Raw genomic sequence first — 54091 nt, forward strand, 5'->3', positions numbered from 1 at the left:
AGAAGGGGATACGGTCCGCGGCGTCCCGCGCGGCGGCGCACCCCGACAGCGCGGCGGCGAGCCCGGCGAGGAGCGAGCGTCGTCTCATTGTCATTTCCCACGACGTGGGGGGAGTTACCTGTACTGGTAACTCAAAGACCTATTTTGTCAAAAATAAATACTTTGTCGGACGAAGCCGGTTCCCCGGCCGCGTCCCCGACTGTCGCGCCGTCGGCCGTTCAGGTCCACTGGTCGAGTCCGGTCTGGACGACCGACTCCTCGATTCGCTCGAACCCGCGTTCGACCTTCTCGGCGGGTATCCCCCACTCCTCGGTGACGAACGCGCGGGCCGTCTCGACGTTCGGCGAGAGGTCCGTGTCGAACTCGTAGTCGTCGGTGACCGGCGGGTCGAGAAACAGTTCGCGAACCCGGTCGGCGTTGTCGATGTAAGCGTCTCGCGCGTCGAGGACGGCCCACAGGTCTCCGCGCGCTTTGACCTCCTTCAGGGCCGTCTTCGGACCGACGCCGGAGACGCCGTCGTTGAAGTCGGTGCCGCAGAGGACGGCGATGTCGATGAGTTGCTCGTGGGTTACCTCCAGCGACGAGAGCGTCGCTTCGAGGTCCATCAGTTCGGGGTCGCCCTTCGAGGTGAGTTGCCTGAGCGTGTACGGCGCGCCGAACAGCAGCGTGTCGTAGTCCTCGCTGCCGACGTAGTCGGCGTCGCCCCGCTTCGCCATGTGCGACGCCTGCGCCTCCCCCTCGGCGGGCGCCTCGACGACGGGCACGTCCAGCAGTTCGAGCAGTTCCCGGCTCGTCGTCTGAATCGTCTCGGTCAGCCGCTGCGTCCGCGCCTCCAACCGCGAGGCGGCCAGGGCGTCGCCGCGCTCCTCGGCCTCGCGTTTCAGCTCCTCGGCCTTCTCGCGTTGCGCGCGGCGCTCGGACACCTCGGCGTCCTTCAACTCCGTGACGCCGCCGTCGAAGACGAAGACGGGGGTCAGGTCGTGCTCGAAGAACTTGGGGAGCCCCTGCACGATGCCGACGAGGTTCGCCACCTCCTCGCCGTCGGCGGTGGTGTAGACGTCCTCGCGGGTGAACTTGACCGTCGTCGTCAGATATCTGTACAGCCAGTTGTGCGCGTCGACGGCGACGACGCTCCCCGCCACGTCGTCGAACGACACGTCGGACAGGGACGCCAGCGTCCGCAGGTCTGCGTTGCCCATTGCCCCTCGCTTGGGTCGCGGGGCGCTTTAACGTCCCGCGTCGGCCGCGTCGCTCCGGCCGTCCGGGTCGCTCCGACCGTCCGCGCCTCCCCGCGTCTGCGTGGCTCCGTCGATATCGTCGAGGAGGGCCGGCGGGTCCGATGCCGTCCGCGCCGCGAGAAACGCCGTCTCGGGGTCGCCGAGGTCCCTGTCGCGGTAGTCGTCCAACCCCGCCTGGTACGTCTCCCGCGAACGCGTCGCGGGCGCGTCCGCCGGCCGTTCGAGGACGAGTTCGGCGAGACCGGTCGTCTCGCCGGTCCACGCGAACCCGGCCTTGTAGAGCGCATCGTAGGCGAACGGGTTGTTGACGGCGATGGCGAGCGTCTCGTAGCCCGCGCCGCGGGCCGCGTCGGCGACGAACGCGCAGAGACGCGGTCCCAGCCCCCGCCGCTTGCGGTCCGAGCGGACGGTGATATAGCGAATCCACAGCGTCGACTCGTCGGTTCGGTCCTCGTTGAACGCCGCCGCGGCGACCACGGCCGAGTCGTATTCCTCGGAAGGGGCTGCTATCGGGTCCCACCGGTCGACGACGACGGCCTTGCCCGTGTTCGACATGACGAACTTCCCGGCGTAGGCGAACCGACGGTAGTCCAGACGGAGCGTCGGTTCGTCGGCCGCCCATCCGAGGACGACGAACTCCATGGCCGAACGTCGGGGGCCGCGGGGTTGAGTGCGTCGGTTACCCTTATTCGACCCCGAGGCCGTAGCTAGCGGCATGGCGAGTCTCCACGGCCGAGGCGACGTGCGCTTTTTCGACCGCGTCGCCTCGCTCTACGACCGACTGATGCCCTCGGCCGACGCCGAGGCCCTCCGTGCCGGCCTCGCGTTCGCGCGACGGGACGTCGACCGAGTGCTGGACGTGGCCGGCGGCACCGGCCGCGCGTCGCGTGCGTTGGCGCGCGGCGGCCTCGACCCCGTCGTGGTCGACTTCTCGCGGGGGATGCTCGCGCGGGCGCGGGCCGACGGACATCCCGTCGTCCGCGCGGACGCCGGGTCGCTGCCGTTCCGCGACGACGCCGTCGACGCCGTCGTCGTCGTGGACGCCCTCCACCACCTCCCGGACCCGGAGCGTGCGGTGCGGGAGGCGGCCCGCGTCGTCGCCCCCGGCGGGGTCGTCGTCGTACAGGAGTTCGGCCCGCGGACGCTCCGGGGCCGCGGCCTCGTCCTCGTCGAACGCGCCGTCGGATTCGACTCGCGGTTCTGGACGCCGACGGAACTGTGCACCCTGTTCGCGGCGGCCGGTCTAGACGCGAGAATCGTCTCGGAGGGCTTCGAGTACGTCGTCGTCGGGCGCGTAGAGGGGACGGACGCGTAGCGCGCTACTCGCCGTCGCGCGTCGTATCGACGCCGAACAGGGCGTTACAGCCGCAAAATCCGGTCGCGGCGTTCTGGAGCAGTCCGGCGCCGGCGAGGGCCGCGACGGCGGCCGTGGTGCGCTTCTCGTCGAGGGAGGCGGCGACGGCGACGACCGACAGCCAGATTCCCAGCACGCCCCTGAGCACGCGGTCCCACCCGCCGACGTTTCGTGGTACGTTCATGCGCGACCGTACGGGAGCGAGGATAATGATACTATTCCATTGACAGGACCACGGCCGTACCTAACCTCTCGCTCGCTCGAACCGACACCGAAACGGGAGAGTCATGTAGGACGGTGCGAATCCAACGGACATGGGAACTTCGAACAGTTCGTTCCTCGATGAACGGGTGGACCCGGACGCGTTACCCCTCGCAGTGGGGGATTTCCTCGCGTTGGCGCTCGTGCTGACCTACGGCGTGGTGAACCACAACGGCGTGGACTACCTCTCGACGGACCCCGCGGGGTGGATTCTGACGATGGTTCCGTTCCTCCTCGGGTGGGCCGTCTGCGGGACGCTCATCGGCGCGTACTCCGCCGGGGCGGCGGAGACGGCGAAGTCGGCCATCCCGCTGGCGATTCGCGGGTGGATTCCGGCCGCGCTCATCGGTCTCATCCTGCGGTGGACGGCGATGTTCGAGGGCGGCGTCGAAGTGGTGTTCGCCGTCGTCATCTTCGTCGCCGGCCTCGTGGCCCTCGTCGGGTGGCGCTGGCTGTACTTCAAGATTGTCGGGTAGTCGCCGTCTCTTCTCTTCTCTTTCGGAGCCGAGTTCGATTCCGCCGAACGCTAGTCCGAAGCGACTTCGGACGCCGCGGCCTTCCCGCTCCGCCGCGCCAAGTAGAGACCGAAGCCGGCGCCGGCGGCGGCGATGCCGGCCAGCGTGGCGAACAGCGCCGCCGGCGTCGCGTAGGTAAGAATGGTGCCGGCGAGGGCGCCGCCGAGGGCGCCGACGCCGAACACGCCGAGGTAGGTGTAGCCGTAGGAGAGTCCGCGCGTCCCGGCGGGCGTGTACTCGGCGACGGTGGCCTGGTAGAACGGCTGGATGACGAACAGGAAAAAGCCGAGGACGGCGCCGAAGGCGAGGAGGGGGACGAGCCCCGCGCTCACGACGGGCAGGAAGAGGACGGCGAGCACGGCGAGCACGGCGAAAGAACCCGCGAGCCCCCACTCGACGGGCAGGCGGTCGGTGAGCTTTCCGCCGGCGTACTGGCCGAGGACGCCGACCATCAGCAGCCCCGAGTAGAAGTACCGTTCGGGCTGGAGCGTCTGTCCCGAGTCGGCGGTGACGCCCAGCGCGCCCGCGAGCCCCGCCGGCAGCAGCGATGCCAGCGGAACCGGCTCGAACGTCCCCAGCCCCGACAGTAGGTCCGGGAGGAAGGTGAGGACGCCGCGGTAGTACAGCCCCGAGCACATGACGACGAGGAAGACGACGACGAAGCCGCCCGCGACCATCCGCCGGGATTCGGCGACGAACTCGCCGAGCGAGTCGACGCCGGCGTCGGCCTTCGAGGACCCACCCGTGTCGGCGTCGACGGCGGCGTTCTCGTCGAACTCGGCGCGCATGGCGTAGGCGCCGGCCGCGAGCGCCGGGAGCGAGAGGAGCATCGCCACCGTCGTCCACTCCATGAACATGAGGAGAACGGCGGTGAGAAGCGGGCCGAGGCCGATGCCGACGTTGCCGGCGATGCCGTGGTAGGCGAAGCCGGTGCCGCGTTCGTCGACGCCCTTCGAGACGAGGGCGAGGCCCGCCGGGTGGTAGACGCTCGCGGCGGCGCCCCAGCAGAGCAGGGCGAGGGTGACGACGACGAGGTTCGGCGAGAGGCCCAACAGGACGAACGACCCGGCCATGCCGAACAGGCACAGCGAGATGAGCCGCCGCGAACCGATGCGGTCGACGAGGACGCCGCCGGGAAGCGCCCCGACGCCGAACAGCCCGTAGCCCGCCGTCACGACGACGCCGAGCGTCGCCGCCGTCACCTCGACCTGCGTGAGACCGAGATTCACCACGTCGAACTCCGTCAGCCAGATGGAGACGAAGATGGGGATGGATAGCTCGTAGGTGTGCACCATCCCGTGCGCGAGCATCACGAGGGCGACGATCGAACGGTCGTTGCGATTCACGTCGGTGAGTCCGGCCAGCGCACAGTTGAACGCTCGGATGTGGGCAGAACGTGAAACGGTAGTATCGCTTAGGACTGGCAATTCAGATGGTATGTTTTTGTATCGAGAACAATCCTACCGAATGATACGCCGGTAGACGACGTACGTGCCAATCGGCTCTATAACTTATAGAAATCCCATCCGGTGCTAACTGGATGGATACTAGTGAGCGATGGGAAAGAACTATATGACGTGTGCCCGTACAATACTATGTATTATGACAGGGTACTACGACTACGTTCTCGGCCTCATTCCGCTCGCACTTCTCGGTCTCACCGGCGCGCTGTCGCTCGTCGGATTCGACCTGACGCAGGCGGTTCCCGTCGCCGCCGCCGTCGCTGCCGGCATCGTCGGGCACGCGCTGTTCGTCAACGGACCCGTCTCCTCCCCCGCGGGACGGACCATCAAGCCGGACGCGCCGACCAACGCGCACTCGAACCCCGCGACGCCCGTCGACGCCGACTAATCGTCCCGCCCTGTCACACTGACGACGTCAGCGTTCACACCCAGTTTTTCTGATAACCTCTCGGCGAGCGACGGCGTCGTTCGTATTCGTCCGTCACACCGCTCGTCGTCGGGCGTTCCGGTCGACGTGCCGGCCCCCTCACTGCGCCGCCGTCCCGCACGTTCATCAGGGTGGCGTCCGATGTACCGCCCATGACGGAGACGCTGTTTCTGACGAGCGACGACGTGGCGGGTCTCGCGACGCCCGCCGAGTTCGTCGACGCCGTCCGCGACGCCTACCGACAGCGTGGCGAGGGGGCGCCGGCCGAACCGCGGACGAAGCTCACGAACGAGGAACCGCCGGGCTTTCTCACCACCTACGCCGCCGTCCTCCCCGAGACGGGCGCGATGGGCGGGTACGCCTACAGCGCCGGATTCGGCGCGGGCGACGCGTGGTTCATGACGCCGCTGTTCGACGCCGAGTCGGGCGAACCGCTGGCTCTCATCGACGGCGCGAGCATGAACCCGTTCAAGACGGGCGCCGCCGGCGCGGTCGGAACCGACGCCCTGGCCCGCGAGGACGCGACGACGCTCGCGGTTATCGGGAGCGGCGCGCAGGCGCGGGGACAGCTTCGAGCCGCCGCGACGGTGCGGGACCTGGAGACGGTCTGGGTGTACTCGCCGACGAAGGAGAGCCGCGAGTCGTTCGCCGGCGAGATGGACCGCACACTGGACGCCAGCGTCGCCGCCGTCGCCTCCCCTGCCGCGGCCGTCGAGGGCGCGGACGTCGTCGTGACGGCGACGAACGCCTCCGACCCGGTGTTCGACGGCGAACGCCTCGAGGACGGCGCGCACGTCACCGCGATGGGACAGTACACCCCCGGTAAGCGCGAACTCGACACGACGACCATCGAGCGCGCGAAGTACGTGCCCGACCTGCGGGCGCGGGCGACGAAGGACGCGGGGTCGTTCATGCACGCCCTGGAGGAGGGCGTCGTCGACGAGAACCACATCTACGCCGAACTCGGCGAGGTTGTCGCGGGCGACGTGGAGGGGCGCGAGAACGACCAGGAAGTCACCGTCTTCGACAGCGGCGGCACCGGAATCGAAACGGTCGCCGGCGCGTACCTCCTCTACGAGAAGGCGAAAGCGGAGGGTCTCGGCACGACCATCGACTTTTCGCCGGCGAGCGAGTCGCTGACCGGCGAGTGAGGTCGGAGTGAACGCCCGCGGGAACTCACAGCGAGAGCCGAGACAGCCGAGCGAACGCCCGGAACGCCCGCGGCAGCGCCGAGACGGCGACGACGCACGCGACGGCGGGTACGACCACGCCGAGCGCGAACGACTCCCAGCGGAGTTGGGCGGCGACGCCGAGGTACGTCCCGCCGCCGACGACGAGGCTGTAGTACGCCGACCGGCCGGCGAGCGTTCCGAGGTGTCCGGGCGCGGGCCAGCGGGCGTCACTAACGTAGCCGCCGCGGAACGCCGCGACGGCGAGCGGGGTCGCACAGAGCGCCGTCAGCGCCGACAGCGCCACCGCCTCAGCCGGCCGGGCGAACAACAGGAACCACAGCGTCGGCACCGCTAAGGCCGACACCTCCATCCCGGCGGTCAGACTCCGACTCAGGTAGCGGTCGAACCGCCGAATCGCCCTCGCCACGCGTCGAACCACACGGACGAGTAGGAGAGAGTCGGCAAAACGCTTCGGTCGGGAGCGCGGTTGCGGACACGAAGGCGGGCGCCGCCCCGCCGACGGTCACTGCAGTCGGTACCGCAGGAGGGCCGCGATGCCGCCGAGATTCTTCAGCTGACGGCCGGGGTCGAACTCCGAGGAGAAGACGGCCACCTCCCCGCCCTGTCGCTCGACGGTCTGGATGACCTCGTTGACGTCCACGTCCCACTCGCCGGCGCCCTGTCTTTCCTCGCGGAGTCGCTCATCGAGGACGAGAAGCGTCTCGACGGCGCCGAAGTCGGCCGCCTCGGCCACCTCCTCGATGCCGTAGGACACCTTCTCGCCCGTCGCGATGCCCTCCATCAGGTCGTCGATGAGGTCCGCCTCCTTCGAGATGCGCGTCTGCGTCTGCACCTCGTCCACCGCGCCGCGTTTGAGCACCTCGTGGACCCCCCTGTCGCCGACGCCGGAGGTGTCGACGACGGTTATCTTCTCGACGATGTCGCGGTGGTTCTCGGCGATGTAGTCGCGGGCGTCCTGTTTCGTGAAGCCCGGGCCGGCGAGGATGATGGCGTCGACGTCCATCCGCGCGAGCGCCTTCCCGAGTTCCGCGAACAGTTCCGACCGCGGGCGGGCGTACTCGCCTTTGCCCGTCGGCGCGGTGAAGGAGAAGCGCTCCTCGGTGCCGTACTGCGCGACGGTGTGGACGTACGCCGCCCCCTCCTCGACGGTGGCGATGACCACGTCGGGGTTCTCTGCGGCCTCCTCGGCCTCCTCGATTCGCTTCTTCTGGTCCGGTTGGAAGTGCTTCTCGATGGTCACCTCGTCGTGCTCTTCGACGTTCAGCGTGTGGTGGTGGCCGAGTTGGTCCTCGCGGGAGGAGCCGACGATTTCGCCGCCGACGCGGAGGCGGTTGGCGAAGCGGGCGAACTCCACGTCGTCGACGCGGATGGTGACGTTGAGGTGTTCGCGCTGTCCGCCGGTGTCCCGCATCTGGTCGTCGTCGCGCTGGATGCGGCGGGTGGTGTCGCCGGAGACCAGATCGCCCGATTCGAGGACGTGCGAGAGATGCCAGAGGTCGTCCACGTTCTCGGGGACGAGCGTGATGCGTTCGCGGCCCTCCTCGCCGCGCCCGCGACTCGAAATACGCATACCCGAACTGCGTCGCCGGTCCGGAAAGGTGCTGCTATCCGGTGGCCCCCTTAGAAGTTCGACTCGGCGACGTCGCGGCGCTTCTTCGCGAGGCCCGCCGCGAACCCGCGCCCGAACAGGTAGTAGGTGACCACCTGCGCGTAGAACAGGACGAAGATACCGACGACGACCACCGAGAGCGCGGCCCCGACGAGTCCGAGGACGACGCCGGCGACGATGGCGAGGAGCCAGCCCTTGAAGTATTCGCTCGTCGCCGCGCCCGAGAGAACGGTCGAGAGGTCGAACGCCGCGCCGAGCGAGTCCTCGATGGCGAAGTTCGCGTACGCGGCGGGCGCGAAGTAGCCGACGATAAGTCCGAAAGCGACGACGAGGAGGGTAGCGAGCAATCCGACGATTCCGGCGGCAGCGTTCGGCGCACCGGTGGTCGGATCCGTGGTGACCGAGGAGACGCCAAAGACGGCGAACAGGACGACCAGCGTCGGAATCAGCACGACGAGAGCGAACACGATGTTGATGAGAAACAGTTTGATACCGTCGACGGCGAGGCCGCCCCAGTCGGTGAACGACGGCGCCGCACGCTCCTCTTTGGCCGCGCCGCGGAGGACGCGGACGTAGTAGCCTTGGAGGATGAACGCGGGCAGGATGAGGGCGCTGAGCACGCTGAGGACGCCCCCGATGACCAGGGTCGGAATCCAGTCGTCGCTGTTCTTGAGATACGAGAGCGCGTCGCCTAACATCGGACGAACCGAGAGCGGTTACTCAGTTAACTCTTTACCAAAAATCGGGTGACTGCGGGGCTGGAACGGTTCAGATAGCGGCTCGCTCGTCGGGTTGGTCGCCCATTTCGCGCACCTCGACGTTGCGCAGGTCGCCCCACGCGTGACCGATCATGTAGTACGCGGCGACCGCGGCGTAGAAGCCGAGGAACGCGCTGGCGACGAGGCCGAGGACGGGGATGGCGTTCAGCACGCCACCCACGATGCCGGCAACGACGATGACGGCGAAGCCGCTTATCCACGCCGTGAAGTACTTACCCGAGGTGAGCACGGGGCGCAGGTCGCCGACCGAGAACGCCTTGCCCACCCGGTCGGTCTCGACGAAGTTCGCCACCGCCGCGGGGATTACGTACGCGGCGAGGAGGCCGAGCACCAACGAGGCCAGGAGTCCCACGAGGAAGCCGAGGCCGCCGAGGATGCTCGCCCCGTTGGAGCCCTGACCCACGAAGAGGGTGAAGAGGCTCCCGGCGACGAGGACGCCCGCGACGATCATGGGCACGAGACCGTATACGAGGGCGATGACCGTGGCCTTCAGACCGTCGACGGCCATGTCACCCCACTCGTCGAACGCCGGGGGTCGCTCGTCGCCGTGCATCGTCGCGCGGACGACGCGGACGAGGTAGCCGGCGACCAGGATGGTGGGGACGATGAGGACGCCGAGGAGGCTCAGGACGCCGCCGATGAGGACGGTTCGGACCCAGCCCTCCTCGTCGTTTCGTAAGTAGTTGAGGGATTCGCTAATCATGGTTATCACGAGCGTTCTCCTGCCCCGCGTTATCGCTTGTGCGGCCGACCGCCGCGCCGGATTCGGACACCGGGTTGTCGTTCCGTCGAGAGGACGGAGTAGTACGCTCAGAGAGAATAACGTCGCTTCGGGAGATAAATATATATTATAGTTTGGTCCCGTTACCTGAACATTATAACTTTTTTGGCCGAACGGGCCGAGTCAGAGTCAAGCCGACCGCACGGGCGGGTGGGGCCGTCAGTCCAGTATCTCGCTACCGCCCGGCGGCAGGAACTCCTGAATCAGGTCCGGACTCGCCACCTTGCGGAGGAACGACTGGTCGGCGAACGCCTCCTTGAAACGGCGGTACACCATCTTCGCCGCGTCGTTCTGGGCGTAGCGGCCGGGTTGAAGCGTGACGGGCGCTTCGACACGGTCTTCGATCGCCGACGGCGGTCCGCCGAGGACGCGCGTCTCCCCCTCGCACTGCACGCCGACGGCCACCTTCGCCTCCACGTCCCGGAAGTACGTTCGGTCGCCGCGAATCACGAACGACCCCTTCTCCAGATACTCGCCGGACTCGGGCGTCTTGGAGACTTGGTCGGGCGTCACCATGTACGCCTCGCCGGCGTACCGTCCCTCCTTCCAGATGGAGGAGTAGGAGACGGCGAACTGCGCCGCCTCGCGTTTCGTCGCGTCGGGGAACTCCACCGCCTCCGAGGGTTCGGAGGGGCCCGTCGCCTTCACGACGGTGACGGGGCCGCCGTGCGCCTGCGTGTGGAAGAACAGGTCGTGTTTGTTCAGGTACTTCTTCACTATCTCCTCGTTCTGGTCGGCGTTACGCCCCCCGATGACGAGGTAGCCGTCGGAGGTGTGGAACCAGCGGAACCGCTCGAACCAGTGTTCTTCCGTGCGAAGCGGGATGGACGAACGCGATAGCCAGTCGATATCCTCCGGTTCTTCGTCTTCTTCTTCGTCGTCCTCGTCCTCTTCCTCCCACTCCTCGCGGCGACGCTTCGCCTCCGCCAGTTCCTCGCGGGTGTCCTCGACGGCCGCGAGGGCGCCCTCCTTTTTCCCTTCGACGCGCTTGGCCTCCGTGTACAGGCGGTCGGCGTTCTTCTCGACGCCCGTGTCGACGACGACTTCGATACGCGTGTCTTCGAGTTCGACGGTGACGGTGCCCTCCGCCCCGTCGACGTCGACGACGGATTCGGCCGCCGGGATGCCGCGTTCGGCGCCCTCTTCGAGTCGCTGGCGGATGTCGTCCCAGGGGACGTTCTCCTCGCGGGCGTCCCGGACCGTCGTGAGCACCTCGTCCACCAAGTCGTAGTGGGCGTACAGCAGTTCGGCGCGTTCGCGTTCCTCCTGGGCCTGTTCCTCGAAGCCCTCGATTGCGCCCTCCTGCTGTTGGATGATGCGCTTTTTCTTCTCTATCTCCGCTTCGAAGTCCGGCCGGTTCGACCCCGGTTCCTCGTCGGGTTCGTCCTCGGCCGTGCGGTCGAGTCGGAAGAAGTACTCGTCCAACGCGTCGTTGAACGTGTCGTGCGACTCGCTGTTCAGCCCCTCCGCCTCGTGTTCTTCGAGGGGGAACGGCGTCGCGTCGACGACGGATTCGTCCTCCTCGTAGACGCGCGGGTCGAAGTCGCCCGACTTCAGACGGTCGCGGAACGACTGGATAGCGTCGTAGACGGCGCGGAACTCCTCGTCGCCGGCCTCGGTGATGTCCATCGTCTTATCGACGCCCGCGCGGGTGCAGAACTCCTCGGCGTACAGGCCGCCGAGGTTCACCTGCGTCGCCAGCGTCCGCACCACGTCGGTGTCGGAGTCCTCCATGCGCCGTTTGAACCCCTCGTAACTCACCGTGAAGGGGTGCAGACGCGAGGAGGGGAACTCGTACTGCGCGCCGGGGGCGACGGTCCGAGACTTCAGCCGCACCGTCTCCAAACTGCGGACGACCTCGCCCGTCTCGTCGAGGACGGCGATGTTGCCCTCTCCAAACAGTTCGACGACTATCTGCGTATCCTCGTCGTCGCGTTCGAACTCGAACGTGAGGATGCGGTCGAACTCGTACTGCTCGACGCCCGCGAAGTCCGCGCCGCTGAGGCGGTTGCGGAGCATCATCGCGAAGTTCGGCGGCCGGCCGGGCGCGTCGGGAACGTGCTCGGGTTTGGCGGCGTGCGCCCGCTTTACGTCGCCGACTTCGAGGATGAGTTCGACGCGGCCGCGGTCGAAATCGCGCATCCGCAGGCGAAGCAGGTCGTCGCCGTAGAGATAGGCCTTGTCGACCTTTGCCCCCTCGTACCGGTTCAGTTCGGTGACGAGGGCGCTGAGGTCCACGCTCGTCAACTCCCGCTTCGGGTCCATACCCCCGCCTTCACGGCCGCGGATGAAAAGCCGCACGTTCGACCGACGAGGGTGCGACGTCGGACGCCGGCGAGACTCGTCTCTCGACGTTTCTCTATCTCTATAATATCGGACCCGTGATTTGTTTGATTGTCGTGGTGTGAGGATATTCACAACAGAGGCCCAAATCGATATCATACGAGAGGGGATGGTGACGACCATGTCGAAGCCGCGCCGGAGCGTCGACGACGAGGAGGCGGAGGCCATCAGACACTGCTCGGAGTGCGGCGGCGACCGGGAGCACGAGGTGAGCGTCACCGTCACCCAGACCGACGCGCACGACTACGTCCGCGAGGAGAACGAGGAGTACGCCCGACAACCGCACCGAGAGTACCAGTGCGTCTACTGCGGAAACGTGGAGTTAGAATCGCTCCGGTGAGCGACGGCGGGTCGCGGGCGTCGGTCCGCGGGCGCCGGACCGCACCGAAACGCTCAGCCCCCGGGCGGGCGTGCGGAGAGATATGACCGACCGGAACGCCGGTGACGACTCGGACTCGAATTCGCCCTCGGACCCCGACCCGAAGACGGACGACGGGGCGCGGACCGGCGTGTTCGTCGTCCGAACCGAGGCGGAACGCGAGGACGCCTTCGCCGTCCGCTACGACGTGTTCGTGGACGAACAGGGCGTCGACGAGGAACTGGAGTGGGACGAACACGACGAACCCGACGCCGAGGCGACGCACCTCGTCGCCTACGACGACGACATCGTCGTCGGCGCGGCGCGGTTCCGCCCGTACGACGAGGAGACGGCGAAGGTCGAACGCGTCGTCGTCGCCGAGAACCGACGCGGCGAGGGATGGGGCGAACGCCTGATGGACGTCGCCGAGGACGAGGCGCGCGAGTCCGGGTTCTCGCGCGTGAAACTCCACGCCCAGACCCGCGTGCGGGAGTTCTACGAATCGCTCGGCTACCGCGCCGTCGGCGAGGAGTTCGAGGACGCCGGCATCCCGCACGTCGAGATGCGGAAACCGCTCTCCTGAGCGTCGCTCCGCGGCAGGACGAATCGGTCGCGGAGGGATCACCGGCCCGAACCGGGCGCCGGGGACCCTGACGAGCGTCGGTCGCCGGTCAGCCGTCGCCGGTGCTCACCGACGACGTCTCCCGCACGACGTTGCCCGTCTGTCGGACTCCGAACCCGCCCGCTTCCTCGCGGCCGTGGAGTTCTCGCTGCGGGTGCGGTATGTTGATTCCCTCGCGGTCGAACGCGTTCCTCATCGCGCGGACGACGGCCGACGTCATCTTTCACCCCGCGTCGGGAGAACTGCGAGACTCGTAGATTACCTTGATAGACTTTAAATATGATAGTGAAGGCGGCCGAGTTCGGTACTACTCGTCGGCGGGAGCGACGTCCGTGAACCCGAAGCGCGCCCCGCCGTTCAGGCGGGCGCGATACCGCCTTCGTTCCTCGTGAGGAGGTAACAGACGAACGACGAGAGCCAGTGGGACCCCGCGTAGTCGTCGGTGAACGCCTGCTTCAATCCGCGTTCGGCGTGCCGGCGGGCGCTCTCCGCGAACGGGTCGGCGTACGCGTGGTCGCCGAGAGCGTCGGCGACGCCAGCCAGCGCCCACGCCTTCGAGACGTTCAGACCGACGAGGTGGAGCGCGACCCCCTCCTCGGGGTCGGAATCGACGCGCGCGGGTTCGAGAACCGACTCGTACGGCGCCGTCGTCACGTCCGGGAAGAACCGGTCGGCCCACGCCCGGAACTCCGCTCGGTCGTATATGCGCCGCATCAGGTCCGCCTCCGTGAGCGACGGCGACAGGAAGTCCCATTCGAGCGGTTCGTACTCGACGGGGGAGTCTTCATCATCTCCGAAGAACGCCTCCGCCGTCTCGGCGACGGCGTCCGCCAACGACTCCGCGCCGACCGTTCTCGCGTGGTCGTGGACGCAGTGGAGGGCGAACGCGGAGTTGCCGTGCGTGCCGACACGGAACGGCCGTTCCTGCGTTAGAAACGCCGACTCGACGAGCGACCGCACCGTCCGCGTCAGCGGTTCGAGCGTCGAACGCCACCGCTCGGCCGTCTCGCTCCCCCACAGCGACAGTTCCGAGTCGAGATGCAGCAGCCACGCCCAGCCGTAGGGCTTCTCGAAGGCGGGGTTCGCCTCCAGATACTGGACCTCCCCCCGAACGTTCTCGGGCGTCAGGCGCGCGTCGACGCTCTCGACGATTTCCGTGCGGTTCGGGTGCTCCTCGGCCAGTCTGAGCTGTCGGACGAGCGCCCAATGGCTGTGCACGGCCGAGTGCCAGTCGTAACAGCCGTAGAACACGGGGTGTCGCTCGCGCGGACGCGGGGCCCCGTCCGGGGAGTCGACCTGTCGGACGTAGTGGGGAAACTCCGCGTCGAGGGACTCCAAGGGATATCGTGCGAGTCGTTCCCACATCTCCGGCCCGAACCGGTCGCTCCGCCCGGAGAGAACCGCTTCGGCGTCGATGTCGTCTCCGTTCATGCGGAGACGTTTCGGGAACCGGACTTAGTCTGTCCGGTACCGTGGGGGTCGGTAACGAGGAGAGACGGAAAAGCCGCCTCAGAACCGCTTCGAACCATACAACCCCACTTTTTCCGGGGGCTCACTTCGTTCGCCCCCCGCAAAACCTGGAGGAAAAAGCCGCCTCAGAACCGCTTCGANCCCACTTTTTCCGGGGGCTCACTTCGTTCGCCCCCCGCAAAACCTGGAGGAAAAAGCCGCCTCAGAACCGCTTCGAGACGTACGGCCCGTCCTGGTGGTACCCCAGTTTCTGCTTGTAGTACTCGCGGACGCCGATACCGGAGATGACGCTCACCTTGTCGTAGCCGGCGTCGCGGGCCATCTCCTCGGCGCGTTCGAGGAGGCGGCGGCCGTAGCCCTTGTGCTGCCAGTCGCCCTGCGTTCCGATGCCGGCCTCGGAGCCGTACACGTGCAGTTCGCGGACGAGCGCGGCGTTTTCGAGTTCCCTCCGCACCGGGTCGCCGTCGGACGCATCCGACGAGCCTCCGCTCACACCGCTCGCGGAGGCGTGCGGGAACCGAAGCCGACAGAAGCCGACGAGGAGGTTCTCGACGGGGTCCTCGAAGGAGAGGAAGTGTTCGGTCCCCCCGGCGGCCTCGTACGTCTCCACCTGCAGTTCGACGCGTTCGGGGTCGGGGTCCGCCTCGTTCATCCCCGCCTCGCGGGCGCGGACGTCGTTCACCTCGATGCCCTTCTCCTCGGCCCGTTGCTCGGCCAACTGTCGGAGGTTGGACTTCCAGACGCCGGCGTCGATGAAGTCCGCGGGGATGTCCCGCTGGACCCGTTGGAGGCGCGTGTACTTCGGAATCATCCCCATCACCTCCGCGACGACGTCGGCGGCCTCCTCGTTGTTCAGCGGGTCGTACTCGTCGTTGCGCCACATGTCGTACGTTATCGTGTCGCGGACGACGAGCGTCGGGTATATCTTCAGGTAGTCGGGCCGCCAGTCGGCGTTCTCGAACAGTTGGCGGAAGTCCTCGACGCACATCTCCTTGGTCATCCCCGGTTGCCCGGGCATCATGTGGAAGCCGACCTTGAACGCCGAGTCGCGGAGCCGGCGGTTCGCGTCCAGCGAGGCCTGCACGCCGTGCCCGCGGTGCATGTCGCGGTTGATTCGCTCGTAGGTGGTCTGGACGCCCACCTCCACCTTCGTCGCCCCTAGATCGAGCATCCGGTCGATCTGCTCGGGGTCGCACCAGTCGGGCTTCGTCTCGAACGTCGTCCCGATGTTGCGCACGTCGGCCGTCTCGTTCTCGGCGATGACGTCCTCCAGATAGCGGAACTCCACGTCCTCGGGGTCGGGCTTGAACGACCGGTCCTCCGCCGGGTTGGGTTCGGAGTCGAGGTCGTAGTCGTTCATCGCTTCGAGGGCGCGCTTGACGAACCACTCCTGGTAGTCGTGGCTCCGGGCGGTCATCGTCCCGCCCATCAGGATGAGTTCGACCTTGTCGACGGGGTGGCCGATGTGGCGCAACTGTTCGAGTCGGAGCGTTACCTGTCCGTACGGGTCGTAGTCGTTCTGGACGCCGCGCGCCGCGGCGGGTTCGTGACCCGTGTACGACTGCGAGGAGGAGAACTCGGAGGCCGGTCCTCCCGGGCAGTACAGACACTTGCCGTGCGGGCACATGTGCGGGGAGGTCATGATGGCGACGGGCGAGACGCCCGAGGCGGTCCGAACGGGCTTTCTCCGAACGACCTCCTTTATCTCCTCGCGCCGGCCGTCCGGGGCGTACTGAAGGATTTCGGCGTTCTTCGGCACTTTCGGCGAGGAGTGCTCCGAGCAGGCGTCGAGTTTCGCGGACTCGAGGTCGTCGCGTCCCACCTCGCCGTCGAGGATGCGCTCGACCAGCGTCTCGCAGGTGCGGCGGAACGCCTCCGTCTCGGTGGGGTCCTGCTCTTCGGCGTCCACGGCGTCGGCGTCGGTGTCCGTGCTCACGGCGCCACCACCGCCGCGACGGACGTTCGAGCGAGAGACATCGTTGCCTCTGAGTCGCGTCGTTTCGGGGTTAAGGGTGTCGCTCGGGGGCCCCGCCACCCCGTGGGCCTCCTCCGCCCTCCGGTCACGGCGTCAGCCGGTAGAACCGGAAGAAGAAGTCTTCCACGGGGAGCACCTCGAACTCGGAGAACCCCGCCTCCTCGGCGTACCCGCGGAGCGTATCCGAACGCACGACAGTTCCCGTCGCCGCCGAGGGCGACTCGACGCGACCGACCGGCAGGCAGTGCAGGACGCTCCAACCGTACATCAGCGGCTCCACGTCGTTGCCCGTCTCGGTGAAGGCGTCGCCGACCCGTTCGTCGACGACGAGCACCGTCCCGTCCTCGCCCGCGAGGCGGCGCATGGCGCGGAGGACGCCGACCGGGTCCGACATGTCGTGGACGCATTCGAACGCCGTCACGAGGTCGTACTCGCCCTCGACGGACTGGTCACCGGCGTCGCGGTGGTGAACCTCGACTCTGTCTTTCAGCCCCGCGGCGGCGACGTTCTCGCGGGCCCCCTCCACGGACGCCGCGTCGAGGTCGTAGCCGTCGACGCGGACGTGCTCGTAGGCGCGGGCGAGGCCGATGGCCGACCAGCCGTAGCCGCACAGATGTATCGGTCGGCGTCGGAGCCTGTCGGCCCGGCGTCGCCGGCGGGCGGAGAAGAGAGCGACCGCTGACGGAGGGTGGGGAACGGGACGGAGGGAGCCGCGTTAGAACTGGTCGACGACGGCGTCGATGACCGCCTCGACGACGGCGTCGCGGGCGCCCGAGAGGAACTCGATTCGGTTGTCGCGGACGGCGACGGCGGTGACGCCGCCCTCGGGGACGGCCTCGCGCGCGGCGTCGGCGATGGCGCGGATGTCCACGTCGCCCGTCCCGCGGACGAACAGTTCGTCCGTCGAGGTGGCGACGGTGACGTACGCGTCGCCCTCGCGGTTGCGGCGGTGGAGTTCGTCGACGAGCAGCGACGTCGGCGGGAAGTCGAAGCGGTGCGTGTACGCCTCGGCGTCGAGGACGGCGACGGTGACGTCGCCCTCCTCGCGTTCTTCGAGGTTCGCCTGCGCCGTCTCGACCTCCGTGTCGAGTTTGATGCGGAACTGCTCGGCGATGTGACCGGCGAGGTTCCCCTCGACGGCGTCAGCGGCGCGCTGGGCGCCCGAGGAGACGCCGTCGTCGAACAGCAGGTCGGTGATGAGTTCGCGCTTGTCCTCGTAGGACTGGTAGTACGCCTCCAGGGCGATGGCCTCGCGGAGTTCGCGCGTCCGGTCGGCGTCGTAGCCGGTCTCCTCGGCCAGTGAGACGTACGCCTCGGGGGTGTTCTCCCAGTAGCTCACGGCGGGCAGGTGGCCGATGTCCTCGCGGACGTCCGCGTCGAGGGTGGCGGCGAGGTTCGCGCCGAGGGCGCCCGTCGACAGGTCGCCGGCGTCGGCGCCGACCAGTCCGGGACTGACGACCACGTCGGCCTCGTCCTCGACGTCCTCGTCGGCGTCCGCGGCGTCGACGACGACGCGGTTTGCGCCGTAGACGCCGAGGAGGCCGAGTCCGTCCAGCGATTCGGCGGTCGCGCCGACGCCGAGCAGGAGGACGAGCGGCAGTTTCTCGTCGTGGCGCTGTTCGTCCTGCAGCATCCGCGTCACGTCGTTCGTCGCCGCGTCCATGCCGTAGACGGGGTCGTCGAGCGGTCGGCGGGTGAAGTAGTGGTACTCGGCGTCCGCCCGGTCGTGCTCCTCGCGGATGCGGGGGAGCACGGCGCGTTCGACGGCCGCGCCGGCGACGTAGCCGTCGGCGGTGGCCGGGTGGCGGACGACGATGGGCTGGGATTCGAGGATGGCGCGGTTGATGACCTCCGCGGCGTCGGTCAACTGCTCGGTGACGGCCGCGACCGGCGCGTGGTCGGCCAGCGGTTCGACCGACTCGGGGCGAGCCTTCGCCGCCAGCGCGTCTTCGAGTCGCTGGCGGACGGCCTCCTCCTCCTCGTCTTCGAGCACCGCGAGGTCCTCGGTCTCGACCTGCAGTTCGTCGCGGCGCATCTCCACCTCGCCGTCGAGGCGGACCGCGTCGCCCTCGTCGACCTCGGGGTAGGCGCGGACGCCCGCCTCGACGAAGGCGGCGCAGTCGACGACGCCCGTCTCGTCTCGGAGTTCGAAGATGGTCGGCCCGCCGGTCTGTCGCGTGCTGACGACTTCGCCCTCGAGGCGCACGTCGTCGCCGACACGGTCCGAGAGGCTATCGACGGTGACGAGCGTGAAGCGGTCCTCGTCGGCGTCCGTCTCGGCCACGTCGTCGGCGTTCCCGTCGTCGCTCGGAACCGCTCGCTCCTCGTCCGTCTCGCTCCGTGCGTCGTCGGTGTCATCGTCGTCGGCGTCGTTGCCAGCGGCGGTGTCGGCGTCGGTCGACTCGGCGTCTGCGGCGTCGTTATCGTCGCTCTGCGCTGCGTCGCTCTCGTCGTCCGTTGACTCGTCGCTTCGGGACTGGCTCTTCCCGTTGCCGCGGCCGGAGGCCGACCCCGTCGACCCTTTCGGCTTCATCTTCACCGGGCCGGAGTCGTCGTCGTCGGACGACTCGACCGGTTCGCCGTCGTGGTCGCCGTTCGGGTCGTGAATCTTCGACCCGCGGAACTCGCGCTCGGACTGTCGGATGGACCACCCGAGGTCGATGTTGCCGTTGTCGCGGATGTTCTTCACCTGCACGAACACGGTGTCGCCCGACTCCCAGTCGAGACTCTCCAGTCGACGGTCGAGTTCGCTGCGGTGCAGCAGTCCCGTCACTCCCTTCGCGAGGTCGACGAACACGCCGAACTCGGCGAAGCCGTCGACCGTACCCTTGTAGTAGCGCCCCGGCGTCAGCTGCTGCGGGGAATTTCCCCGAAACTCGAACCACACGTCTTCGTCGTGCGTAATCCAATCCATTGCGTGCAACAAACGACCCGGGACTAAAACCCTTGTCGAATCGCTCTCGGCGACGCGTTCGTCTCGGCGCCGTTGCTCCGCTCTGCCGTCGAATTCGCCCGAAGACGGCCGGAAAGGTCGGCGCTCCGATACGTCTCAGCCCGTCGTTTTTCCGACGCGGCGCGACGCCGTCGGGTCCGCACGGCCGGTGCCGACCGGGCGACGTTCAGATGAGACCCGCGAGGCGGAGGACGTGCTCGAACGCCGTCCACCCGCCGAACGCGTAGCCGAACAGGAACGCGGCGGGGAGCGCACCGACGGCCAGCGCGCGGCGGGGGCTCACGTCGTGCACCTCGCTCAGACCGACGACGAGGAGGGCCGCGCCGTAGGCGGTGCAGACGAAGCGGAGTCCGAGCGACGGAAGGCCGGCGAGGACGCACGGCGCCGCCGCGTAGGCGACGACTTGCACCGTCTCGCTGATACCCCTGCGGTCCCGAACGCCGACGAGGAGCAGGACGGTCTGTATCGCCGCAGTGAGATGCAGCACCGCGGGGGCGAGGAGGAGAGCGACGAGGGCGAGGCCGAGGAGCGCCGAGACGGCCGGACCGCCGGCGAACGAGGGAATGCGGTCCGGGGTGAACGCGAACAGACCGGTGGAGTACGCGACGGCGACGACGACGGCGAAGACGAGTCCCGGCGCCTGGTCGCCCGGTGCGACGCCGTTCCTGAAGAACCGGCGGGGGCGGACGAGCACCTCGACCCACGCGCGGGCGACGCCGCGCGGACCGCGTTCGCGCCCGCCCTCCGGATGTTCGACCCACGTAGTCACGTCGCTAGCCTATTCGCGCTGAAGCGTATGACAGTTGCGACATCGCGCCTCGTAGGACTCCTCCGCTCCGACGACGATGGTCGGGTCGTCGTAGCGGGCGGGTTCGCCGTCGACGAGTCGCTGGTTCCGGGTCGCGGGTTCGCCGCAGACGGTGCAGATGGCCTGTAGCTTGTCGACGTACTCGGCCGTCGCCATCAGTTGGGGGAGGGGTTCGAACGGTTCGCCGCGGAACGTCTGGTCGGTGCCGGAGACGAGGACGCGGCGGCCGTCGGCCGCGAGGCGTTCGCAGACGTCCACGAGTTCGGCCGAGAAGAAGTTCGCCTCGTCGACGGCGACGACGTCCTCGCCGTTCAGTTTCTCGAGTATCTCCCAGACGCCGTCGCCCTCGGCGGGCACGACGTGCGCCTCCCACTGGCTGCCCGCGTGAGAGCCTACCGTCGTCTCCCCGTAGCGGTCGTCGACGGCGGGCTTGAACACCCCGACCTCCTGCCCGGCTATCTCGGCGCGCCGCAGACGACGCAGGAGTTCCTCCGTCTTTCCGGAGAACATCGACCCCGTGATGACCTCCACCCACCCGCTGTTCGTGATGGCGTGCATACCTCCTTGGGGTGCGAGCGAGCGGCAAAACCGTTGCCCATTCGCCGCTCCGAGGGAATCGGTGCCGCGGTTCGGTCGCGGGCACCGGGTCCGCGTTCCCGCCGCGAAACCCCGTCGACTACCGACCGCCGGCGCCGACGTTCTCGCCCGCCTCGAACGTCGCCGGGTCGGGTTCGATGCTCGCGTACTCCACGACGCGTTGCCCGAGGACGTGGACTCGCCGCTCCAACCCCTCGTTCGTCAACGCCCCGTCGCAAAACTGCGAGGAGACGTGCGGCAGGGCGACCTGGTGGGGAAGGACCCACGCGTTCAACGCGCGGCAGACGGAGCGGAGGTGTTCGAGGGCCGTGACGGGAAAGCCGCCGCCCGCGACGGCGAGGAGGCCGACGGTCTTTCCGTCGAACTCGTCGAACCCGCAGTGGTCCAGCGCGTTCTTCAGCACCCCGGAGTACGACCCGTGGTAGACGGGCGTCCCGAGGACGAGGGCGTCGGCGTCGCCGACCCGTTCGACCACCGCCTCGCTGTCCCCCTGGGCGTCTTCGTCGGCGTCCAACACCGGCAGGTCGTACTCCCGCAGGTCGAGCACCTCCCCCGTCCCGCCCGCCTCGCGGACGCCGTCGAGCGACCGCTCCAGCGCCAGTCGGGTGTAACTCCGCTCTCGAAGGCTCCCGCAGACGGCGACGACGTGCGTTGCTGCCATGACGCACGGTTCGTCCGAGGAAATAAAAGTGATGTGCGGTCGTCGATGACGGCGGACCGACGGCGTCGGCGAGTCGACGCGACGAGCGAAGCGATCGATAGTGGCAGGCGAAGCGGTCGACGGTGACGGGCGGCGGGAACGCTGAAGGACGCCGCGGGCGTGGGAAGCGATATGAAGACCGTGTTCCACCTGACGAGCGGCGACGTCGGCGACTGGCGGCACGCGCTGGGGAACGTGACCAACCTCCTCGAGGACGAGACGGTCGAGATGGAGGAAGTGGCGCTCCTCGTCAACGGCGACGCCATCCACCTGTTCGCGGAGGGGTCGCCGCTGGCCGAGGACGTGCGCGCCCTCGGCGACGACGTGCGCTGTCTCGGGTGCCGCAACTCGCTGACCGGCCGCGACATCCCCGAATCGAAACTGCTGGCGAACGTCGACTCGGTCCCCTCGGGCGTCGGCGAACTGACGCGGCTGCAGTCCGACGGCTACGCCTATCTGAAAGTGCCGTAAAGAACCCCCACCGCTTCGTCGGAGCCGAGCGCGTTACTGACCCGTGAGTCGCCGCCGCCGCGACTCGAACTCCGCCTCGTCTATCTCGCCGCGAGCGTACCGCGTCCGCAGTTCGTCCATCGCGGGGTCGGGTCGGGCGCGTTCGCCGTTCCCGTCGCGGGCGAGCAGCCAGTAGGCCGACACCGCGAGGAGGCCGACGAGGAGGGCGACCCAGAGGAGGCCGACGAGTAGCATCCCGACCCCCCAGCCGGTACCCATTCCCATCCAACTACCGCTCCCCATTCCCATCCCCATCCAGCCGTGGGTACCTGCGCCCGCGCCTGCGCTCGTGTGGCGCATCCACCCGTTCGCCCCGCCGACCGTCGCGGCGACGAGGGCGAACGCGGCCGTCGCGACGGCGGCACCGACGGTCCAGCCGACGAGTCTCTTCGTGGTCATTCGAGTCACCCGTCTGAACGGACGAGCGGCGGGAAGATAAGGCGTTGATCCGGTTCCCTCGAACTGAGAACGACGTGCGTCGACTCCGGGGGGTCCGTAGGGCCGCCCCCTCACGACGACCGGCGTTCGAGCAGCTTCAGCGCCGGCGTGGCCGAGACGCCGTGGACGACGACGGAGACGAGGACGACGGCGCCGACGAGCGCCCAGAGCCGTCGCGCCTCGGGGAACGGGGCGACGTTCAGCGCGTGGGCGAGGTAGTAGAACGAGCCCAACCCTCGGATGCCGAACGAGGCGATGACGCCGCGCTCGAAGGGGTCGCGGTCGAACCCGAAGAGACCGACGGCGCCCGCGAGGGGGCGGACGACGAACACGAGCGTCAGCGCCACCGCGACGCCCGTCGTCGTCAGCGGGTCGAGCAATCCGGTTGCGAGCGCCCCGCCGAACAGCACCATGAGCACCGTCATCAGCGTCTGCTCGCTCTTCTCGGCGACGTCGTGGAGCGTCTCGTTGTAGTCGTGGCTCCGCTCGGCGTCCCGGACGACGAGGGCGGCGACGAAGACGGCGAGGAAGCCGTACCCGCCGACGAGTTCGGTGAACGCGTATACGAGGAGCGTCCCGCCCAGCGCCTCCATCCCCCGGACGCTCCGCGCGAGTTCCGAGTCCGGGCTCCCGGCGAAGACGACCCAGCCGAGCGCTCGGCCGAGGATGTACCCCGAGAGTAATCCGACGGCGAGTTTGTACCCCACGTCGACGAGCGCCCACTCGCCGAACCAGAGACCCGGGTCGACCCCGAGCAGCGCCACGGCGATGGCGAGGTTCGTGAACGGGAACGCGAGGCTGTCGTTGAGGCCGGCCTCCGAGGTGAGCGCGAATCGGACCTCGTCGGTCTTTCCGGCCGCCCCCTCGACCGGTTCGTCCTCCGCGCCCGCGCCGGGCTCTTCGACCTGCATCTCGGAGGCCAACACCGGGTCGGTCGGCGCGAGCACGGCGCCGAGAAGCAGTGCGGCCGTGAGTGTGAATCCGGCGACGCCCCATCCCAACACCGCCGCGGCAACGATGGACAGCGGCATCGTCACGGCGAGCAGTCGCCACGTCGACGCCCAGTCGCGGAGGCCGGGAGTCCGGTCGAGTTTCAACCCGGCGCCGGTCAAAGCGAGGATGACGCCGAGTTCGGTCAGCTTCTCCGCGAGCGTGCCGTACTTCAGGGGGTCCGGCGCCGGCAGACCCAGCGGGAGGGAGAAGGCCGCGAAGCCGAGACTCACGTAGAATATCGGGAGCGAGACGGGCCAATCGCTGACGAACCGGGGGAGCACCGCCAGACCGACGAGGGCGAGTCCGACGACCAACTGCGCGAAGAAGTACGGTTCGAGGGCCATGGCGGCGACTCTCCCCGGCCGCGTAAATAAATAATCGCCAATCTGCAAAAATATTTATTCATACTGATATAGAATTAACCTCCACTCACTCCATCTCATGCGACGACGCCACATCCTCCGTCGGGGCGCGGCCGCCCTCGCGGTCGGCCTCACCGCCGGGTGCGCGGCGAAGGCGGACGGCGGGAAGGACACGCCGACGGCGGCGCAACGACAGACCCCGGTCCACGGCGACCTCCCGGCTCTCCCCGTCGAGGAGCGGTGGGCGGTCGCCGGGCGGTCTATCGAGGACGCCGCGTCGGCCGACGTCGCCGACGCCGACGCGTTCGAGACGGCCGTCGCCGACGGCGGGCCGGCCGTCGAGAAACTGACGAAGCGCGGGAAGAAACTCGAACTGAAGGCGACCCCGAGCGACGCCGCGACCCGCGGCGTCGTCACCGACGTGGGACACGTCGCCGGGGCGTACGCCGCCCTCGTTCGAAGCGACGACTCCTTCGAGCGCGTCAGCGTCACGCTTCTCGACGGGTCGAAGAGGCCGTTCGGGTCGTTTCAGGTCGTCACGGCGTGGGCGAAGCGGTACGTCGACGGCGAGTGGACCGCCACGGAGTACGGCGAGGCGGTCCTCGGAACGCTGAAGACGAAGTCGTAACCGTCGCTGTCGAGGGAGTCCGGACGACGCCGCCGGCCACCGCTTCTAAGTACAGATTGAGAGAAGCGGCAAAAGCATGAGCGACGACACCGAGATCAGTAGACGGAAGGCGCTGAAAGCCGGCGGTGCGGGCGCGACGATGCTGGGTATCCTCGGGTACGGGGCGAGAGGGGTGGCGGCCGCCGACGCCGACTCGAGGTCGGACCGCGAGGACTCGGAGCCGGGGTCGGACCGCGACGAGTTCGCCTTCGGTGGCGACCTTCCGGGGCTGCTCGAACGCAACGGCCTCTGGTCGGACGCGCTCCCGGAGGGATACTTCGAGGGCGTCCGGACCTCCCAGTCCCCGGCGGTCGTCTCGATCTGTTGCTCGGACTCGCGGGTCTCACAGGCGGGGATGTTCGCAGCACCGCTCGACGCCGGCTTCCTGTTCAAACCGTCCAACATCGGCAACAAGGTCACGACGCGCGTCGACGGGGAGCGGGCGGTCGACGGGAGCTTCCTGTACGGGTTGGAGGTGTCCGGCGCCTCCTCCGGCGTCGTCGTCGGCCACACGGGATGCGGGGCCGTCACGGCCGCCTACGAGTCCGTCGTCGGCGAGACTGAAGCGCAACCCCCCGGAATCGAACAGGAGGTCGCACCTATCGTCGACGTGGTCGAGGAGGCACTCGACGGCGGCGCCGTCGAGACGGACGCCGAGAGACGAGCGGTCATAAACCAACTCGTCGAGTACAACGTCCACGCGCAGGTGGAGTATCTCCGCGGGAGCGACGAGGTATCCGAGGAGAAGGACCTCTACGGCTTCGTCTACGACTTCCAGAGCGCCTACGGCGACGTGGACGGTCGGACCGTACTCGTCAACGCGGACGGCGAGACCGACCCCGACGCGCTCCGGGAGACGGTCCCGGACGGCTACGAGGAGTTCGTCGGGAGTCTGCTCCACTGAGGTCGCCGCGCCGTCCCGCCTCTCGGAGGCCCGTTCACCGCCGAAGCCGCTCGGGCGAGCGCGTGCTTCGGGAGGGCGGTCTCTTGGAGGACGGGCGCTTCCGGCGGTGAACCCGGCTGGCGCCGTGGTCGGCCGCGGGGAGCGGATCGCCCGCGAATCCGCTGAGAACGACCCGGCCCCCGACCCTCACGAACGCACGGAAAATAGTTACTTGAAATAGAGTTAATTCGCAGAAGGCTTATCAGCGCACCTGACGTACGGTTTCGTATGGAAACGCTAGTAGCGACTCGAAAACCCACGCAGGCCGGACTCCAGAACGTTCTCGTCGCCGTCGGACCGACCGACAGCGACCGCCTCGACCGCCTCGTCGAGGAGACGGTGGACGTCGCCGGCCCCACCGGCGCGACCGTCGTCCTCGCGCACATTTTCAGCCCAGAGGACTTCGAGGACCGAGTCGAGGCGCTGGGCTTCGACCGAGGAGCCAACGACGTCTCCCCCGACAGCGTGGCCGTCCGGTACTCCGTCATCCGGGAGTTCGCGAACCGCCTCGACGCCGAGGGAATCGACTACGAGGTCCGCGGCACCGTCGGCGTCGAAGACGAGGGCATCACCGCCCTGGCAGAGGAGTCCGACGCCGACCGTATCCTCGTCGGCGGACGCAAGCGCTCTCCCACCGGGAAGGCGGTCTTCGGGAGCCTCGCACAGCAGATTATGCTCTCCGCGCCCTGCCCGGTGACGTTCGTCCGCGCGGACACCGAGTGAGGACTTCGGTATCCTCGGACGGACCCTTTCGACCTCCGCGCTCTGCTGTGTCGTCTATGCCCGTCCCGCGTCTCGTTCCGGGCGGGGTGACGCTCAGCCGCGAAGCCGAGCGACAGTCTCGCCGTCGCGCTCCGCGAGTTCAACCAGTTCGTCGCTCGCGAGGTCGGAGAGGAGACCGCAGAGCCATTCTTCGCCCGTCTCGCCCCCGTAGTCGACGCGGACTCGCGGGCCGGGGTCGGTCAAGGGAGTTCGTCGTACTCGCCGAGGGCGCGACTAACGGTTCGCGCTCTCGCGATGAGTCTCGTTTTGCGTCGGTGCTAACGAGGATTCGATTGCCGCCGCCATCGTCGGTACTCTGGCAGCGATACGTAGGTACTCGATTTGTCACTTGTTTACAGCAAAAGCAGCGTACACCCCTCAAATAAAGCGCTTCACAGGCACGGGCCAGCTAAATCTTGATTTCAGCAGAGTACATTTACGCACGTCCCCGGAAGTAACGACTGCGAGTAGGGTGTAGATGTAGGGGGAGCTACCGACCTTGTAGAGAGATGGTCTCTCACAACCCGGCTGTCCGATTCAGCCAGAGATAGGCGTTTTGAACGCTTCTTCGTCCGATGTGGAGTTCTATCTCAAGAGTGAATTCAGACACGGAGACGGTGATCCGGGGCTTCGAAGAACTCTGAAACCCCAGTACACCCCGCCGAATCGGGGGTGTATCGCCAGAATCGCCTTCTGAACAGTGTGGCTCTACGCTAGATCCTAGCTACAGATGCGAGAGCAAACGCCGAGAATCGGACAGACAACCGATGGAACGTCCGAGTGTGAAATCTCGGCCGTCACCCCCGGTCGAGAGCAACAGACACTGCGAGCCACCGCCGAAGCGGCCGCTACACCCCGTCAAGAGGACCACACTCCGGGACACAGAGGGGTGTACTCTCCTTCGATCCTCTTCTCACTATACTTGATATCTGATATGTAAGTTTCCACTCGCTTCTTTCGCCCGAGCACAGGGCGGGAGAACGGTCGCTCGCCCAGTACCGTGCTCGGAGGATCGAAGTCACCGTCGGGAGGGAGCGTCGACCCGTGAGGGCGTTCCGTGTTCGATTCGGGCTGACGGTTGACACCGGTTCGCGTGGTTCGCTCGATGACTGGCGAGAGTAACTACCGTAGCTTGGCGGTCGGATTTCCATCCCAGTCTTCGATCTCGACTAACTCGTCGTCGGCCAACTCAGATACTAATTCTTGGAGCCACGCTCGGCCGTAACTCCCATTCGGGCTGTAGTCGACGCGAATCTTCGGCCCCAGTTCATCCAGCGCCAGTTCGTCGTACTCACTGAGTACACGAACGATCCTCCCTCGGAACTGTCGCCGACTCCCCTCGAACTCGGGTTGTGTCGGCACGTCCGGTGCGGTGAAATCGCCCGTCTCGTAGGCGTGACACCATTTTCGCCACGGACATCCAGCCTCGTCGCACCGCGGCGTCTTCCCGCAGGCGACGCCGCCGAGTTCCATAATCGCGTTGTTCCAGACGCACGACTCCCCCTCGGGCATCAGCGCGGAGGCGACGCGTTCGAAGGCGGTGTCGTCATCCGGGGTATCGAAGGCGCGGTGCAGAACGCGCTTCACGTTCGTGTCCACCACCGCGTCGCCGTTGTCGAACGCGAAGGAGGCGACGGCGTTGGCGGTGTAGGGCCCGACGCCCATCAGTTCGGACAGTTCGTCGGGCGATTCGGGAAACTCGCCGCCGTACTCCTCGGTCACCTGTCGGGCCGCCTCGTGGAGGTACTTCGCGCGGTTGTTGTAGCCGAGGCTGTGTCCGCTCCAGAAGGAGACCACGTCGCTGCGGTCGGCCGCCGCGAGGGCCGCCGCGGTGGGCCACTTCTCGAGAAAGTCCGCCCACGCCGCGACGACGCGGTTGAGTTGCGTCTGCTGGCTCATCACCTCCGAGACGAGAATCTCGTAGGGGTCGTGCGTCCGTCGCCACGGGAAGTCGCGGTGGTCGGCCTCGTACCACTCGACGAGGGCGTCGCGCACCGCCTCGACCTCTTCGGGGTCGTCCGGGAGGGCGGGCGCGTCGCCGGCGTCGAGGGTCGAGGCGTCGCCGTCGGTCATCGTGTGAAGGTGGGGCTGGCGCGGATTTAGGGGTGGTGATTCCGCGCCGGGGGAGTCCGTTCCGAGTCGCAGAAGCCTTACGCGCCGCAGTCCTCGGAGGCGGGTATGGGACTCGACGAACTCACCGACGACGTCGAAGCCGCGTACGTCGACACCGACGAGGAGACGACGGCGTCGCTGGACCGCGAGACGCGACACGAACTGGCGATGCTGTCGGCCGCCTTCGAGACCGACGAGGTGGACGAACTGCTCCGCCGGGCGGTCCACCTGCTCTTTCAGACCACCGTCGACCGGGGAACGCTCGACTTCCACCTCCGCCAGGGCTACGACGTGACGTACGACGAGTACCTCTCGGGGATGACGTACGACGAGATGACCGGGCAGGACCAGTACCCGCAACGCGACGACGAACGGCGCTACCAGATGTGAGCGCCGGGGGAGTCGGACGGCGCCGGGTCAGCGGAACTCGACCCGCGCGTCGACCCCGTCGCGCCTGACGTATCCGGTCTCCACCGCGGCGCGGTCGATATCGAAGACGCGGAGGGAGACGACCAATCGCCCGTCGCCCAGCGACGCCCGCAGGAGGACCCCCTCGCTGGTGACGACCACGTACGGCGGGGCCGCGACGGGCGGGGCGGGCATCGGACGCCCGGCGGCCGTCACGAGGTCCGAGAGGACGCGCGGGAGGTGCGCGAGCAGTCCCGCGGCGTCGAGAGCGCGCTGAAATGCTGGGACGACGGCGTCCCGGTCCGTCGTCCGGGGGGAATGCGCGGACGAGGTTTCGCCGGGGGTATGGTCGTCTCCACCACCGTTCCACTCGGTCGCGACGGCGTCCGCGCACGTCGAGAGGCCGTCCAGCACGTCCGAGTGCTCGGCGGACAGACGCCGTTCGACGCGGTCGACGACGCCGGCCGGGTCGGCCGAGTCGGGCGGACCGGGTGGGTCGGACGGGTCGGACACGGTGGCTCCTCCTCGACGCGTCGGAAGAAAAGTTCGTCGTCGTTCGCCGCTCAGTCGTCGGAGGCGACGGGTTCGGATGTCTCGGCCGCGTCGACGGCGTCTTCGAGTGCGGCGGCCGTCCCCGCCTCGAGGCCGAGGTCGCTCTCGAAGTCCACGTCTTCGTCGGTCAGGCGGAACTCCGCGAGCAGTCCTCGGAGTTCGCCCGCCCGGTCGGCGAGGTCGGTTGCGCCGTCCGCCACCTCGGTGAGCGTCGCGGTCTGCTGTTCGCTCGCCGCGGAGACGTTCTGCGCCTCGGCGGTCGTCTCCTCGCCGATGCCGGCGAGTTCGTCGGCCATCGAGAGCACCTCGTCGGCCGCGCCGGTCTGTTCGTCCATCGCGGCGGCGACTTCCTCGACGCTGGCGCTGTTCTGACTCACGCCGGCGGCTATCTCGTCGAACGACGAGAGCGCCTCGTCCACGTCGTCGGTCCCCGCCTCGACCCGTTCGCGCATCCCCTCGATGCCGTCGACCACCTCGACCCGTTTGTCCTGGAGCGTTCCGACGTGCGTTTCGATGGTCTCGGCGTACGTCGCCGTCTCCTCGGCGAGGTGTTTCACCTCCTCGGCGACGACGGCGAACCCGGCGCCCGCCTCGCCCGCGCGGGAGGCCTCGATGTTCGCGTTCAGCGCGAGGATGTTCGTCTGCTCGGCGAGGTCGGCGATGACGCCGGTGACGCTGCTGATGCGGGCAATCTCCTCGTCGAGGTCCTCGACCAACGCGACGGCCTCGCGCGTCTCCGCCTCGATGGCCTCGACGCTGTCGAGGGCGGCGTCGGCCGCCTCGTGGCCCTCCTCCGCCCGGCCGGCGACCTGCGCGGACCCGGCGGCCAGGTCGTCGGTCGTCGCGGAGACTTCCTGCACCGACGCCGAGAGCGAGCCCATCTCGCCGGAGAGATCGGAGAGGTGGTCGGCCTGTTCGCGCGCGCCGGCCGAGATGTGCTCGACCGAGCGGGCTATCTCGTCGCTGGCGGCGCTGACCTCGGCGGCGCCCTCGGCGACGCCGGAACTGCTGGCCGCGACCGTCTCGCCGAACGCCGTCAGGGCGAGCAGCGTCGCCTCCAACTCGGCCGTCATCTCGTTGAACGCGACCGCGATAGTCCGCATGTCCTCGGAGTCGGAGTCTGTGTCCATCCGGACGGTCAGGTCGCCGTCGGCGGCCTCGCTCATCACGTCGCTGTAGCGACTGGCGTCCGCGCGCTGGGACTTGAGGTCGTCTCTGAGCGACGCGACGCCGTCGACGACCGAACCGAACTCGTCGGTGCGGTCCGTCGGCAGCGACACGTCCAGGTCCCCCCCGCGGAGGCGTTCGACGCGCCCCGCCAGCGCGGAGAGGGGACTGACCGTCGTGCCGTGGATGACGGCGCCGAGGACGACGAAGCCGAGGCCGACGGCGCCCAAGAGGAGGAGCAACTGCGTCGCGACCCGCGACTCGACCGCGTAGACCACATCGCTGGGCGCGTGGACGACGGCGACGAAGTCGGTGCCGGCGACGGGCGCGTAGGCGACGAGGTGACGTTCGTCCATCACGCCGTTGGCGGCTTCCTCGTAGACGCCGGCGTTGCCGGCGGCGCCGTCGGTCAGGGCCGTCGCGTTCTCGACGCCGTAGTCACCGTAGTTACCGCGGCCCGAGGCGTCGAGTTGGACTCGTCCGTCGGCCGTGACGACCTGCGCGAAACTCCCTTCGACTGCGGTGTCGAGGGTGAGTTCGGCGTAGCTCACGTCGGCGACGACCATCACGACGCGGTCGGACTTCAGTTGGACCGGGCTGACGAACGCCACGAGCGTCCGCCCGTCGCGCTGGTACGGGCGGGTGACCGACACCTCGTCCGCGATCGACATCTCCATCGACCCCTCGACGAACTCGGTTCCGTCGGGGAGCGGGGCGGTGCCGACGGCCTCCTCGCGGGAGCTAGCGACGATTTTCGAGTACTCGGTATCGACGTAGTGGACCTCGGCCACGGCGGTCGGGAGGACGGCTTTCTCGCGGCGGAGATACTGGGAGATGACGGGGTCGTTCGCGGTCTGGAACACGTTGTACCGCGAAATCATCCGCGCGGTCTGTCGTTGTTGGGTCATCCACCCCGACAGCTGTTCGGACTGGAGGGTGGCCGTCGTCTCCAGGTCGCGCTGGGCCGAGTGGCTCACCTCCTCGGCGACCGTGACGTACGTGTAGCCGCCGATGGCGACGACGACCACCGTGACGACGGCGAACAACAGCGCCAGTTTCGCCAGGTAGTTTCTGCGGAGCGCTTCGGGGAGCAGTTCATCTAATTGTCGGGCGACCTTCATTCGGTTCGTCGGACGAAGTTTCGGTTGAAAACAGTTCGCCGACAATTATCAAAATTGGTTTTCTAAATCGGGAGACGTAGCCGAGGTCATTCTCAATTATTCGTGTAATAAATCGCCGAGGAGGGGTAGTCGGTCGCCGTCAGGCGCCCGATTCGGAGCGGCCCGGCCGGAGCGTTCCGCCCCGAGCGGTCGGTTACGGCCGTCCGCCGTCCGTTCTCGCGGTCGCGCGCTCCCGTTCCGGGTTCGCGGCGTCGCCGTCGCTCGGGGCGTCGACGGGACTCACCGACCGGTCGCCCGTCGCGTCCGCCGCGCCGACACCGTCCACCTCGAACTGGGCGAGTCGCTCTTGGAGTTCGTCCACCTGCCGTGCCAGTTGGGTGGCGCTGTCGGTTACTTCGCCGAGCGAGGCCGTCTGCTCCTCGGCCGCCGCGGAGACGTTCTCCGCCTCGCTGGTCGTTTCCTCGACGACGCTGGCGACCTCGTCCGTCATCGACTGAACGCCCTGCGCGGCGTTCGCCTGCTCGGAGGTGGCGGAGGATATCTCGCCGGCGCTGCCGTTCACCTCGCCGACGGCGTCGTCGATGTCGTCCAGCGTTCGGAGCGCGTTCGTCACGGCCTCGGTTCCCTCCGAGACCGACTCGCGCATTCCCTCGATGCCGTCGGTCACGTCCTCTCGTTGCTCGCGCACCTCCTCGACGAGCGTCGAGATGTCGTCGGCGAAGTCCCGCGTCTCCTCGGCCAGCGACTTCACCTCGTTGGAGACGACGGCGAAGCCCTCGCCGGCTTCGCCGGCGCGGGCTGCCTCGATGTTCGCGTTCAGCGCGAGGATGTTCGTCTGCTCGGCTAGCCCGCCGATGAGGTCGGTTATCTCGCCCACTTCGATCAGTTTCTCGTCCAATCGTTCGACGGCCGTGACCGTCTCCTCGGTCTCCCGTTCGATGGCGTCGATGCCGGAGAGGGCATCCTCGGCGAACGCCTGCCCGCGTTGGCTCTGGACTGCCGTCTCGTCGGCCTGTGTCGCCACCTCGTCGGACGCGGCGGCGACCTGCTGGATGGCGGCCGACAGCCGTTCCATCTCCGTCGAGAGCGTCCCGACGCTGTCGGACTGTTCGTGCGCGCCCGAGGATATCTGCTCGACGGACTCGGCCACTTCCTGACTCGCGCGGTTCACCTCGGTGGCGCTGGTCGCCACCTCCTCGCTCTGGGCGGCCACGTCGTCAGAGAAGCGCTTAACCGCGACCACCGTCGTCTCCAACCCGTCCATCATCTCGTTGAACGTCTCTGCGATGCGGCGCATGTCGTCGCTCTCGCTGTCCTCGTTCATCCGCGCCGTCAGGTCGTTGTCCGCGGCGGCGCGCATCGTATCGAGGTGCGCGCTCGCATCCTCGCGCTGGGCGCGCAGGTCTCGGCGGAGCATATCGACGCCGTCGGCGACTCGTCCGAGTTCGTCCGGACGATTTAGGTCCGCGCGTTCGTCCAAATCGCCCTCTCGGATGCGTTCGACGCGTCCTTCGAGCGTCTGGAGCGGTTGGGCGACGTACCGAGTGAGAAACAGCGCGATGGCCGCGAGGCCGAGCAGGGTACCGAGAAAGAGCACGCCGAGGTCTATCAACAGGGTCCGTTCGAGTTCCTGCGCGACCGCGGCGGAACTGTGTTGCTCTATCTCCGCGGCGAGGCCGACGTACGTGTAGACGCTGGCCCCGCCGACGAACACCGTGACGACGAGGAACAACGAGACGAGTACCTTCGTGAAACTGTCTCTAATTCGGTTCAGTAGGGGTATCTGTTCGACTTTCATCGTAACGACCGGATCGAAGGATATCGAACGGTTATACCTACTCGCCTAATTATCAGGTCCGATTTTAGAGATATTCAAATAGTTCGGAACTGATGCGGTAGAACATTAGTTACCGTTCGAGGAGGGTGGGTTTTCTGAGAGTAGTGTCGCGCAGTCACGGTCCGAAGCGAACCCCCTCCGCTTGGCTCCCTCCGGAGGACTTTATCGGGCGGCGGCCCCACCGGCGGGTATGGAAACCGAAGAAGTCGAGCGACTCATCGAATCGGGTATCGAGGACGCGGAGGCGACGGTGACGCTCCCGCGGGTTCCGGACGAAGAGCACGAGGACGCCCACTTCGCGGCCGTCATCGTCTCGCCGGCGTTCGAGGGGAAGACACTCGTCCAGCAGCACCAGATGGTGTACGACGCGCTCGGGGAGTCGATGACGACGGACATCCACGCGATGGAGTTGAAGACGTACACGCCCGAGGAGCACGAGACGGTGAACGGGGACGAGTAGCACCGCTCGGACGGGGAGAGAAACGCGGTAACAGGGGAAGAACGGCGGCGGGAGAACGGGGAGACGCGGGGCCGGTCGGTCGGGCCCCGGTCAGCCGATCAGAAGCGCGGTTCGGTCTCTTCGAGTTCGGCGAGCGAGCGGTTCTTCAGCGTCTCGCCCGTGTCGGTGTCGAACAGGTGGATGGCGTCCTCGGGGATGCGGGCGACGACCGGTTGCCCGGCGTCGAGGCTCCGCATCCCGTCGATGGTCGCCACGAACTCGGCGGCGCCGTCCGTCTCGAACGACAGGTAGACGTTGTTCTCGTTACCCATCGGTTCGACGACGTCGACGACGGTGCCGAAGTCGTGTTCGCCCGACCCCTCCTCGACCAGTTGCACGTCCTCCGGGCGGATGCCGAGCGTGACGTTCGTCGCGTCGCCGACGGCCTCGCGCGTCTCCTGGGAGATGGGGTAGTCGAACTGGTCGCCGCTCAACCGGTCCTCCCGCGCCTCCATCTCGAAGAAGTTCATCGAGGGTTCGCCGATGAACCCCGCGACGAACAGGTTCGCGGGTTGGTGGTACGCCTCCAGCGGCGTCGCCACCTGCTGGAGTTCGCCGTCGTTGAGGATGGCGATGCGGTCGCCCATCGTCATCGCCTCCGTCTGGTCGTGCGTCACGTAGACGGTGGTGACGCCGAGGTCCTCCTGCAGACGCTGAAGCTCCGTCCGCATCTGCGAGCGGAGTTTCGCGTCGAGATTCGACAGCGGTTCGTCCATCAAGAACACCTTCGGGTCGCGCACGATGGCGCGGCCCAAGGCGACGCGCTGTTGCTGCCCGCCCGAGAGTTCGCCGGGTTTCCGGTCGAGGAGCGCGGCGATGCTCAGCATCTCGGCGGTGTCGGTGACGACCGAGTCTATCTCGCCGTCGGACATGTCCGTCGACTCTTCGAGGCCGAACGACATGTTCTGGCGGACGGTCATGTGCGGGTACAGCGCGTACGACTGGAACACCATCGCGATGTCCCGGTCCCGCGGGGGGCGCCCGGTGACGACGTCACCGCCGAGGCGGATGTCCCCGCTGGAGGCCGTCTCCAGTCCCGCTATCATCCGGAGCGTGGTGGATTTCCCGCACCCGGAGGGACCGACGAGGACGAGAAACTCCCCGTCGGCGATATCTATCGAGACGTCGTCGACCGCGACGATGTCCGAACCGTCGTCGTCGTACACCTTCGTAATGTGATCGAGTGTGAGTTCTGCCATTTATGTTTCACCTGCGACCCCTTCGGCGAACTGGTCGCCGAACAGGACGTACACCAAGAGCGTCGGGAGCGCCGCGACGAACGCGGCGGCCATCTGGACGTTGTACTGCTGGACCATCGAGCCTTGGAGTTTGTTCAGCGCTATCGTCGCCACCTCGCTCGTCGGCGAGGACACCAACACCAGCGCGAACAGGAAGTCGTTCCACACCTGCGTGAACTGGTAGATGAGCACCACCGCGAACATCGGCTTCGACAGCGGGAAGATGATGCGCTGATAGATGCGCGTGAACGTCGCGCCGTCGATGCGCGCCGCCTCCAGCATCGACTGGTCGAAACTCGCGTAGTACGACCGGAACAGGATGGTGCAGATGGGAATCCCGTAGGCCGTGTGCGTGACGATGAGTTCGATGAGTCCGACCCGCTGGGCGAGGAACGGCACGCCGGCGAGGTAGTTCTGCAGGCCGACGATGGTCCAAAAGCGCGTCAGCGGAACGAGCACGGACTGGTACGGGACGAACATCCCGGCGACGAACAGCATCAGCACGCCGGCCTGTCCGCGCCAGTTGAGGTTCGTCAGCCCGTACGCCGCCACGGAGCCGATGAGGCCCGACAGCACCGTCGCCGGGATGGCGACGAACGCGCTGTTGTACAGCGCGCCGGAGAAGTCCGTGAGCGGGCCCTGCATCTGCGCCCACGCCTCGTACCACGGCTGGAGCGTGAAGCCGTCCCCGAACGGCGGGACGAACGGCGTCGACGAGAAGAACGCGTCCTGCGTCTTGATGGCCGTCATCAGTCCCGTCTCTAACGGCGCGAGGTAGAACAGCGCCATCGCGACGAGGACGGCGTACAGCGCGACGCGGGAGACGCTCAGTCCCTCCGTGTCGGTGCTCATAGGTCACCCCGCTGGTACTGCACGTACAGGTAGGGACCGATGACCACCAAGGCGAGTCCGAACAGCACGGTGGCGATGGCAGCCCCGTACGCCCAGTTCGACGAGCTGAACGCCTCGCGGAACATCATCGTCGCGAGGATGTCCGTCGAGGGGCCCGGCGTGTCGCCGAACATGACGTAGAGGAAGTCGAACGCCTTCAGCGCGAACACCATCAGCACGACGGCGGCGCTCATCGTCGAGGCGCGCAGTTGCGGGATGATGACGCGCCAGTACATGCGGAGCGTCGACGCGCCGTCGATGCGCGCCGCCTCGAACTGGTCGCTCGGGATGGCGCGCAGGCCGGCGAGGTAGACGACCATGCAGTAGCCGCTGAACTGCCACATCAGCGCGAAGATGACCGCCGCGAGCTTCGTGCTCGGGTCGCTTATCCAGTCGTTCGCGAGGAAGCCGAGACCGACTCCCCTGAGAACGACGTTGATGAGGCCGAACTCGGGGTTGTACATCCACGCCCAGAAGATGGCCGTCACGACGAACGACAGGCTCATCGGCAGGAGGTAGACGGTCCGCAGCGTGTTCTCGAAGCGGATACCCCGGTCGACGAGGATGGCGACGAGCAGTCCGACCACCAGCGAGACGACGGTGAACGCGACGAGCAGAACGACGGTGTTTCGCGCGGCGGCGACGAACGTCGGGTCGGCCAGCATCCGCGCGTACATCGAGAAGTCGAGGTTGCCGTAGTCGGGGCTGCCGAACCCCTCCCACTCGGTCAGCGAGATGACGGCGTTCCAGCCGATGGCGCCGTAGACGAACAGGCCCATGAGGAGCGCCGGCGGGAGCCAGAAGGGGAGCGAGCGGACGAACTCCGACTCGCGCCAGGACCGCTGGGACCCTCCGGTCGACTCCGTCGCCGTCTTCGTGACGGTGCCGCCGTCGGTCCGAACGTCGTCGCCGCTCGGGTCGCTCTCTTCGCCGCTGCCGCGGGTCACGAGTCGTCGAAAGAGTGATTCGAGCATCGTCGCCCGTTAGTTGGACGGGAAGGCGTTCACGAGCGCGGTGGTCGTCGAATCGACGTTCCACTGTTCGTTGAAGCCCGCGAACGCCTCGTCGATGTTGCCGTGAACGTCCGGCGTCACCGCCGTCCCGTGCGCGATGGTGGGCGGCTGTGACTCGGAGTTCTTGAAGTCCTCTATCTGCGAGGAGAGGAACGGTCCGAACTGGTCCGCCGGCACGTCGGTTCGCGGCGGGATGGACCCTTTGACGGGGTTGAACCGCTCCTGCGCGTCGACGGTGCCGCAGTAGCTCAGGAACTTCCGCGTCGCGTCGGGCGAGGGATTGTTCTTCGGGAAGACGAACGAGTCCGTCACCACGGAGTACATCGACGAGGTGCCCGGGAACGGGACCATGTTCCAGTCGCTCTCGTAGGCGAAGTCCGAGGCGGACTTGTACTGCCCCGCCGCCCAGTCACCCTGGTGGATGAACGCGGCGTCGCCGTTGACGACCTTGCTGTTCGCCTGGTCCCACGAGATGGAGCCGGCGTCGTCGTTGAAGTGCTGGTGGTAGTCCTTCAGCGTCCGGAGGGATTTCTTGACGGCGCTCTCGTGCTTGGAGATGTTGCCGTTCACGATGGCGTCGTTGTACGCGTCGACGCCGTTGTAGCCGAGGAAGATGGTCTCCCACAGCTGAACGGACGACCACGGCGACTGCGTCTGGTGGGCCATCGGCACCGCGTCGGTGTTCTCGGAGATGGTCGCGAGCGCGTCCGTGACCGCGGCGGGGTCCGAGAGGCTAGAGGGGTCGACGCCCGCCTCCTCGAGGACCGCCGTGTTGTAGAAGAGGTTGTTGAGCCGGTGGATGTTGAGCGGAACCGCGACGTAGTTACCCGACGGCTGGGCGAGGTCCTGTACGCCCTGCCGGTAGGCGTCGCGCATCTCCTGGCTCCACACCGAGTCGCCCAGCGTGTTCAGCACGTCGCCCTCGACGTACTGGGTGAGCGCCTTGCCCGGCCAGATCTGGAACGTGCTGGGCGGGTTCTGGTTGAGCACGCGGTTCTTGACGACCGTGTCGAGCGCCGACCCCGCGCCGCCGGGCGCCGGGTTGTTGTTCACCTCGACGTCCGGGTACTCCTGTTTGAACCCTTCGAGCAGCGCGTTCAGCGCGTCCTGCTCGCCGCCGGCCGTCCACCAGTGGACGAGTTCGAGCGCGTTGCCGCTGCCGCCGCTCTGTTCGGTCGCGGTCTCGGTGGATTCTCCGCTCGTCCCCTCGCCGCCCGCCTGTGTCGTTCCCTCCGTCTCGGTCTGTTCGCCGCCGCTGGAACAGCCGGCAAGTCCCGCCATTCCGGCACCAGCCAGACCGCTGAGTCGAAGATACGTGCGTCGCGAAAGTCCGTCGTCGTCGGTTTTTTCGTTCATGGTAATTTGTCGTTGACAGTTGCGCGTAAACCATTACCGCATGGTTTAGTTAAACATTTCCGGTCTTTACTGATATATGAGTGAATCAGTATATGGGCACAGTATGGTATGTACCGAATCGCTCGACAGCGAGCGGATACGGGCGATGTAGATCGCGTATCCGATAGGTCGGCGCTGACGACGGCAAAGAAAATCCTCTCGAACCGCGGCGTTTCGGGCCGTTACGCCGAGATTTCGTTTCGTCTCCCAGAAAATTGTTTTCAGTTCGTGAAACGGTGTCGTCGGTGCGCTGGGGGCGAATGGGACCGGGACCAACGGGTTTTACGCGGACACCCTTCGTCCCCCGACGTATGAGCGAGGACTACCGTACCGAACGGGACAGTCTCGGCGAGATGCAGGTGCCGGCGGACGCCTACTGGGGCGCGCAGACCCAACGGGCCGTCGAGAACTTCCCCATCTCGGGCATCACGTTCAGTCGCCGGTTCATCCGCGCGCTGGGCGTCGTGAAGAAGGGGGCGGCGCAGGCGAACCGCGAACTCGGACTCCTGGACGACGAGAAGGCCGACGTCATCGTCGAGGCCGCCGACGAGGTCATCGCTGGCGAACACGACGACCAGTTCCCCGTCGACGTGTTTCAGACGGGGTCGGGCACTTCCTCGAACATGAACGCCAACGAAGTCATCGCCAACCGCGCCGCCGAACTGCTGGGCGAGGAGATCGGCGACCGGGTCGTCCACCCCAACGACCACGTCAACTACGGGCAGTCCTCGAACGACGTCATCCCGACGGCGATGCACGTCTCGGCGCTCGAAGCGGTCGAGAAGGACCTCCTGCCCGCTCTCGATACGCTCCGCGAGTCGCTCGAAGCGAAAGAAGAGGAGTTCTCGGACGTCGTCAAGACGGGTCGCACCCACCTGCAGGACGCGACGCCCATCACGCTCGGACAGGAGTTCGGCGGCTACCGCACGCAGGTCGAAAAGGGCCTCGGCCGCCTCGACCACGTCCGCGACCACCTCTCGGAACTCGCCCTCGGCGGAACCGCCGTCGGCACCGGGCTGAACACCCACCCCGAGTTCCCCGAGAAGGCCGCGGAGTACATCTCCGAGGAGACCGATATCGAGTTCCGCGAGGCCGACAACCACTTCGAAGCGCAGGCCGCCCACGACGCGATGAGCGAGGCGCACGGCGCGCTCAGAACCATCGCGGGGTCGATGAACAAGATAGCCAACGACCTGCGCCTGCTCGCCTCCGGGCCGCGTAACGGCCTCGGCGAGATAGAGCAACCGGAGAACCAACCCGGAAGCTCCATCATGCCCGGGAAGATCAACCCGGTCGTCGCGGAAGCCGTCAATCAGGTCCACAAGCAGGTCGTCGGCAACGACGCCGCCGTCTCCGCCGGCGCCGCCGAGGGGCAGATAGACCTCAACCTCTACAAGCCCGTCATCGCACACAACGTCCTCGAATCGACGCAGATGCTCTCGAACGCCGCCGAGACGTTCGGGACGAAGTTCGTCGCCAAACTCGAAGCCAACGAGGAAGTCTGCGAGGAACAGGTCGAACGCTCGATGGCCCTCGCCACCGCGCTGAACCCGACCATCGGCTACGACAAGGCCAGCGAAGTCGCCAAGACGGCGCTGAAAGAGGACAAGACCGTCCGCGAAGTCGTTGTCGACAAGGGCTATCTCTCGGAGGAGGAGGCCGACGAGGTGCTGGACCCCGAGAAGATGACTCACCGGGGCATCCTCGGCGACGACTGAGGGCGCCTCGCGCCGGGCCGAGACGGTCCGGGCGCGCCGTGATACCGCACCTCAATAGTTTCTTTCGGGGACGTTCGTTCGGCAATCGAACGACGGCGTCGCAGCCGTGCGGAACAGTCACGAGCACCGGACAGAATCGGTATTTTGATGCCGGAATCCGTAGAAATAGCAATCATGCCGAGCCTTCAGTATCGGCGTGAGCACGGCCGCGACATGTTGGAGTGTCGAGGTTGCGGCGCCACGTTCCCAGAGGGGCAAGCGACGAACGACGGGTGGCACTACGAGTGCCCCGAGTGCAACGAGGCGACGGGTCTCGGTCAGGGTTTGCGTCGCGTCTGAGCGACGGATAGGACGGGCCCGGTTCGGGTCCGAAACGGATGGATGGCGCGCGGAGCGTCGATTTCCGGCGGGCGCGGCATCGACCGCGTCCGCCCGCCGATTCGAGACGTGAGGAGCGCCTCCGCCGACGGCCCCGGTCGGGCGCGCCGGCGCCCGTTGTGAATCCTTTTTACACCCCGCACTCGCATTGGCTATCAATGAGCGCGTACGACTACGAGGACCTCGGACTCGTCGCGGGGCTGGAGATTCACCAGCAGCTCGACACCGCGACGAAGCTGTTCTGCGGGTGTCCGACCGCGATTCGCGACCCCGACGACGCCGAGCGGACGTTCACCCGGTTTCTCCACCCGACGAAGAGCGAACTCGGCGAACTCGACGAGGCGGCCTTAGAGGAGAGCCGCGTCGAACGCGAGTTCGAGTACCTCGCCTACGACACCACCTGTCTGGTCGAAGAGGACGACGAACCGCCGCACCGCCTCGATCGTGAGGCGCGCGAGGTGGTCATGCAGATAGCGTCCCTCCTGGACATGGAGGCGGTGGACCAAGCGCACGTCATGCGCAAACTCGTCATCGACGGCTCGAACACCTCGGGCTTCCAGCGCTCCTCCTTGGTCGCGCAGGACGGCGAGATAGCGACGAGCGACGGCCCCGTGGGCGTCGAGGACCTGATGCTCGAAGAGGAGTCCGCCCAACGCGTCGAGGAGACGGACGACGGCGTCACTTTCTCGCTCGACCGACTGGGCATCCCGCTCGTCGAAATCGGCACCCGGCCGGACATCTCCTCGCCCGAACAGGCGCGCGAGGCGGCCGAGACCATCGGGATGCTGTTACGCTCGACGGGGAAGGTCAAGCGCGGTCTCGGCACCATCCGGCAGGACGTGAACGTCTCCATCGCCGACGGCGCGCGCGTAGAGATAAAGGGCGTGCAGGCGCTGGATACCATCGACGACATCGTCAGACAGGAGGTCGGCCGACAGGTCGAACTGCTCGACATCCGCGAGGAACTGCGCGACCGAGACGCCTCGGTCGGCGAGACGACGGACGTGACCGAGGTGTTCGAGGATAGCGCGGAACGAAGTTCCGCGGACCACGCGAGCGGGCAGAGCCCGCGATCGGACACCGACTCGGGCGTCATCGGCGGCGCCCTCTCCTCGGGCGGCGCCGTCCGCGCCGTCCCCCTGTTCGGCTTCGACGGCCTCGTCGGCCGCGAGATTCAACCCGACCGCCGCCTCGGGACCGAATTTTCGGACCACGCCAAGCGCCACGGCGCGGGCGGCATCTTCCACACCGACGAACTGCCCGCTTACGGCGTCACGGAGGCGGAAGTCGCGGCCCTCCGCGAGGCCGTCGGCGCGGGCGAGGAGGACGCCGTCGCCATCGTCGCCACCGACCCCGAGACGGCGGCGTTGGCCATCGACGCCGTGCAGGCCCGCGCGGAGGCGGCACTGTCGGGCGTCCCCGAGGAGACCCGCGGCGCGAACGAGGACGGCACGACGCGCTATCTCCGCCCCCTGCCCGGCGCGGCGCGGATGTACCCCGAGACGGACGTGCCGCCGGTCGAACTCGACCCCTCCGAGGTCGAGACGCCGGAACTGCTCACCGAGAAGGTCGAACGCTACCAATCGGAGTTCGGTCTGGGCTCCGGCCTCGCCGAACAGGTCGCCTACGGCCGGAAGATGCCGCTCTTCGAACGCGCGACCGACGAGGGCGTCGACGCGACGTTCGCGGCCGGCCTCCTCGAATCGACGCTGACCGAACTCCGCCGCGACGACGTGGCCGTCGGGAACGTCTCCGACGACCACCTCCTCGACCTCATGCACCTCGTCGAAGACGGCGAATTGGCGAAGGAGGGCGTCAACGACGTGCTGACGGCCCTCGCGGAGGACCCGTCGCTGACGGCCGAGGCGGCCGTCGAGGAGGCGGGCCTCTCGGGCGTCGACGAGGCCGAGGTGCGCGACGCCGTGAGCGAAGTCGTCGAGCGAAACCGCGCGCAGGTCGAAGAGCAGGGCATGGGCGCGTTCTCGGCGCTGATGGGCGAGGCCATGGGCGCCCTCCGCGGGAAGGCCGACGGCGAAGTCGTCAGTTCGGTGCTCCGCGAGGAGATACAGAAACGCGCTTAGGACTTCCGCACGAGTCCGGTCACCGTCCCCCTCATCACCACCTCTGACTCCGATTCGGAGTCCGGTCTGGCGTCCACTTTCCGCGTACAGGTCACGTCCACCGAGAGGTCGTACCGGTCGTCTCGCTCCTCGACGCGTTCGACGACGCACTCACAGCGGACGCTGTCGCCGGTGTACACCGGCCGCTGAAACTCGAACGTGAACGAACGACCGAGCACCCCGAGGTCCCCGCCGACTTCGGTCGGCAGCGTCGCCGTCAGGAGGCCGTGGACGAGCAACCGTCCGTCCTCGTCCGGTTCGGTGTGTCTCGGCTGGTCGTCGTTCGAGAGGGCCGCGAACTGCCTGACCTCCTCGGTCGAGAACGACCGCTCCACGACGTGCGTGTCTCCTTCGCTCGGATACTGGGACATGATTCGGACGCACTCGCCGCCGGCGGAAGAACCTGTCTCCGCCCTCGACCCGGTCGCGTCAGCGAATCTCGACTCGCACTCGGTCGTCCGCCGCGCGGCGGCGGAGTCGTTCGACCCGGTCCTCGGTCCGCGGATGCGTCGAGAACAGGTCCCGGAGGGCGTGTTCCTCGCCGGACTCCACCTCGCCGCGGATCCACAGCGGCGAGAGGATGCCGAACTCGGGGGTCGCCGCCCGCTCTATCTTCTCCAGCGCACGCGCGAGAGCGAGGGGCCGTCCCGTGACGGCGGCGGCGCGGGCGTCGGCGGCGTACTCCCGGCGGCGCGAGTGCGCCCGCGCGAACAGCGTCACCGCGGCCATCGCGAGCGCGACCCCCTGTTCGAGACGCTGGCGCACCCGTCCGGGGACCGTCTCGGCCCACGAGGCGGGGTCGCCGCGGAACCACGCGGCCGCGAAGGCGAGGCCGCTGACGAGGAACACGACGGGCGAGACGACGGTGTAGGCGAGGCTGACGACGGTCTGGACGGCGCTGAACGCGAGCGTCTGGACGAGGCTGTCGCGGCGTTCGAGGTGCGCCAGTTCGTGCGCCAACAGCCCCTCGAACTCCGCGTGGTCGAGGAGGCGGAGCAACGCCGCGTCGACGACGACGGTGTCGCGACCCGCGGTGTCGAGGGCGAACGCGTTCGGCGTCTGGAGTCGGACCACCATCAGCCGCGGCGTCTCCACGTCCATCCGTCCGACGAGGCCGTCCAACACCTCGTAGACGCCGGGACTCCGCTCTCTGGGCAGTTCGCGGGCGTCGAGTTGAACGAGGAGGCGCGCCGTCCCGACTCTGAGGCTGAGGTAGCCGAAGACGACGGTGAGGACGGCGACGGCGAGGACCGCCGTGGTCGGGTCGGGGCGCAGACGCCACAGCGTCGCCAGCGCCACGTAACTGCCGTACGCCAGCAGTCCGTAGAACAGGAGGACGACGACGCCGACGAGAAACATCAGGAGTCGGATCCCGCCGCGGGCGGAGGAGGCGGACATCGACCGTCAGTAGGGAATCGAGCGTCAAAACGGTTCGTTCGGCGGCGGGCGAGGTGGCCAACCGAGCGTCGGCGGCGGGCGAGAGAGTCGGGAGCGGTCGGCGGTCGATTCAGTCGTCGCGTCCGCCAGGTTCGCCGGTCTGCGCTCCCTCGTTGGCCTCCTCGTCTCGCTCTCCGCGCCCGTCACGCCCGTCCCGCTCTTCGCGCGCTTCGCTCCCGAACCGGTCCAATCGATCGGTGGCGCGGCGGAACACGCCCGTCAGCGTGTGGACCTCCCGGTCGGTCGGGTGGGCGCGTCCGACGACGCGGCGCATCATGCGCATCGTCTTCGGCCGCTTGTGGTCGCGGTGCTCGACGCGTTCGAGGAACGCCCCGAAGTTATCGTAGAAGCGCTCGATGTCCGCCTCTTCGGCCCTGTCGCGTTCCACGTCGGGCAACTGCGTCTCCGCGACGGTGAGCGAGCGGAGTTCGTAGAACAGCACCGTCGCCGCCTGTCCGAGGTTCAACACGGGGTACTCGCCGCTGGCCGGGATGGAGCACACCTCGTCGAGTCGCGAGAGTTCGTCGTTGTTGAGGCCGCGGCCCTCCCGGCCGAAGACGAGGGCCGTCTTCGTGTCGACCGTCTCCAGGCTCTCGCGCACCTCGACGGGCGTCTTGAACGGGTATCGGACGTGCTTTCGGCTGTCCTCGTTCGTGATGGCCGTCGTCCCGACGGTGTGGTACTCCTCGATTATCTCATCGAAGGTGACCTCCTCGGCGTTCGGGAGGACGTCCTCGCGGGCGTGGCCGGCGAACCCGTACGCCTCGCCGTCGGGTTCCAGTTCCGGCGGGTTCACGAGTTTGAGGTCCGTCAGCCCGAAGTTCTTCATCGCGCGGGCGATGGTGCCGACGTTTCCGGGCGTCTCGGGTTCGACGACGACGACGACCGGTTTGTGACTGCGAGCCATCTACTCCGTGGGGTAGTCCTGCCCCAAGTCGAGTCGGTTCTGGTCCTCGTCGTTCCAGTCCTCGTACGTTATCTCGCCCTTCTTGAAGTCGATGCGCTTGCGCTTGCCCTCCTGTCCCTCGTTGAGACGGCGGTTGAGTTCCGCCGGGTCGGGCGGCGTCGGGAGCTCGTTCGGGTCGGTGTCGACGTGGTCGGGCCCCTCGTAGTCGTCGGGCGCGCGGCCGCCGGCCGCGAACCACTCGTGGAACTCGTCGCGGAACGTCTCCTCGCCGCGGTAGTCGGACCCGCCGGCCTCGCGGTACCAGTAGAAGAAGTCCACCTCGTGGTCGGGGCAGAGGAGCACCTCTTCCATCGGTTCGCCGTACACCACCTTCGCCGGATTACAGCGCTTTTTCTCCCCTTCGCCGTGCACCAGATAGCAGGCGTCGCAGGGTTTCGACTGCAGGTAGGTGAGTCGGATGAGTCGCGTTCGGGCGTCCTCCGGCACCTCGTCGAGCGCACGGAACTCCCCCTCGTCGGTGAACACCTCGGATTCGTCGAAGCGCCACCCGCGGAGTCCGATGCTGACCTTCGCCATGAGCGGAGAGTAGCGGGCGCGCGGATAAAAAGAGCGTGACTCGGGCGTTCGACGGTGGCAGCGAGGGGCGCCGAGACCGGACCGCATATGTCGGTCCCATCCTACCACCCCACAACATGCAGACCGTCGACGCGGCCGGACTCGAAATCGGTGACGACCGACCGCCGCGCATCATGGGCGTCCTGAACGTCTCGAAGGAGTCGCCGTACGCTCCGAGCGTGTTCGACGACCCCGGCGAGGCGGCCGAGCACGTCGACGCCGCCCTCGTCGGCGAAGGCGCCGACATCGTCGACGTGGGGTTGGAGTCGGCGAACAAGCGCTTCGAGGTGCTGTCGGCTGAGCAGGAACTGGACCGCCTCGACACCGCCGTCGAGGCGATAGAGAGCGTCTCCGGCGACGCCGTCTTCTCCATCGAGACGCGCTACCACGAGGTGGCCGACGAGGCGCTCTCGCGGGGGTTCGACATGGTGAACGACATCTGCGGCTTCGCCGACCCGGAGATGCCGACCGTCTGCGAGGACCACGACGCCGCCGTCGTCAAGATGGCCTCCCCGCCGGACCTCGAACGCCCCGGCGCGGTGGAGGAGGTGGACGACATCTACGACGCCCTCGCGCGAAACGGCTTCACCGACAAGACCGTCGTCGACCCCGCCTTCGGCGGGTGGTCGGAGGCGAAGACGCTCGAGGACGACCGGGAGACGTTCCGCCGCCTCCGCGAGTTCCGCGGTTACGGCCGGCCGATACTCGTCTCCATCAACCGGAAGAACTTCCTCCGCGAGGTGGCCGGACGGGAGACCGAGGCGGCGCTTCCGGTCTCGTTGGCGGCCACCTCGATGGCCGTCGAACGCGGCGCGCACGTCGTCCGGACGCACGACGTGGCGGAGACGCGGGACGCCGCGCTCGTCGGACGGGAGTTCGCCCGACGACGGACTCGCGACGCCGATTCGGACTCCAGTCCCGACCGCCTGAGCGTCGAGGAACTCGACGTGACGACGCCGCGGGAAGCCGAACGCCACCTCGACCGACTCGGCGTCGACGCGCCGGCGTCCGTCGCCGAGGAGTCCGTCGTCCGTGTCTTCGAACTCGACGGCCTCTCCGACGGCGACGTGCGAACGCTCGCCGCGGCGGCGGGAGACGCCGGCGCGACACTCGCACGAGGGGCGACGGCCCCGGCGGCCGCCGGGCACGACGTCCTCCTCTTCGGAACCCCCCGCGCCCTCCGCGAGGCGGCGACGGTCGCCGAAGGGGGGTCCGAGGCGCTCCGGTCGGCGCTCAACTCGGTGACCCGAAAAGTATTCTGAGCGCCCGAGAATAGCTATAGAGCCACGAGAGTATCCCTATGTGCATTTCGTATCGACACTTAGTTAAGAGAAAACTTATGCCGGACGGTCGAGAATCAGCCCACTGGAAGCCGGAAGGGCACACGGGTAGGGGTACTTGGTGCCATTCCGGCCCACACCGAACTATCTTTGCGGAGTCCTAACCGATGGAGTTCACCGACTGGGAACCCGTCTACGAGCGGATTCTGTCCGATTTCGGCTACCCGCGGGAGGGCGACGAACGCGCCCGCGACGCGATGGCCGAGTACGCGCGTCCGTTCGACGCAGGCAGAGTCGACTGCGCGGGCGAGACGGTGGCCGTCGTCGGGGCCGCGCCGTCGCTTCGGGACGAGGTCGACGCCGTCGCCGACGCCGACCGGGTGTTCGCCGCGTCGACGGCGGCGGACGTCGTCCGCGAGGCGGGTTACCGCGTCGACCTGATGGTGACCGACTTGGACAAGAACCCCGAGACGGCGAGAGAGCGCACGCAGGCCGGACGGCCGGTGGCGGCGCACGCCCACGGCGACAACGTCCCCGCCGTCAGACGGTGGATGCCCCGGTTCGACGCCGGACACGTACTGGCGACGACGCAGGCGGCCCCCGTCGAGAACGTCGTCAACTTCGGCGGATTCACCGACGGCGACCGCGCGGCGTTCCTCGCCGACGCGTTCGGAGCCGCCGAACTCCGGTTCGTCGGGTGGGACTTCGACGACCCGAGCGTCGACGCCGCGAAGGCGCGGAAACTGCGGTGGGCGGAGCGACTGCTGCACCTCCTCGAACGGCGCCGCGGCGAGCGGTTCGCGGTGCTGGACGGACGGCGGGAGTCGATACGGCCGCTGTGAGAGGAGAGACGGACGGTCCCGAGTTCCGGAGTGTTCCGGAGTGGTCGCAGACGGGGCGCGTTCAGGCTTCCGCGTCGGCGTCGGGTCGGCGAGGCCGGTCGACGCGTACGGGATCGACGGACGCCTCGAACAGACGGGAGGCGCAGGCCCCGCAGGTGGCCGCGAGGACCGATTCGCGCGCGAGGCGGGCGGAGGCAGGGTCGCCACCCCGCCGGCCGACCCGGGAGACGGAGACGGCGCCGTCGCACGCCGGACACCAGTCGAGACAGAGCCTGAGCGCCGCGAGAACGCGGGTTCGAGCCGTCGAGTCCAGCGCCCACCACTCGGGGAAGCGAGTTCGGAACTCCTCGACGGCGGTGACGTCGGCGAGGAACGCCGCGCGCGAGGGCCACCGGCCCGCGGGTCGGTCGCGGACCGAGGCGACGAGCGTCCCGTCTTCGGCCTCCCACGACAGTTCCACGTCGCGGCGCGGGACCGAGAGCAGGTCGGCGAGGGCCGCGGTGTCCTCGCTCCGGTCGCCCATCGAGACGATGCGGCGACGCCACGCCCGTTCGAACGCCGGGTCGATGCGCGGGATATCGCCCTCGCCGTCGACCAGCAGGTCGGCGCCGCGGAGGTGCGACTCGACCGGGTCGACGCCGGACTCCGCGGGGAGTCGAGACGGGTCGTCGTCGCTGGAGAGACTGCGCGCGCCGGCGACGGCGCGGCGGGGGAGTCGGCGGGCCGCGGCGCGGAACTCCGGGTTGTCGGCGACGACGACCGCGGCCGTCCCCACGAGGACGAACGAGACGACGACGCCGGCGGTCGGCCACCGCGCCACCGTCCCGACGACGACGCCCGCGAGGACGGCGAACGCCGCGACGGTCAGCACGACGACGCGGGGGTCTCGGCGGCGTCGCACGGCGAGGGCTATCGAACGGACGGACGTACCTGCAGTCGCGGTGCGTCTACGGACGCGGTCGAACACTCTCGCCACTACCAGAACCCAACGAATGCTCCGGGTTAGGTATGCGGCGCTTACTCCCAATTCACGACATATCGGCCGTTTTTTCGCCTGTCCTATCGACCATTATGTTCTGCATCGCTGAATCGACCCGAAGCTAATCACCGGATACCGGCGAATAACGTTCACCAAAACGGAACGGTGCGGACGAACGATCCGAAACTGCGGGCGCGTTCTCCGAGTGTGAGAGAGTTTCTCATTCGATGCCGGTAGTTTGAGGCGTATCTCGTCCTTGCCACTGGTATGCAACTTCACTGGCACCGGCGCGACCTGCGCGCGTCGGACAACCGCGGTCTCGCGGCGGCGGCGGACGCGGACGAGGTCGTTCCCGCCTTCGTGTTCGACGACGACGTGCTGGCGCACGCCGGTGCCGCGCGGGTCCGGTTCATGCTCGACGCCCTCGCCGGGTTGCGGGAGCAGTACCGCGAACGCGGCTCCGACCTCGTCGTCGCCCGCGGCGACCCGGTCGAAGAGATTCCGCGCCTCGCGGCGGCGTACGACGCCGAGCGCGTCGTCTGGAACCAAGACTACTCGGGTCTCGCGCGGACCCGCGACGCGGCGGTGCGGCGAGCGCTGGACGACGCGGGCGTCGGCCGCGAGTCCGTTCACGACGCGATTCACCACCAACCGGGGTCGATAACGACGAACGCGGGCGACCCGTACTCCGTGTACACCTACTTCTGGAAGAAGTGGCGCGACCGGGAGAAGGCCGGCCCCTACCCCGCGCCGGACGCCGACTCGCTGGCCGACGTGACGGGCGAGGACCTGCCCGGCATCGGAGACCTGGGGTTCGAGGAACCGACCGCCGAGGTGCCCGACGCGGGTACCGAGGCGGCCCGCGAACGTCTATCGTCGTTCTGCGCGGACGCCATCTACCGCTACGCCGAGGACCGCGAGTACCCCGAACGCGACGCCACCTCGCGGCTCTCGACGGACCTCAAGTGGGGGACCGTCGGGGTTCGGGAGGTGTACGAGGCGACCGAGGAGGCGGCGGCGGAAGCCGACGGCGAGGAGGCCGAGTCGGTCGAGGAGTTCCAATCGCAGTTGGCGTGGCGGGAGTTCTACGCGCACGTCCTCTACTTCAACCCCGAGGTGGTGACGGAGAACTACAAGTCGTACGAGAACGGGATCGAGTGGCGCGACGACGCGGCGGCGCTGACCGCGTGGAAGGACGGCGAGACGGGCTACCCCATCGTCGACGCGGGGATGCGGCAGTTGCGCGCGGAGGCGTACATGCACAACCGGGTGCGGATGCTCGTCGCCTCGTTCCTGACGAAGGACCTCCTCCTCGACTGGCGCGAGGGGTACGCGCACTTCCGGGAGCACCTCGCGGACCACGACACCGCCAACGACAACGGGGGCTGGCAGTGGGCCGCCTCCACCGGCACCGACGCGCAACCCTACTTCCGCGTGTTCAACCCGGCGACGCAGGGGGAGCGCTACGACCCCGAGGCGACCTACATCAAAGAGCACGTCCCCGAACTCCGCGACGCCGACCCCGAGACGGTTCACGATTGGCCCGAGTTGTCGCCGACCGAGCGCGAATCGGCCGCGCCCGACTACGTCGCCCCCATCGTCGACCACTCCGAACGCCGCGAGGCGGCCATCTCGATGTTCGAGGACGCGCGCGGCGACGACGGGGACGACTGAGCGAAACTGCTGGCAGAGGCGGCAGCGACGGTGACGCGGGCCGTTTCCGGCGCCTGCAGTCGGTATCCTCGGAGAGCATACACTCTTACTCGCGGCCACTGATGCCCCGGTATGGACGTCGAAATCCTGCTCTACGACGGCTTCGACGAACTCGACGCCGTGGGCCCCTACGAGGTGTTCCAGACGGCGGGCGCGTTCGGCGCGGACTGCGCGGCGCGGTTGGTCACGCTCGCGGAGGCCGAATCGGTGACGGCGAGTCACGGCCTCCGCGTCGGCGTCGACGGGACGCTCGGAGACGCCCACGACCCGGACGTCGGCGGACCGAACGTCCTCCTCGTCCCCGGCGGCGGGTGGGCCGACCCGACGGAACCCGGCGCGGGGATGGAGGCCGAACGGGGGGCGATTCCCGACGCCGTCGCCGCGCACGCCGACCGCGGGGACGTTACCGCCGGCGTCTGTACCGGCGGGATGCTCCTCGCCCGCGCGGGCGTCCTCGACGGCCGGCCCGCCGTGACGCACGCGAGCGCGCTCGACGACCTCCGGGCGACGGACGCCATCGTGACCGAGGCGCGGTTCGTCGACGACGGCGACGTGCTCACGGCCGGCGGCGTCACCTCCGGGTTGGACCTCGCCCTCCACCTCGTCGAACGCGAGTGCGGAATCGACACCGCCGAGCGCGTGGCCCGGGAAATCGAGTACGAACGGCGAAGCGCCCCGGCGGGAAAGTAGCCGTCCGAGAGACGGTCACCGAATATGACAGTGTCGTGTTAGCATAGCACTCCTCAACGTTTAACAGCGGTCCGAGACAAATACGGAGTGGAGGAATCTCTCATGAGCTACGAACTCGACCCCCTACCGTACGACTACGACGCGCTGGAACCGCACATCTCCGAGCAGGTGCTCACGTGGCATCACGACACGCACCATCAGGGCTACGTGAACGGCTGGAACAGCGCCGAGGAAACCCTCGAATCCAACCGCGAGGAGGGCGACTTCTCCTCGTCGGGTAGTGCGCTGCGCAACGTCACCCACAACGGCAGCGGGCACATCCTCCACGACCTGTTCTGGCAGAACATGTCGCCGGAGGGCGGCGAGGAACCCTCGGGTGACCTCGCCGACCGCATCGAGGAGGACTTCGGCTCGTACGACGCCTGGAAGGGCGAGTTCGAGGCCGCCGCCAAGAACGCCAGCGGATGGGCGCTGTTGGTCTACGATTCGTTCTCGAACCAGCTGCACAACGTCGTTGTCGACAAGCACGACCAGGGCGCACTCTGGGGTTCCCACCCCATCCTCGCGCTGGACGTCTGGGAGCACTCCTACTACCACGACTACGGCCCCGCGCGCGGCGATTTCATCGACGCGTTCTTCGAGGTCGTCGACTGGGAGGAGTCCAGTTCCCGCTACAACGAAGCCGTTCAGCTGTTCGAGTAAGCGACGAGACTCGGAGTTCACTCGCTTCGAGCGTACACCCCGACTTTCTTTCGACGCCGCATCACGCCGCCAGCGACGCGTCCGTTCCCCCGACGCCGCGCAGTCACCGCGCTTACGTGCGCCGGCGGCGACTGTGTCGGTATGCCCAAATCGAAAGACGAGTTCGACACGCTGTACCCCTACCAACTGTACGAACCGGAGGAGATTCTGGAGGAGGACCTGATGTACACGGTCCCCGAGATGTCGCGCGTCCTGCAGGGACTCGACCCGGAGACGGAACTCGACGCCGAGACGGAGGACCGAATCGTCGTCTGGACGGTGCCGTGGCTGATGGCGCACGCCGACGAGTTGGTCATCAACGACCCGGAGGGCGACGAACCGGGCTACTTCGGTCTCAAATCGCAGTCGCGCCCCGCGGACGAGATTCCCGAGGACGCCGACGAGTAGCCCGAATCACCCCATCCGGGCGGCGCGCCCGGCCGTCTCGACGTCGTCGAACGGCTGCCGCGTGACGCTCGGTCCGTGGCCGACGTGCATCTCGGCGAAGTCCTCCTCGACCGCCTCGCGGAGTCTGTCGAGGCTGTCTATCAGCGTCGGTCGGTCTCCCTCCTCCAAGTCCGTTCGGCCGAACCCGCCGTTGGCGAACACCAAGTCGCCGGCGAACAGGACGCCCGCCGCGCGCGAGTAAAAGCAGAGGTGGTCGTTCTTGTGTCCGGGCGTGTGGAGCGCCTCGTAGTCGTCGTCGCCGATGGGAACCGCCTCGCCGTCGGCTATCGCGTTGTCGACCTCCGGGCGGTCGGCGTCGAAGCCCCACGTCTCCACGTCGAACGCCTCCCGGACGGCGTCGACGTTGTCGACGTGGTCCGAGTGAGTGTGGGTGAGGTACACGCGGTCGAGTTCGTCGACGTGCTCTTCGATTCGGGGCACGACGTCGAAGTTCGCCCCCGGGTCGACGAGCGCGGTGGTGTCGCCGGTGACGAGAAAGACGTTGCTCGTGAACGCCTGCACTCCCTGCGCGAGGTTGGTTATCACGGATGCGCGTAGACGCGAACGGAACTTTCGTCTTTCTCTCTGGCCGGACCCTGTCACTCGGCAAGTCGAACCCGTATCGCACACTCTTTAGGCAGCAACTGTGTCCACAATCGTAACACCAACTTCCCCATGCGTCAGTATCTCGACTTGGTCTCCGACGTGTTGTCCGGCGGCCACCACAAGCCGAATCGCACCGGCGTCGACACGATTTCGTCGTTCAGCCGCCACTACGAGGTGGACCTGCGGGAGGGCTTTCCCCTCCTCACGACGAAGGACCTCTCCGGGTTCCGCTGGAACTCGCTGATTCACGAGTTCGTCTGGTATCTGTCGGGCGAAGAACACATCCGGGCGCTGCGCGAGGAGACGGGCATCTGGGACGCGTGGGCCGACGACGAGGGCCACCTCGACACCGCGTACGGCCGCTTCTGGCGGCGCTTCCCCGTCCCCGAGGAGGGACTGCCGGGCGAGGCGTGGCCCGACGACTCCCACCGCTGGATGAACGACGGGGAACGGACGTTCGACCAGATACAGTACGTCCTCGACACCCTCCGCGAGAACCCGAACTCGCGCCGGATGGTCGTCAACGCCTGGCACCCCGCCAACGCCGCCGTCTCCACCCTGCCGCCGTGTCACTACTCGTTCGTCTTCAACGTGCAGGGCGACGAACTGAACCTCCACCTCACACAACGGTCGGGCGACATCGCCCTCGGCGTCCCGTTCAACGTCGCGGCGTACGCCCTCCTCGCGCACGCCGTCGCTCAGCGGACGGGCTTCGAAGTCGGGAAGTTCGCCCACACCGTCGTCGACGCGCACGTCTACTGCGGGACGGGCGAACGCGGCGCGTGGTACGGCGAGCACCTCTCGGACCTGCAGGAGCGACTCGCGAGCGTGGGTTCGCGAGAGGAGTACCTCGACGTGCGCGACTGGGTGGTCGCGGCCGCGCCCGAGGAACCCGACGGCGAGGAGGACTACGACCACGTCCCCGGCCTCCTGAGGCAGTGCGCCCGCGAACCCGGCGCCAAGCCGACCATCGAAGTGGCGGACGTGCCCCTCGAGGAACTCACCCACGACGATATCGAACTGCGCGATTACGACCCCGACGAAGGAATTCGGTTCGCGGTGGCCGAGTGAGATGGTCGGGAGCGACTCTCCCCGGGACGCCGACGCCGACTCCGTCGAGTTCGTCCTCGTCGCCGCCGTCGCCGCGAACGGCGTCATCGGACGAGACGGCGGGATGCCGTGGCACCTCCCCGAGGACATGGCGCACTTCAAGCAGACGACGACGGGCCACCCCGTCGTCGTGGGCCGGAAGACGTACGAGAGC

General features: G+C 67.7%; 58 protein-coding genes (1 of these 58 running past the window's edge). 23 read left to right on the forward strand and 35 right to left on the reverse strand.

All coding sequences use genetic code 11. The features are described 5' to 3' along the window. The 3 genes from C474_RS01450 to C474_RS01460 form a co-directional block, all read right to left on the reverse strand. On the reverse strand, window positions 1-88 hold the 5' end (the start) of the coding sequence (locus C474_RS01450) for a hypothetical protein (RefSeq protein ID WP_008383236.1). 512 nt of this gene lie to the left of the window's left edge; only the first 88 of its 600 coding nucleotides appear in the window; its start codon is at window positions 86-88; the stop codon falls past the left edge of the window. Between the two features lie 130 nt (window positions 89-218). Then, window positions 219-1199, reverse strand: a complete 981-nt coding sequence (gene fen / locus C474_RS01455; RefSeq protein ID WP_008383237.1) for a flap endonuclease-1 — start codon at window positions 1197-1199, stop codon at window positions 219-221. Between the two features lie 27 nt (window positions 1200-1226). Further along, window positions 1227-1880 carry a GNAT family N-acetyltransferase gene (locus tag C474_RS01460; protein ID WP_008383240.1) on the reverse strand — a complete coding sequence of 218 codons (654 nt, stop codon included), beginning with the start codon at window positions 1878-1880 and terminating at the stop codon, window positions 1227-1229. 73 nt (window positions 1881-1953) lie between these two features. Here C474_RS01460 and C474_RS01465 point away from each other — a divergent pair, with 73 nt between their 5' ends. Further along, entirely contained in the window at window positions 1954-2553 is a 600-nt protein-coding gene (locus C474_RS01465; protein ID WP_008383242.1) for a class I SAM-dependent methyltransferase, read from the forward strand. A gap of 4 nt (window positions 2554-2557) precedes the next feature. On the opposite strand, the gene C474_RS01470 is transcribed toward C474_RS01465, so the two are convergent. Beyond that, entirely contained in the window at window positions 2558-2776 is a 219-nt protein-coding gene (locus tag C474_RS01470; RefSeq protein ID WP_008383244.1) for a YgaP family membrane protein, read from the reverse strand. A gap of 130 nt (window positions 2777-2906) precedes the next feature. On the opposite strand from C474_RS01470, the gene C474_RS01475 reads away from it, so the two are divergent. Further along, entirely contained in the window at window positions 2907-3329 is a 423-nt protein-coding gene (locus C474_RS01475; protein ID WP_008383246.1) for a DUF3054 domain-containing protein, read from the forward strand. Window positions 3330-3379: 50 nt separating this feature from the next. Here the strand turns inward: C474_RS01475 and C474_RS01480 are convergent, their stop codons facing one another. Beyond that, window positions 3380-4678 (reverse strand): MFS transporter, encoded by a 1299-nt coding sequence (locus C474_RS01480; protein ID WP_193363639.1) that lies wholly within the window; start codon window positions 4676-4678, stop codon window positions 3380-3382. A gap of 292 nt (window positions 4679-4970) precedes the next feature. Between C474_RS01480 and C474_RS01485 the strand changes: the two genes are divergently transcribed. Further along, entirely contained in the window at window positions 4971-5219 is a 249-nt protein-coding gene (locus C474_RS01485) for a hypothetical protein (RefSeq protein WP_008383248.1), read from the forward strand. A gap of 191 nt (window positions 5220-5410) precedes the next feature. Further along, a complete protein-coding gene (locus tag C474_RS01490) occupies window positions 5411-6409 on the forward strand; it encodes an ornithine cyclodeaminase family protein (RefSeq protein WP_008383249.1) in 999 nt (332 codons plus the stop codon). Between the two features lie 25 nt (window positions 6410-6434). Here the strand turns inward: C474_RS01490 and C474_RS01495 are convergent, their stop codons facing one another. The 5 genes from C474_RS01495 to rqcH all read right to left on the reverse strand — a co-directional run bounded on the left by C474_RS01495 (window position 6435) and on the right by rqcH (window position 11885). Beyond that, window positions 6435-6869, reverse strand: coding sequence for a hypothetical protein (locus tag C474_RS01495; RefSeq protein WP_049916629.1), 435 nt, complete (start codon window positions 6867-6869; stop codon window positions 6435-6437). Between the two features lie 84 nt (window positions 6870-6953). Continuing rightward, a complete protein-coding gene (locus C474_RS01500; protein WP_008383251.1) occupies window positions 6954-8021 on the reverse strand; it encodes an mRNA surveillance protein pelota in 1068 nt (355 codons plus the stop codon). Between the two features lie 50 nt (window positions 8022-8071). Next, window positions 8072-8758 carry a DUF4013 domain-containing protein gene (locus C474_RS01505; protein WP_008383252.1) on the reverse strand — a complete coding sequence of 229 codons (687 nt, stop codon included), beginning with the start codon at window positions 8756-8758 and terminating at the stop codon, window positions 8072-8074. 70 nt (window positions 8759-8828) lie between these two features. Further along, a complete protein-coding gene (locus tag C474_RS01510) occupies window positions 8829-9542 on the reverse strand; it encodes a DUF4013 domain-containing protein (RefSeq protein WP_008383253.1) in 714 nt (237 codons plus the stop codon). A 237-nt stretch (window positions 9543-9779) separates the two neighbouring features. Beyond that, window positions 9780-11885: a ribosome rescue protein RqcH gene (gene rqcH / locus C474_RS01515; RefSeq protein WP_008383254.1), complete on the reverse strand. Its 2106-nt coding sequence runs from the start codon at window positions 11883-11885 to the stop codon at window positions 9780-9782. Window positions 11886-12084: 199 nt separating this feature from the next. Here rqcH and C474_RS01520 point away from each other — a divergent pair, with 199 nt between their 5' ends. Further along, on the forward strand, window positions 12085-12303 hold the full coding sequence (locus C474_RS01520) for a DUF7835 family putative zinc beta-ribbon protein (RefSeq protein WP_152421576.1): 219 nt from the start codon (window positions 12085-12087) through the stop codon (window positions 12301-12303). An 82-nt stretch (window positions 12304-12385) separates the two neighbouring features. After that, window positions 12386-12904: a GNAT family N-acetyltransferase gene (locus C474_RS01525; RefSeq protein ID WP_008383256.1), complete on the forward strand. Its 519-nt coding sequence runs from the start codon at window positions 12386-12388 to the stop codon at window positions 12902-12904. An 88-nt stretch (window positions 12905-12992) separates the two neighbouring features. On the opposite strand, the gene C474_RS22280 is transcribed toward C474_RS01525, so the two are convergent. The 8 genes from C474_RS22280 to C474_RS01560 form a co-directional block, all read right to left on the reverse strand. Beyond that, window positions 12993-13163: a hypothetical protein gene (locus C474_RS22280; protein WP_008383257.1), complete on the reverse strand. Its 171-nt coding sequence runs from the start codon at window positions 13161-13163 to the stop codon at window positions 12993-12995. A 137-nt stretch (window positions 13164-13300) separates the two neighbouring features. Further along, entirely contained in the window at window positions 13301-14374 is a 1074-nt protein-coding gene (locus C474_RS01530) for a DUF2891 domain-containing protein (RefSeq protein ID WP_008383258.1), read from the reverse strand. A gap of 241 nt (window positions 14375-14615) precedes the next feature. Further along, entirely contained in the window at window positions 14616-16349 is a 1734-nt protein-coding gene (locus C474_RS01535; RefSeq protein ID WP_008383261.1) for a tRNA uridine(34) 5-carboxymethylaminomethyl modification radical SAM/GNAT enzyme Elp3, read from the reverse strand. A gap of 124 nt (window positions 16350-16473) precedes the next feature. Next, complete coding sequence (locus C474_RS01540; RefSeq protein WP_083861930.1) at window positions 16474-17007, reverse strand: methyltransferase; 534 nt, start codon at window positions 17005-17007, stop codon at window positions 16474-16476. 96 nt (window positions 17008-17103) lie between these two features. Beyond that, the gene (locus C474_RS01545; RefSeq protein WP_008383264.1) at window positions 17104-19302 is read right to left on the reverse strand and encodes a DHH family phosphoesterase; all 2199 of its coding nucleotides are present in this window, start codon (window positions 19300-19302) and stop codon (window positions 17104-17106) included. 205 nt (window positions 19303-19507) lie between these two features. Continuing rightward, window positions 19508-20110, reverse strand: a complete 603-nt coding sequence (locus tag C474_RS01550; RefSeq protein WP_008383266.1) for a YIP1 family protein — start codon at window positions 20108-20110, stop codon at window positions 19508-19510. A gap of 9 nt (window positions 20111-20119) precedes the next feature. Next, window positions 20120-20707: a thymidine kinase gene (locus C474_RS01555; protein WP_008383268.1), complete on the reverse strand. Its 588-nt coding sequence runs from the start codon at window positions 20705-20707 to the stop codon at window positions 20120-20122. A gap of 118 nt (window positions 20708-20825) precedes the next feature. After that, complete coding sequence (locus C474_RS01560) at window positions 20826-21407, reverse strand: NADPH-dependent FMN reductase (protein WP_008383271.1); 582 nt, start codon at window positions 21405-21407, stop codon at window positions 20826-20828. A gap of 171 nt (window positions 21408-21578) precedes the next feature. Here C474_RS01560 and C474_RS01565 point away from each other — a divergent pair, with 171 nt between their 5' ends. Next, window positions 21579-21917 (forward strand): DsrE family protein, encoded by a 339-nt coding sequence (locus C474_RS01565; protein ID WP_008383273.1) that lies wholly within the window; start codon window positions 21579-21581, stop codon window positions 21915-21917. A 33-nt stretch (window positions 21918-21950) separates the two neighbouring features. Here C474_RS01565 and C474_RS22975 read toward each other — a convergent pair whose 3' ends face one another. Both C474_RS22975 and C474_RS01575 read right to left on the reverse strand, forming a co-directional pair. Then, window positions 21951-22355, reverse strand: a complete 405-nt coding sequence (locus C474_RS22975) for an SHOCT domain-containing protein (protein ID WP_008383275.1) — start codon at window positions 22353-22355, stop codon at window positions 21951-21953. A gap of 110 nt (window positions 22356-22465) precedes the next feature. Beyond that, window positions 22466-23731: a cation:proton antiporter gene (locus tag C474_RS01575; protein ID WP_008383277.1), complete on the reverse strand. Its 1266-nt coding sequence runs from the start codon at window positions 23729-23731 to the stop codon at window positions 22466-22468. Between the two features lie 97 nt (window positions 23732-23828). Between C474_RS01575 and C474_RS01580 the strand changes: the two genes are divergently transcribed. The 3 genes from C474_RS01580 to C474_RS01590 all read left to right on the forward strand — a co-directional run bounded on the left by C474_RS01580 (window position 23829) and on the right by C474_RS01590 (window position 26082). Then, window positions 23829-24377 carry a hypothetical protein gene (locus tag C474_RS01580; RefSeq protein ID WP_008383278.1) on the forward strand — a complete coding sequence of 183 codons (549 nt, stop codon included), beginning with the start codon at window positions 23829-23831 and terminating at the stop codon, window positions 24375-24377. Window positions 24378-24453: 76 nt separating this feature from the next. Then, on the forward strand, window positions 24454-25320 hold the full coding sequence (locus C474_RS01585; RefSeq protein WP_008383280.1) for a carbonic anhydrase: 867 nt from the start codon (window positions 24454-24456) through the stop codon (window positions 25318-25320). Window positions 25321-25587: 267 nt separating this feature from the next. Then, the gene (locus C474_RS01590; protein WP_008383282.1) at window positions 25588-26082 is read left to right on the forward strand and encodes a universal stress protein; all 495 of its coding nucleotides are present in this window, start codon (window positions 25588-25590) and stop codon (window positions 26080-26082) included. A gap of 93 nt (window positions 26083-26175) precedes the next feature. Here C474_RS01590 and C474_RS21160 read toward each other — a convergent pair whose 3' ends face one another. Both C474_RS21160 and C474_RS01595 read right to left on the reverse strand, forming a co-directional pair. After that, a complete protein-coding gene (locus C474_RS21160; protein ID WP_008383285.1) occupies window positions 26176-26325 on the reverse strand; it encodes a hypothetical protein in 150 nt (49 codons plus the stop codon). 918 nt (window positions 26326-27243) lie between these two features. After that, window positions 27244-28194, reverse strand: coding sequence for an HhH-GPD family protein (locus tag C474_RS01595; protein WP_008383287.1), 951 nt, complete (start codon window positions 28192-28194; stop codon window positions 27244-27246). A gap of 105 nt (window positions 28195-28299) precedes the next feature. Here C474_RS01595 and C474_RS01600 point away from each other — a divergent pair, with 105 nt between their 5' ends. Next, window positions 28300-28623, forward strand: a complete 324-nt coding sequence (locus C474_RS01600; RefSeq protein WP_008383289.1) for a hypothetical protein — start codon at window positions 28300-28302, stop codon at window positions 28621-28623. Between the two features lie 27 nt (window positions 28624-28650). Here C474_RS01600 and C474_RS01605 read toward each other — a convergent pair whose 3' ends face one another. The 3 genes from C474_RS01605 to C474_RS01615 form a co-directional block, all read right to left on the reverse strand. Continuing rightward, the gene (locus C474_RS01605; RefSeq protein ID WP_008383291.1) at window positions 28651-29154 is read right to left on the reverse strand and encodes a hypothetical protein; all 504 of its coding nucleotides are present in this window, start codon (window positions 29152-29154) and stop codon (window positions 28651-28653) included. 50 nt (window positions 29155-29204) lie between these two features. Continuing rightward, window positions 29205-31481: a methyl-accepting chemotaxis protein gene (locus C474_RS01610; RefSeq protein WP_008383294.1), complete on the reverse strand. Its 2277-nt coding sequence runs from the start codon at window positions 31479-31481 to the stop codon at window positions 29205-29207. A 193-nt stretch (window positions 31482-31674) separates the two neighbouring features. Next, window positions 31675-33279: a methyl-accepting chemotaxis protein gene (locus tag C474_RS01615; protein ID WP_008383295.1), complete on the reverse strand. Its 1605-nt coding sequence runs from the start codon at window positions 33277-33279 to the stop codon at window positions 31675-31677. Between the two features lie 229 nt (window positions 33280-33508). Here C474_RS01615 and C474_RS01620 point away from each other — a divergent pair, with 229 nt between their 5' ends. Beyond that, the gene (locus C474_RS01620; protein ID WP_008383298.1) at window positions 33509-33778 is read left to right on the forward strand and encodes a BolA family protein; all 270 of its coding nucleotides are present in this window, start codon (window positions 33509-33511) and stop codon (window positions 33776-33778) included. Between the two features lie 98 nt (window positions 33779-33876). On the opposite strand, the gene C474_RS01625 is transcribed toward C474_RS01620, so the two are convergent. Genes C474_RS01625 through C474_RS01640 form a run of 4 tightly spaced genes read right to left on the reverse strand, consistent with a single transcriptional unit; the run spans window position 33877 to window position 38315 of the window. Beyond that, complete coding sequence (locus tag C474_RS01625) at window positions 33877-35016, reverse strand: ABC transporter ATP-binding protein (protein WP_008383299.1); 1140 nt, start codon at window positions 35014-35016, stop codon at window positions 33877-33879. Then, window positions 35017-35907 (reverse strand): carbohydrate ABC transporter permease, encoded by an 891-nt coding sequence (locus tag C474_RS01630; RefSeq protein ID WP_008383302.1) that lies wholly within the window; start codon window positions 35905-35907, stop codon window positions 35017-35019. It abuts the gene before it with no gap. Beyond that, complete coding sequence (locus C474_RS01635) at window positions 35904-36920, reverse strand: carbohydrate ABC transporter permease (RefSeq protein WP_008383303.1); 1017 nt, start codon at window positions 36918-36920, stop codon at window positions 35904-35906. Before C474_RS01635 ends, C474_RS01630 begins: the two co-directional genes overlap by 4 nt. Window positions 36921-36929: 9 nt before the next feature. Further along, on the reverse strand, window positions 36930-38315 hold the full coding sequence (locus tag C474_RS01640) for an ABC transporter substrate-binding protein (protein WP_008383305.1): 1386 nt from the start codon (window positions 38313-38315) through the stop codon (window positions 36930-36932). 350 nt (window positions 38316-38665) lie between these two features. On the opposite strand from C474_RS01640, the gene C474_RS01645 reads away from it, so the two are divergent. The 3 genes from C474_RS01645 to gatE all read left to right on the forward strand — a co-directional run bounded on the left by C474_RS01645 (window position 38666) and on the right by gatE (window position 42531). Further along, window positions 38666-40072 carry a class II fumarate hydratase gene (locus tag C474_RS01645; protein ID WP_008383307.1) on the forward strand — a complete coding sequence of 469 codons (1407 nt, stop codon included), beginning with the start codon at window positions 38666-38668 and terminating at the stop codon, window positions 40070-40072. Between the two features lie 174 nt (window positions 40073-40246). After that, complete coding sequence (locus tag C474_RS23400; RefSeq protein WP_008383308.1) at window positions 40247-40411, forward strand: HVO_2901 family zinc finger protein; 165 nt, start codon at window positions 40247-40249, stop codon at window positions 40409-40411. A 197-nt stretch (window positions 40412-40608) separates the two neighbouring features. Next, window positions 40609-42531, forward strand: coding sequence for a Glu-tRNA(Gln) amidotransferase subunit GatE (gene gatE, locus C474_RS01650; protein WP_008383310.1), 1923 nt, complete (start codon window positions 40609-40611; stop codon window positions 42529-42531). On the opposite strand, the gene C474_RS01655 is transcribed toward gatE, so the two are convergent. From C474_RS01655 to C474_RS01670, 4 genes are all read right to left on the reverse strand, one after another. Next, window positions 42528-42941: a hotdog family protein gene (locus C474_RS01655; protein ID WP_008383312.1), complete on the reverse strand. Its 414-nt coding sequence runs from the start codon at window positions 42939-42941 to the stop codon at window positions 42528-42530. The genes gatE and C474_RS01655 overlap by 4 nt on opposite strands. Before the next feature lie 58 nt (window positions 42942-42999). After that, window positions 43000-43929: a M48 family metalloprotease gene (locus tag C474_RS01660; protein ID WP_049916640.1), complete on the reverse strand. Its 930-nt coding sequence runs from the start codon at window positions 43927-43929 to the stop codon at window positions 43000-43002. A gap of 148 nt (window positions 43930-44077) precedes the next feature. After that, on the reverse strand, window positions 44078-44914 hold the full coding sequence (locus C474_RS01665) for an RNA methyltransferase (protein ID WP_008383316.1): 837 nt from the start codon (window positions 44912-44914) through the stop codon (window positions 44078-44080). After that, the gene (locus tag C474_RS01670) at window positions 44915-45490 is read right to left on the reverse strand and encodes a hypothetical protein (RefSeq protein ID WP_008383317.1); all 576 of its coding nucleotides are present in this window, start codon (window positions 45488-45490) and stop codon (window positions 44915-44917) included. 116 nt (window positions 45491-45606) lie between these two features. Between C474_RS01670 and folP the strand changes: the two genes are divergently transcribed. Together folP and C474_RS01680 are read left to right on the forward strand one after the other, a co-directional pair. Then, complete coding sequence (folP, locus tag C474_RS01675; protein ID WP_008383319.1) at window positions 45607-46791, forward strand: dihydropteroate synthase; 1185 nt, start codon at window positions 45607-45609, stop codon at window positions 46789-46791. 185 nt (window positions 46792-46976) lie between these two features. Next, complete coding sequence (locus tag C474_RS01680) at window positions 46977-47651, forward strand: 6-hydroxymethylpterin diphosphokinase MptE-like protein (RefSeq protein ID WP_008383321.1); 675 nt, start codon at window positions 46977-46979, stop codon at window positions 47649-47651. Window positions 47652-47712: 61 nt separating this feature from the next. On the opposite strand, the gene C474_RS01685 is transcribed toward C474_RS01680, so the two are convergent. Further along, window positions 47713-48552: a hypothetical protein gene (locus C474_RS01685; protein ID WP_008383323.1), complete on the reverse strand. Its 840-nt coding sequence runs from the start codon at window positions 48550-48552 to the stop codon at window positions 47713-47715. Between the two features lie 345 nt (window positions 48553-48897). On the opposite strand from C474_RS01685, the gene C474_RS01690 reads away from it, so the two are divergent. The 4 genes from C474_RS01690 to C474_RS01705 all read left to right on the forward strand — a co-directional run bounded on the left by C474_RS01690 (window position 48898) and on the right by C474_RS01705 (window position 52182). Continuing rightward, window positions 48898-50304 carry a cryptochrome/photolyase family protein gene (locus C474_RS01690; protein ID WP_008383325.1) on the forward strand — a complete coding sequence of 469 codons (1407 nt, stop codon included), beginning with the start codon at window positions 48898-48900 and terminating at the stop codon, window positions 50302-50304. 111 nt (window positions 50305-50415) lie between these two features. Further along, entirely contained in the window at window positions 50416-51033 is a 618-nt protein-coding gene (locus C474_RS01695) for a DJ-1/PfpI family protein (protein ID WP_008383327.1), read from the forward strand. Between the two features lie 102 nt (window positions 51034-51135). Further along, a complete protein-coding gene (gene sod, locus C474_RS01700) occupies window positions 51136-51735 on the forward strand; it encodes a superoxide dismutase (protein WP_008383329.1) in 600 nt (199 codons plus the stop codon). 141 nt (window positions 51736-51876) lie between these two features. Beyond that, window positions 51877-52182 (forward strand): DUF5827 family protein, encoded by a 306-nt coding sequence (locus tag C474_RS01705; protein WP_008383330.1) that lies wholly within the window; start codon window positions 51877-51879, stop codon window positions 52180-52182. Between the two features lie 6 nt (window positions 52183-52188). Here C474_RS01705 and C474_RS01710 read toward each other — a convergent pair whose 3' ends face one another. Continuing rightward, window positions 52189-52767, reverse strand: a complete 579-nt coding sequence (locus C474_RS01710; protein ID WP_008383332.1) for an MBL fold metallo-hydrolase — start codon at window positions 52765-52767, stop codon at window positions 52189-52191. A gap of 129 nt (window positions 52768-52896) precedes the next feature. Here C474_RS01710 and thyA point away from each other — a divergent pair, with 129 nt between their 5' ends. Further along, window positions 52897-53898: a thymidylate synthase gene (thyA, locus tag C474_RS01715; protein ID WP_008383335.1), complete on the forward strand. Its 1002-nt coding sequence runs from the start codon at window positions 52897-52899 to the stop codon at window positions 53896-53898. A 1-nt stretch (window position 53899) separates the two neighbouring features. Beyond that, window positions 53900-54091 (forward strand): dihydrofolate reductase (locus tag C474_RS01720; RefSeq protein WP_008383337.1); only part of this gene is annotated, 192 nt, incomplete at its 3' end.

It is taken from the genome of Halogeometricum pallidum JCM 14848 (assembly GCF_000337095.1).
Lineage (GTDB): Archaea > Halobacteriota > Halobacteria > Halobacteriales > Haloferacaceae > Halogeometricum > Halogeometricum pallidum.

Coding starts and splice junctions, on each gene's coding strand:
- fen (WP_008383237.1), bottom strand. CDS start 1,199: ATGGGCAACGCAGACCTGCGGACGCTGGCGTCCCTGTCCGACGTGTCG.
- C474_RS01460 (WP_008383240.1), bottom strand. CDS start 1,880: ATGGAGTTCGTCGTCCTCGGATGGGCGGCCGACGAACCGACGCTCCGT.
- C474_RS01465 (WP_008383242.1), top strand. CDS start 1,954: ATGGCGAGTCTCCACGGCCGAGGCGACGTGCGCTTTTTCGACCGCGTC.
- C474_RS01470 (WP_008383244.1), bottom strand. CDS start 2,776: ATGAACGTACCACGAAACGTCGGCGGGTGGGACCGCGTGCTCAGGGGC.
- C474_RS01475 (WP_008383246.1), top strand. CDS start 2,907: ATGGGAACTTCGAACAGTTCGTTCCTCGATGAACGGGTGGACCCGGAC.
- C474_RS01480 (WP_193363639.1), bottom strand. CDS start 4,678: ATGCTCGCGCACGGGATGGTGCACACCTACGAGCTATCCATCCCCATC.
- C474_RS01485 (WP_008383248.1), top strand. CDS start 4,971: ATGACAGGGTACTACGACTACGTTCTCGGCCTCATTCCGCTCGCACTT.
- C474_RS01490 (WP_008383249.1), top strand. CDS start 5,411: ATGACGGAGACGCTGTTTCTGACGAGCGACGACGTGGCGGGTCTCGCG.
- C474_RS01500 (WP_008383251.1), bottom strand. CDS start 8,021: ATGCGTATTTCGAGTCGCGGGCGCGGCGAGGAGGGCCGCGAACGCATC.
- C474_RS01505 (WP_008383252.1), bottom strand. CDS start 8,758: ATGTTAGGCGACGCGCTCTCGTATCTCAAGAACAGCGACGACTGGATT.
- C474_RS01510 (WP_008383253.1), bottom strand. CDS start 9,542: ATGATTAGCGAATCCCTCAACTACTTACGAAACGACGAGGAGGGCTGG.
- rqcH (WP_008383254.1), bottom strand. CDS start 11,885: ATGGACCCGAAGCGGGAGTTGACGAGCGTGGACCTCAGCGCCCTCGTC.
- C474_RS01520 (WP_152421576.1), top strand. CDS start 12,085: ATGTCGAAGCCGCGCCGGAGCGTCGACGACGAGGAGGCGGAGGCCATC.
- C474_RS01525 (WP_008383256.1), top strand. CDS start 12,386: ATGACCGACCGGAACGCCGGTGACGACTCGGACTCGAATTCGCCCTCG.
- C474_RS22280 (WP_008383257.1), bottom strand. CDS start 13,163: ATGACGTCGGCCGTCGTCCGCGCGATGAGGAACGCGTTCGACCGCGAG.
- C474_RS01530 (WP_008383258.1), bottom strand. CDS start 14,374: ATGAACGGAGACGACATCGACGCCGAAGCGGTTCTCTCCGGGCGGAGC.
- C474_RS01545 (WP_008383264.1), bottom strand. CDS start 19,302: ATGGATTGGATTACGCACGACGAAGACGTGTGGTTCGAGTTTCGGGGA.
- C474_RS01555 (WP_008383268.1), bottom strand. CDS start 20,707: ATGCACGCCATCACGAACAGCGGGTGGGTGGAGGTCATCACGGGGTCG.
- C474_RS01560 (WP_008383271.1), bottom strand. CDS start 21,407: ATGGCAGCAACGCACGTCGTCGCCGTCTGCGGGAGCCTTCGAGAGCGG.
- C474_RS01565 (WP_008383273.1), top strand. CDS start 21,579: ATGAAGACCGTGTTCCACCTGACGAGCGGCGACGTCGGCGACTGGCGG.
- C474_RS22975 (WP_008383275.1), bottom strand. CDS start 22,355: ATGACCACGAAGAGACTCGTCGGCTGGACCGTCGGTGCCGCCGTCGCG.
- C474_RS01575 (WP_008383277.1), bottom strand. CDS start 23,731: ATGGCCCTCGAACCGTACTTCTTCGCGCAGTTGGTCGTCGGACTCGCC.
- C474_RS01580 (WP_008383278.1), top strand. CDS start 23,829: ATGCGACGACGCCACATCCTCCGTCGGGGCGCGGCCGCCCTCGCGGTC.
- C474_RS01585 (WP_008383280.1), top strand. CDS start 24,454: ATGAGCGACGACACCGAGATCAGTAGACGGAAGGCGCTGAAAGCCGGC.
- C474_RS01590 (WP_008383282.1), top strand. CDS start 25,588: ATGGAAACGCTAGTAGCGACTCGAAAACCCACGCAGGCCGGACTCCAG.
- C474_RS01595 (WP_008383287.1), bottom strand. CDS start 28,194: ATGACCGACGGCGACGCCTCGACCCTCGACGCCGGCGACGCGCCCGCC.
- C474_RS01600 (WP_008383289.1), top strand. CDS start 28,300: ATGGGACTCGACGAACTCACCGACGACGTCGAAGCCGCGTACGTCGAC.
- C474_RS01610 (WP_008383294.1), bottom strand. CDS start 31,481: ATGAAGGTCGCCCGACAATTAGATGAACTGCTCCCCGAAGCGCTCCGC.
- C474_RS01615 (WP_008383295.1), bottom strand. CDS start 33,279: ATGAAAGTCGAACAGATACCCCTACTGAACCGAATTAGAGACAGTTTC.
- C474_RS01620 (WP_008383298.1), top strand. CDS start 33,509: ATGGAAACCGAAGAAGTCGAGCGACTCATCGAATCGGGTATCGAGGAC.
- C474_RS01625 (WP_008383299.1), bottom strand. CDS start 35,016: ATGGCAGAACTCACACTCGATCACATTACGAAGGTGTACGACGACGAC.
- C474_RS01630 (WP_008383302.1), bottom strand. CDS start 35,907: ATGAGCACCGACACGGAGGGACTGAGCGTCTCCCGCGTCGCGCTGTAC.
- C474_RS01635 (WP_008383303.1), bottom strand. CDS start 36,920: ATGCTCGAATCACTCTTTCGACGACTCGTGACCCGCGGCAGCGGCGAA.
- C474_RS01640 (WP_008383305.1), bottom strand. CDS start 38,315: ATGAACGAAAAAACCGACGACGACGGACTTTCGCGACGCACGTATCTT.
- C474_RS01645 (WP_008383307.1), top strand. CDS start 38,666: ATGAGCGAGGACTACCGTACCGAACGGGACAGTCTCGGCGAGATGCAG.
- C474_RS23400 (WP_008383308.1), top strand. CDS start 40,247: ATGCCGAGCCTTCAGTATCGGCGTGAGCACGGCCGCGACATGTTGGAG.
- gatE (WP_008383310.1), top strand. CDS start 40,609: ATGAGCGCGTACGACTACGAGGACCTCGGACTCGTCGCGGGGCTGGAG.
- C474_RS01655 (WP_008383312.1), bottom strand. CDS start 42,941: ATGTCCCAGTATCCGAGCGAAGGAGACACGCACGTCGTGGAGCGGTCG.
- C474_RS01660 (WP_049916640.1), bottom strand. CDS start 43,929: ATGTTTCTCGTCGGCGTCGTCGTCCTCCTGTTCTACGGACTGCTGGCG.
- C474_RS01665 (WP_008383316.1), bottom strand. CDS start 44,914: ATGGCTCGCAGTCACAAACCGGTCGTCGTCGTCGTCGAACCCGAGACG.
- C474_RS01670 (WP_008383317.1), bottom strand. CDS start 45,490: ATGGCGAAGGTCAGCATCGGACTCCGCGGGTGGCGCTTCGACGAATCC.
- folP (WP_008383319.1), top strand. CDS start 45,607: ATGCAGACCGTCGACGCGGCCGGACTCGAAATCGGTGACGACCGACCG.
- C474_RS01680 (WP_008383321.1), top strand. CDS start 46,977: ATGGAGTTCACCGACTGGGAACCCGTCTACGAGCGGATTCTGTCCGAT.
- C474_RS01690 (WP_008383325.1), top strand. CDS start 48,898: ATGCAACTTCACTGGCACCGGCGCGACCTGCGCGCGTCGGACAACCGC.
- C474_RS01695 (WP_008383327.1), top strand. CDS start 50,416: ATGGACGTCGAAATCCTGCTCTACGACGGCTTCGACGAACTCGACGCC.
- sod (WP_008383329.1), top strand. CDS start 51,136: ATGAGCTACGAACTCGACCCCCTACCGTACGACTACGACGCGCTGGAA.
- C474_RS01705 (WP_008383330.1), top strand. CDS start 51,877: ATGCCCAAATCGAAAGACGAGTTCGACACGCTGTACCCCTACCAACTG.
- thyA (WP_008383335.1), top strand. CDS start 52,897: ATGCGTCAGTATCTCGACTTGGTCTCCGACGTGTTGTCCGGCGGCCAC.